The 50,202-nt window shown below is 70.0% G+C and carries 47 protein-coding genes; 16 read left to right on the forward strand and 31 right to left on the reverse strand.

The window, feature by feature from the left end:
- Window positions 1–67: 67 nt before the first annotated feature.
- Genes V6V89_RS30455 through V6V89_RS30490 form a run of 8 tightly spaced genes read right to left on the reverse strand, consistent with a single transcriptional unit; the run spans window position 68 to window position 9,048 of the window.
- Complete coding sequence (locus V6V89_RS30455; RefSeq protein ID WP_334622988.1) at window positions 68–2,242, reverse strand: putative bifunctional diguanylate cyclase/phosphodiesterase; 2,175 nt, start codon at window positions 2,240–2,242, stop codon at window positions 68–70.
- Window positions 2,243–2,249: 7 nt separating this feature from the next.
- On the reverse strand, window positions 2,250–3,062 hold the full coding sequence (locus tag V6V89_RS30460) for an SAM-dependent methyltransferase (RefSeq protein ID WP_334622943.1): 813 nt from the start codon (window positions 3,060–3,062) through the stop codon (window positions 2,250–2,252).
- 20 nt (window positions 3,063–3,082) lie between these two features.
- Window positions 3,083–4,279 (reverse strand): 3-oxoadipyl-CoA thiolase, encoded by a 1,197-nt coding sequence (gene pcaF, locus V6V89_RS30465; protein ID WP_334622944.1) that lies wholly within the window; start codon window positions 4,277–4,279, stop codon window positions 3,083–3,085.
- A 1-nt stretch (window position 4,280) separates the two neighbouring features.
- Window positions 4,281–5,708, reverse strand: coding sequence for a benzaldehyde dehydrogenase (locus V6V89_RS30470; RefSeq protein WP_334622945.1), 1,428 nt, complete (start codon window positions 5,706–5,708; stop codon window positions 4,281–4,283).
- On the reverse strand, window positions 5,665–6,495 hold the full coding sequence (locus tag V6V89_RS30475) for an ABC transporter ATP-binding protein (protein ID WP_334622947.1): 831 nt from the start codon (window positions 6,493–6,495) through the stop codon (window positions 5,665–5,667). The genes V6V89_RS30470 and V6V89_RS30475 overlap by 44 nt, the downstream gene beginning before the upstream one ends.
- A 15-nt stretch (window positions 6,496–6,510) precedes the next feature.
- Complete coding sequence (locus V6V89_RS30480; protein WP_334622948.1) at window positions 6,511–7,284, reverse strand: ABC transporter permease; 774 nt, start codon at window positions 7,282–7,284, stop codon at window positions 6,511–6,513.
- A complete protein-coding gene (locus tag V6V89_RS30485) occupies window positions 7,281–8,063 on the reverse strand; it encodes an ABC transporter permease (RefSeq protein ID WP_334622949.1) in 783 nt (260 codons plus the stop codon). The genes V6V89_RS30480 and V6V89_RS30485 overlap by 4 nt, the downstream gene beginning before the upstream one ends.
- A gap of 13 nt (window positions 8,064–8,076) precedes the next feature.
- Entirely contained in the window at window positions 8,077–9,048 is a 972-nt protein-coding gene (locus V6V89_RS30490; protein ID WP_334622950.1) for an ABC transporter substrate-binding protein, read from the reverse strand.
- Window positions 9,049–9,208: 160 nt separating this feature from the next.
- On the opposite strand from V6V89_RS30490, the gene V6V89_RS30495 reads away from it, so the two are divergent.
- The 8 genes from V6V89_RS30495 (at window position 9,209) to V6V89_RS30530 (ending at window position 15,360) form a co-directional block, all read left to right on the forward strand.
- Window positions 9,209–10,024, forward strand: a complete 816-nt coding sequence (locus V6V89_RS30495) for a CoA transferase subunit A (RefSeq protein WP_334622951.1) — start codon at window positions 9,209–9,211, stop codon at window positions 10,022–10,024.
- A complete protein-coding gene (locus tag V6V89_RS30500; RefSeq protein WP_334622952.1) occupies window positions 10,021–10,788 on the forward strand; it encodes a CoA-transferase subunit beta in 768 nt (255 codons plus the stop codon). Before V6V89_RS30495 ends, V6V89_RS30500 begins: the two co-directional genes overlap by 4 nt.
- 77 nt (window positions 10,789–10,865) lie before the next feature.
- The gene (pcaH, locus tag V6V89_RS30505; protein WP_334622953.1) at window positions 10,866–11,564 is read left to right on the forward strand and encodes a protocatechuate 3,4-dioxygenase subunit beta; all 699 of its coding nucleotides are present in this window, start codon (window positions 10,866–10,868) and stop codon (window positions 11,562–11,564) included.
- Window positions 11,561–12,109 carry a protocatechuate 3,4-dioxygenase subunit alpha gene (gene pcaG, locus V6V89_RS30510; protein WP_334622954.1) on the forward strand — a complete coding sequence of 183 codons (549 nt, stop codon included), beginning with the start codon at window positions 11,561–11,563 and terminating at the stop codon, window positions 12,107–12,109. Before pcaH ends, pcaG begins: the two co-directional genes overlap by 4 nt.
- On the forward strand, window positions 12,102–13,370 hold the full coding sequence (gene pcaB, locus V6V89_RS30515) for a 3-carboxy-cis,cis-muconate cycloisomerase (protein WP_334622955.1): 1,269 nt from the start codon (window positions 12,102–12,104) through the stop codon (window positions 13,368–13,370). The genes pcaG and pcaB overlap by 8 nt, the downstream gene beginning before the upstream one ends.
- Window positions 13,367–14,134 carry a 3-oxoadipate enol-lactonase gene (pcaD, locus tag V6V89_RS30520; protein WP_334622956.1) on the forward strand — a complete coding sequence of 256 codons (768 nt, stop codon included), beginning with the start codon at window positions 13,367–13,369 and terminating at the stop codon, window positions 14,132–14,134. The genes pcaB and pcaD overlap by 4 nt, the downstream gene beginning before the upstream one ends.
- Window positions 14,127–14,513: a 4-carboxymuconolactone decarboxylase gene (gene pcaC / locus V6V89_RS30525; RefSeq protein ID WP_334622957.1), complete on the forward strand. Its 387-nt coding sequence runs from the start codon at window positions 14,127–14,129 to the stop codon at window positions 14,511–14,513. The genes pcaD and pcaC overlap by 8 nt, the downstream gene beginning before the upstream one ends.
- Before the next feature lie 46 nt (window positions 14,514–14,559).
- On the forward strand, window positions 14,560–15,360 hold the full coding sequence (locus V6V89_RS30530) for an IclR family transcriptional regulator domain-containing protein (protein WP_334622958.1): 801 nt from the start codon (window positions 14,560–14,562) through the stop codon (window positions 15,358–15,360).
- 430 nt (window positions 15,361–15,790) lie between these two features.
- On the opposite strand, the gene V6V89_RS30535 is transcribed toward V6V89_RS30530, so the two are convergent.
- Window positions 15,791–16,087 (reverse strand): YiaA/YiaB family inner membrane protein, encoded by a 297-nt coding sequence (locus tag V6V89_RS30535; protein ID WP_334622959.1) that lies wholly within the window; start codon window positions 16,085–16,087, stop codon window positions 15,791–15,793.
- Window positions 16,088–16,311: 224 nt separating this feature from the next.
- On the opposite strand from V6V89_RS30535, the gene V6V89_RS30540 reads away from it, so the two are divergent.
- Window positions 16,312–17,394 carry a CPBP family intramembrane glutamic endopeptidase gene (locus V6V89_RS30540; protein ID WP_334622960.1) on the forward strand — a complete coding sequence of 361 codons (1,083 nt, stop codon included), beginning with the start codon at window positions 16,312–16,314 and terminating at the stop codon, window positions 17,392–17,394.
- Here the strand turns inward: V6V89_RS30540 and V6V89_RS30545 are convergent.
- The 7 genes from V6V89_RS30545 to V6V89_RS30575 all read right to left on the reverse strand — a co-directional run bounded on the left by V6V89_RS30545 (window position 17,369) and on the right by V6V89_RS30575 (window position 24,564).
- The gene (locus V6V89_RS30545; protein ID WP_334622961.1) at window positions 17,369–17,920 is read right to left on the reverse strand and encodes a hypothetical protein; all 552 of its coding nucleotides are present in this window, start codon (window positions 17,918–17,920) and stop codon (window positions 17,369–17,371) included. The two genes, V6V89_RS30540 and V6V89_RS30545, sit on opposite strands and share 26 nt — an antisense overlap.
- 89 nt (window positions 17,921–18,009) lie before the next feature.
- Window positions 18,010–19,500, reverse strand: a complete 1,491-nt coding sequence (locus V6V89_RS30550; protein WP_334622962.1) for an FAD-dependent oxidoreductase — start codon at window positions 19,498–19,500, stop codon at window positions 18,010–18,012.
- A gap of 29 nt (window positions 19,501–19,529) precedes the next feature.
- Window positions 19,530–20,369 carry a GNAT family N-acetyltransferase gene (locus V6V89_RS30555; protein WP_334622963.1) on the reverse strand — a complete coding sequence of 280 codons (840 nt, stop codon included), beginning with the start codon at window positions 20,367–20,369 and terminating at the stop codon, window positions 19,530–19,532.
- A gap of 46 nt (window positions 20,370–20,415) precedes the next feature.
- Window positions 20,416–21,432, reverse strand: coding sequence for a LacI family DNA-binding transcriptional regulator (locus V6V89_RS30560; RefSeq protein WP_334622964.1), 1,017 nt, complete (start codon window positions 21,430–21,432; stop codon window positions 20,416–20,418).
- A gap of 14 nt (window positions 21,433–21,446) precedes the next feature.
- Window positions 21,447–22,340, reverse strand: coding sequence for a carbohydrate ABC transporter permease (locus V6V89_RS30565; protein ID WP_334622965.1), 894 nt, complete (start codon window positions 22,338–22,340; stop codon window positions 21,447–21,449).
- Entirely contained in the window at window positions 22,340–23,260 is a 921-nt protein-coding gene (locus V6V89_RS30570) for a carbohydrate ABC transporter permease (protein WP_334622966.1), read from the reverse strand. Before V6V89_RS30570 ends, V6V89_RS30565 begins: the two co-directional genes overlap by 1 nt.
- Window positions 23,260–24,564: an ABC transporter substrate-binding protein gene (locus tag V6V89_RS30575; protein ID WP_334622967.1), complete on the reverse strand. Its 1,305-nt coding sequence runs from the start codon at window positions 24,562–24,564 to the stop codon at window positions 23,260–23,262. The genes V6V89_RS30570 and V6V89_RS30575 overlap by 1 nt, the downstream gene beginning before the upstream one ends.
- A 1,173-nt stretch (window positions 24,565–25,737) precedes the next feature.
- Here V6V89_RS30575 and V6V89_RS30580 point away from each other — a divergent pair.
- Together V6V89_RS30580 and V6V89_RS30585 are read left to right on the forward strand one after the other, a co-directional pair.
- The gene (locus V6V89_RS30580; protein WP_334622968.1) at window positions 25,738–26,400 is read left to right on the forward strand and encodes a hypothetical protein; all 663 of its coding nucleotides are present in this window, start codon (window positions 25,738–25,740) and stop codon (window positions 26,398–26,400) included.
- Entirely contained in the window at window positions 26,400–27,908 is a 1,509-nt protein-coding gene (locus V6V89_RS30585) for a glycoside hydrolase family 53 protein (protein WP_334622969.1), read from the forward strand. Before V6V89_RS30580 ends, V6V89_RS30585 begins: the two co-directional genes overlap by 1 nt.
- Here V6V89_RS30585 and V6V89_RS30590 read toward each other — a convergent pair.
- Together V6V89_RS30590 and V6V89_RS30595 are read right to left on the reverse strand one after the other, a co-directional pair.
- On the reverse strand, window positions 27,895–29,757 hold the full coding sequence (locus V6V89_RS30590; protein WP_334622989.1) for an EAL domain-containing protein: 1,863 nt from the start codon (window positions 29,755–29,757) through the stop codon (window positions 27,895–27,897). The genes V6V89_RS30585 and V6V89_RS30590 overlap by 14 nt on opposite strands.
- 2 nt (window positions 29,758–29,759) lie before the next feature.
- Complete coding sequence (locus V6V89_RS30595; RefSeq protein WP_334622970.1) at window positions 29,760–30,302, reverse strand: RNA polymerase sigma factor; 543 nt, start codon at window positions 30,300–30,302, stop codon at window positions 29,760–29,762.
- Between the two features lie 340 nt (window positions 30,303–30,642).
- Between V6V89_RS30595 and V6V89_RS30600 the strand changes: the two genes are divergently transcribed.
- Window positions 30,643–31,206 carry a PadR family transcriptional regulator gene (locus V6V89_RS30600; RefSeq protein ID WP_334622971.1) on the forward strand — a complete coding sequence of 188 codons (564 nt, stop codon included), beginning with the start codon at window positions 30,643–30,645 and terminating at the stop codon, window positions 31,204–31,206.
- A 48-nt stretch (window positions 31,207–31,254) separates the two neighbouring features.
- Here V6V89_RS30600 and ispG read toward each other — a convergent pair whose 3' ends face one another.
- Genes ispG through V6V89_RS30620 form a run of 4 tightly spaced genes read right to left on the reverse strand, consistent with a single transcriptional unit; the run spans window position 31,255 to window position 37,077 of the window.
- Entirely contained in the window at window positions 31,255–32,427 is a 1,173-nt protein-coding gene (ispG, locus tag V6V89_RS30605; RefSeq protein ID WP_334622972.1) for a flavodoxin-dependent (E)-4-hydroxy-3-methylbut-2-enyl-diphosphate synthase, read from the reverse strand.
- Between the two features lie 12 nt (window positions 32,428–32,439).
- Window positions 32,440–33,720 carry a M50 family metallopeptidase gene (locus V6V89_RS30610; protein WP_334622973.1) on the reverse strand — a complete coding sequence of 427 codons (1,281 nt, stop codon included), beginning with the start codon at window positions 33,718–33,720 and terminating at the stop codon, window positions 32,440–32,442.
- Window positions 33,717–34,919 carry a 1-deoxy-D-xylulose-5-phosphate reductoisomerase gene (gene dxr, locus V6V89_RS30615; RefSeq protein WP_334622974.1) on the reverse strand — a complete coding sequence of 401 codons (1,203 nt, stop codon included), beginning with the start codon at window positions 34,917–34,919 and terminating at the stop codon, window positions 33,717–33,719. The genes V6V89_RS30610 and dxr overlap by 4 nt, the downstream gene beginning before the upstream one ends.
- Before the next feature lie 10 nt (window positions 34,920–34,929).
- Entirely contained in the window at window positions 34,930–37,077 is a 2,148-nt protein-coding gene (locus V6V89_RS30620; RefSeq protein ID WP_334622975.1) for an MMPL family transporter, read from the reverse strand.
- A 95-nt stretch (window positions 37,078–37,172) separates the two neighbouring features.
- Here V6V89_RS30620 and V6V89_RS30625 point away from each other — a divergent pair, with 95 nt between their 5' ends.
- Window positions 37,173–37,880: a TetR/AcrR family transcriptional regulator gene (locus V6V89_RS30625; RefSeq protein WP_334622976.1), complete on the forward strand. Its 708-nt coding sequence runs from the start codon at window positions 37,173–37,175 to the stop codon at window positions 37,878–37,880.
- A 10-nt stretch (window positions 37,881–37,890) separates the two neighbouring features.
- Complete coding sequence (locus V6V89_RS30630; protein ID WP_334622977.1) at window positions 37,891–39,450, forward strand: phytoene desaturase family protein; 1,560 nt, start codon at window positions 37,891–37,893, stop codon at window positions 39,448–39,450.
- 263 nt (window positions 39,451–39,713) lie between these two features.
- On the opposite strand, the gene V6V89_RS30635 is transcribed toward V6V89_RS30630, so the two are convergent.
- Together V6V89_RS30635 and V6V89_RS30640 are read right to left on the reverse strand one after the other, a co-directional pair.
- Entirely contained in the window at window positions 39,714–40,295 is a 582-nt protein-coding gene (locus V6V89_RS30635; protein WP_334622991.1) for a S8 family peptidase, read from the reverse strand.
- 237 nt (window positions 40,296–40,532) lie between these two features.
- Window positions 40,533–42,092 (reverse strand): Rieske 2Fe-2S domain-containing protein, encoded by a 1,560-nt coding sequence (locus tag V6V89_RS30640; RefSeq protein ID WP_334622978.1) that lies wholly within the window; start codon window positions 42,090–42,092, stop codon window positions 40,533–40,535.
- A gap of 121 nt (window positions 42,093–42,213) precedes the next feature.
- Between V6V89_RS30640 and V6V89_RS30645 the strand changes: the two genes are divergently transcribed.
- Window positions 42,214–42,435, forward strand: a complete 222-nt coding sequence (locus V6V89_RS30645) for a DUF2631 domain-containing protein (RefSeq protein ID WP_334622979.1) — start codon at window positions 42,214–42,216, stop codon at window positions 42,433–42,435.
- Between the two features lie 30 nt (window positions 42,436–42,465).
- Here V6V89_RS30645 and V6V89_RS30650 read toward each other — a convergent pair whose 3' ends face one another.
- The 3 genes from V6V89_RS30650 to V6V89_RS30660 are packed head-to-tail and all read right to left on the reverse strand — an operon-like array spanning window position 42,466 to window position 45,734.
- A complete protein-coding gene (locus tag V6V89_RS30650; protein ID WP_334622980.1) occupies window positions 42,466–43,602 on the reverse strand; it encodes a DivIVA domain-containing protein in 1,137 nt (378 codons plus the stop codon).
- Window positions 43,603–43,607: 5 nt separating this feature from the next.
- On the reverse strand, window positions 43,608–44,741 hold the full coding sequence (gene rlmN / locus V6V89_RS30655) for a 23S rRNA (adenine(2503)-C(2))-methyltransferase RlmN (protein ID WP_334622981.1): 1,134 nt from the start codon (window positions 44,739–44,741) through the stop codon (window positions 43,608–43,610).
- 36 nt (window positions 44,742–44,777) lie between these two features.
- Window positions 44,778–45,734: a phosphatidate cytidylyltransferase gene (locus tag V6V89_RS30660; RefSeq protein ID WP_442935250.1), complete on the reverse strand. Its 957-nt coding sequence runs from the start codon at window positions 45,732–45,734 to the stop codon at window positions 44,778–44,780.
- Window positions 45,735–45,865: 131 nt separating this feature from the next.
- Between V6V89_RS30660 and V6V89_RS30665 the strand changes: the two genes are divergently transcribed.
- The gene (locus V6V89_RS30665; RefSeq protein WP_334622982.1) at window positions 45,866–46,627 is read left to right on the forward strand and encodes an META domain-containing protein; all 762 of its coding nucleotides are present in this window, start codon (window positions 45,866–45,868) and stop codon (window positions 46,625–46,627) included.
- Between the two features lie 4 nt (window positions 46,628–46,631).
- Here the strand turns inward: V6V89_RS30665 and frr are convergent, their stop codons facing one another.
- The 4 genes from frr to rpsB all read right to left on the reverse strand — a co-directional run bounded on the left by frr (window position 46,632) and on the right by rpsB (window position 49,880).
- Complete coding sequence (frr, locus tag V6V89_RS30670; RefSeq protein ID WP_334622983.1) at window positions 46,632–47,189, reverse strand: ribosome recycling factor; 558 nt, start codon at window positions 47,187–47,189, stop codon at window positions 46,632–46,634.
- Window positions 47,190–47,209: 20 nt separating this feature from the next.
- Window positions 47,210–47,974: a UMP kinase gene (gene pyrH, locus V6V89_RS30675; protein ID WP_334622984.1), complete on the reverse strand. Its 765-nt coding sequence runs from the start codon at window positions 47,972–47,974 to the stop codon at window positions 47,210–47,212.
- Between the two features lie 119 nt (window positions 47,975–48,093).
- On the reverse strand, window positions 48,094–48,924 hold the full coding sequence (gene tsf / locus V6V89_RS30680; protein WP_334622985.1) for a translation elongation factor Ts: 831 nt from the start codon (window positions 48,922–48,924) through the stop codon (window positions 48,094–48,096).
- 50 nt (window positions 48,925–48,974) lie between these two features.
- Window positions 48,975–49,880 carry a 30S ribosomal protein S2 gene (gene rpsB, locus V6V89_RS30685; RefSeq protein ID WP_334622987.1) on the reverse strand — a complete coding sequence of 302 codons (906 nt, stop codon included), beginning with the start codon at window positions 49,878–49,880 and terminating at the stop codon, window positions 48,975–48,977.
- Between the last annotated feature and the right edge of the window lie 322 nt (window positions 49,881–50,202).

The following is a 50,202-nucleotide window of genomic DNA, read 5'->3' on the forward strand; positions in this document are numbered from 1 at the left end:
CGCGCGGCGGGCGGCGGGCGGCGCGCGAGCGGCGGGCGCGCGGCGGCGCGCGGCGGGAGGCGCGTGATCAGGGTGGGGGTGGGGTGAGGAGGGGGGTTATGGCTTGGGCGGGGACGGGGGCGCCGAAGAGGAGGCCCTGGCCGGTGTCGCAGCCCAGCGCGCGCAGCAGTTCGGCCTGCTCGGTGGTTTCGACTGCCTCGGCGGTCACGGTCAGGCCGAGGGCGTGGGCCAGGCGCACCAGGGCGTCGACGATGCGCTCGTCGGCGAGGCTCGCGGAGTCGACCACGCCACCTGAGCGCAGTCCCTCGATGAACGGCCCGGCTAGCTTCAGTGCGTGGATCGGCAGCCGCCGCAGGTAGGCCAGGTTGGAGTATCCGGTGCCGAAGTCGTCGATCGCGATCCGCACACCCGTGGACGCCAGGCCGCGCAGCGAGTGCACCGGCTCGCCGGCCGTGGGCATGACGGCGCTCTCGGTGAGTTCGAGTTGGAGCAGGTCGGCGGGGAGGCCGGTATCGCGGAGGACCCGGGCCACCTCTTCCACGATGCCGGGCGCTCTGGCCTGCCGTACGGCCAGGTTGACGCTGACCACCAGGCGCGCCTCGGGAAACTCGCGGTGCCAGGCCGCGCCCTGCGCGCACGCCTGCTCCAGTACCCACCGTCCAAGTCGGACGATGAGCCCGGTCTCCTCGGCCAGCCCGATGAACCGGTCGGGTGGCAGCGTGCCGAGCTCGGGGTGGCGCCACCGCACCAACGCCTCGACCGCGCGCAGCGTGCCGTCGAATGACACGATCGGCTGATACTCCACTGTGAACTGGTCGTGTTCTAGGGCGGCGGGGAGCGCGTTGACGAGCGCCGAGCGGATCATCTGGCGTTCGCTGCGTACCCGGTCGAAGAGCGCCCACCGGCCACGCCCGTCGGCTTTCGCCCAGTACAGCGTGGTGTCGGCGGCCTTCATCACGTCGGTGGGCGTGGTCTCGTGTACCAGCTGCTCGACGATGCCGATGCTCGCGGTGACCGACAATGGTGGGTGCCCGTCGATGCGTACCGGTGTGGCGATTGCCGCGAGCGCCGCCTCCGCGACGGCGATGGCGATGTCGACGCCGTCGGAGTCGTCGATGAGGATGACGAACTCGTCGCCGCCCATTCGCGCGACGAGGTGGCCGCCCCGCCGCGCGGCGACGTGGCCGTGTGCGGACACCGAGGCGGCGAGCCGGCGCGCGACCACCACGAGCAGCTCGTCGCCGATGTGGTGGCCGAGGCTGTCGTTGACGGCCTTGAACCCGTCGAGGTCGATGAAGCAGACGCCGACACGGGCGGAGCCGCCGTCGAAGACGGCGGCGAGCCGCTCGAAGAAGAGGGTGCGGTTGGGCAGGCCGGTGAGCGGGTCGTGCAGGGCCTGGAAACGCAGCCGTTCCTGTAGCTCGTACCGGTCGGTGATGTCTTCGAGCATCGCGACCGTGAACCGCGGGCGGCCCTCTTCGTCGCGGATCAGCGAGACGGCCAGGTCGGTCCAGACGATGCTACGGTCCTTGCGGTAGTACCGCTTTTCGAGGCGGGCGCTGTCTCGCTTGCCTTCGAGCAGCTCGGCGTACAGCTCCCACATGCCGGGGGTGTCGTCGGGGTAGAACAGCTCGGCGACGTTGATCTCGCGCAGCTCTTCGACGGTGTATCCGAGCATTTCCGCGAACGCCTGGTTGACATCGACGATGTTGCCTTCCATGTCGCCGATGCCGATGCCGATGGCGGCGCCCGCGAACAGGGCCCGGAAGCGCGCCTCGCTGGCCCGCAGCGCCTGCTCGATCTGGTTGCGCGCGGCCCACACCGCCTGGCTGATCCGCTCCTGCTGGGCGAAGGTGCGGTCGCGCAGCGCCCGCGCGTATCCGGTGGCGATGGCCGCCTGCAACGCGACTGCCCGGTCAGCCAGGTCGGGCACCCCGGGAGCCGAAGGCACAACGTGGGCGAGAAACGAGCGCCCGAACGTCACGAGCGTCTGGTCGAGGAACTCGGGCGCCGTGAAGTGGGCGTCGACAAGGGCACGGCCGACGATGTGGCCCGGCTCGGTGCGGAATGGCTCTGCGAGCAGCGCGTCGGCGAGCGTGACGGTGTGCCGCAGCAGCATCCGCTCGGTTTCCTGGGGGCTCATCGGCACAAAGCCGAGCGCATCCCCGGCACGCGCCCATAGGGTCGCGTACCGTTCCGCTCCCGCCTGACTGAACTCCTCTATCGCTGCCTCCGGCCCGATCTAGGGCTTACTCGACAGGTTTGCGGCCGACGCCGCCGTAGGCGCCGAACCGCTCGGGGTGGTCGTCGACGTCGCCCGGTGACTCGGGCCGCCACTGGGGCAGGAACACCAGGCCCGGCTCCACGAGCGTGAAGTCGCCGAAGTACCCGGCGATCTCGGCGTGCGAGCGCAGCGTGATCTCTGTCGCGGTGCGCGAGGACAGGCGCTGCGCGTCGAGCATCTCCTGCGGCTGCTTGTCGAATGTGGAGTGTGAGACGACGAGGAAGCTGCCGCCCGGCACGGCGTCACGGAGCATGGCGACCGCTTCGGCCGGCCGGTCGTCATCGGGCACGAAGTGCACGACGCCGGCCAGCAGCACCGCAACCGGGCGGCTCAGGTCGATCAGCCCCATTTTCTGCGAGTCGGTCAAAATCCGGTCGGGCTCGCGCATGTCGGCCTCTATGACGCCAGCGAGGTCGTTACCCTCCAGAATGGACCGGCTGTGCATGACCGCGACCGGGTCGACGTCGACGTAGACCACCCGGGCGGCGGGGTTGGCCGCCTGCGCCACCTCGTGCACGTTGCCGACGGTCGGGATGCCGGAGCCGATGTCGAGGAACTGGTCGACGCCCTCGTCGACCAGGTATCGCACGGCCCGTCGCAGGAAGGCCCGGCCGGCGCGCATGGTGTCGGCCAGGTTGGGCGTCGTGCTGGCGATCTGCTCGGCCAGGTGGCGGTCGACCTCGAAGTTGTGAGCTCCGCCGAGGAAGTAGTCGTAGACCCGGGCGGCGCTCGGGCGCGTCAGGTCGATGTCTGTCGGCTGGCCTCCTGGAAGTTCCACGCGCTGAGCATACGCGCGAGTCATGCCGCGTCGAGGAGTAGCGCGATGCCTTGGCCCACACCGATACACATCGTGCACAACGCGTACCTGGACCCTCGCTGACCGAGTTCAACGGCTGCGGTGAGCGCGAGGCGGGCCCCGCTGGCGCCCAGTGGATGGCCGAGCGCGATCGCGCCGCCGTTGGGGTTGACATGCTCGGCGTCTTCGGGCAGGCCGAGTTCGCGCAGCACCGCCACCGCCTGCCCGGCGAACGCCTCGTTGAGCTCCACGACGTCCAGGTCGCCGATCCCGAGCCCGTGCCGGTCGAGCAGCCGCCGGGTGGCCGGTACGGGCCCCACACCCATCACGCGCGGCGGCACGCCCGCGGACGCCGCGCCCACGACGCGGGCCAGGGGTGTCAGGCCGTACCGGCGCACGGCCGTCTCGCTCGCGACGAGCAGCGCGGCGGCGCCGTCGTTGACCGGCGAGGAGTTGCCAGCGGTGACCGTGCCGCCCTCCCGGAACGGGGTGGGCAGTGCGGCGAGCCTGGCGAGCGACGTCTCCCGGGGCGGCTCGTCCGCCTCGACGAGTGCGGTCTCGCCGCGCCGCCCCGCCGGTACTTCGATCGGGGCGATCTCCAGCGCGAGGCGGGACCGCGCCTTGGCCGCCCGCTCCTGCGAGCGCAGCGCGAACTCGTCCTGCGCCTCCCGGGAGATCTCGTACGCGGCGGCCACGTTTTCGGCGGTCTCCGGCATCGAGTCGGTGCCCCAGCCGGCCCGCATGAGCGGGTTGACGAACCGCCAGCCGATCGTCGTGTCGTAGATCTCGGCGGTGCGCGCGAACGGCGTCGTGGCCTTGGGCATCACGAACGGAGCCCGGCTCATGCTCTCGACGCCGCCCGCGATGACCAGGTCGGCCTCGCCTGCCTTGATCGACCGCGCGGCGTACGCCACCGCGTCGAGCCCGGAGCCGCAGAGCCGGTTGACTGTGGTGCCGGAGACGTGCTCGGGGAGCCCGCCGAGCAGCGCGGCCATCCGGGCGACGTTGCGGTTGTCTTCGCCGGCCTGGTTGGCGCAGCCGAGCACGACGTCGTCGACCGCCGACCAGTCGACGGACGGCAGCCTGGCGGCCAGGGACCGGATGGTGTGCGCCGCCAGGTCGTCCGGCCGTACCCCGGACAACGCACCCGCGTACTTACCGAACGGGGTGCGGACTCCCCCTACGACAAAGGCCTCCATGTCAGAAAGGGTAGGCAGGGACGTCGCCGCGGACCGTGACCCACCGGGTTTCCGTGAACGCCTCCACATTCGCGGCGGCACCGCCGAATCGGGAGCCGGTGCCGGACGCACCCACGCCGCCGAAGGGCGCGTTGGCCTCGTCGTTGACGGTCTGGTCGTTGATGTGCGCGATGCCCGTCGGTATCCGGTCGGCGAGGGCTAGGCCCTTCATCACGTCGCGGGTGATGATGCCCAGCGACAGCCCGTATTCGCTACCGGCGGCAAGCTCGGCGGCCTCGTCGAGGCTGCCGAACCGGGCGACCGGCGCCACCGGCCCGAAGACTTCGCTCGCGTACGCCGGCATGTCGGGCCGCACGTCGGCGAGCACGGTCGGCCGGTAGAAGAGCCCCTCGAAGGTGCCGCCGGCCGCCAGCCGCGCGCCCGCCTCGACGCTCGCGGTCACCAGTGAGTGGATCTTGTCGCGCTGCCCCGCGTCGATCACCGGCCCCAGCTGGAGGGCGTCGGCCTTCTTCGCGAGCCGGTCCACGAACTCGTGGTACAGGGACTCGTGCACCAGGTGCCGCCCGGTGGTCATGCAGATCTGCCCCTGGTGGTTGAACGAGCCCCACGCGGAGGCCGAGACCGCGCGGTCGAGGTCGGCGTCGTCGAGCACCACGACGGCGGAGTTGCCGCCGAGTTCGAGGTGCGCGCGGGTGAGGTGCTCGGCGGCGAGCGCGCCGACGCGGCGGCCGGCGGCGGTCGACCCGGTAAACGAGATCACCCGCACGTGTGGGTCGACGATCAGCGCCTCGCCCGCCGGCACCCCGCCGGGCAGCACGTGCAGCAGGCCGGCCGGCAGTCCGGCCTCTTCGAGGATGCGGGCGATCAGCAGGCCACCGCTCACGGCGGTGCGCGGGTCGGGCTTGAGGACGACGGCGTTGCCGAGCGCGAGCGCCGGCGCCACCGACCGGATCGACAGGATCAGCGGGAAGTTGAACGGCGAGATCACCCCGACCACGCCGGCGGGCACCCGGCGCGCCATGCTGAGGCGCCCGTCGAGGCTGGGCAGCAGCTCGCCATACGGTCGGGAGGGCAGCGCGGCGGCCTCGTAGCACTCCTGCGCGGCGACGCCGATCTCGAAGTCGCCCTTCGGCGCCACCGCACCGGTCTCGCGCACGATCCAGTCGCGTACCTCTTCGGCGTGCTCCCGCCACAGGTCGCCGGCGCGGCGTAGCACCGCCGCGCGCTCGGGGTGCGGCAGCGCGGCCCAGGCCGGCTGCGCCGCCGCGGCGGCCCGGGCAGCGGCCGCGACGTCGGAAGGCCCGGCGATGCCGACCCGGCCCAGCTCGGCGCCGGTGGCCGGGTCTTCGACGGGGGCGTCGCCGCCCTCTCCGGCGGCCCAGCCGTTACTGAAGAACTTGCTTTGCCAGGTTGCTGTCTCGAGCAGCATCGGTTCTCCCTGAGGTGGATTCGCGCTTGGCCGCCTGGATCTGGGCGTAGATGTGCGACCGGAGCTCGGTGAAGCGACTGTCGGAGCGGGTGTGCAGTTGGTCGCGAGCGTCGGGCAGGTCGATGTCGACGTCTTCGCGGACCCCGGTCGGAGAGGACGACAGGACGATCACGCGCTGGCCGAGGTACACGGCCTCGTCGATGTCGTGTGTGACGAAGAGGATGGTGACGCCGAGCTTGTGCCACAGGTCGCGGATAAGGTCTTCCAGGTCCGCGCGGGTCTGGGCGTCGACGGCCGCGAACGGCTCGTCCATCAAGAGCACGTCAGGCTGGTACGCGACCGCGCGGGCGATCGCCACGCGCTGCTGCATGCCGCCGGAGAGCTGCCAGGGGTACGCGTCATGGGTGTCTGCGAGCCCGACCGCCGACAAGGCGTCGTCAACCAGCGAACGCCGCCTGGCCCGCGGCAGCTTCTTCTGCCGCAGCGGCAGCTCGACGTTGTCGCGCACGCTCATCCACGGGAAGAGGCTGCGGCCGTACTCCTGGAACACCACCGCCATGCCCGGTGGTGGGCCCGACACCCGCCGGCTGTCGAGCTGCACATCTCCGCTGGTCGGCGTGAGGAGCCCCGCGATGCACTTGAGCAGCGTGGTCTTGCCGCATCCGGACGGGCCAACCACGCAGACCAGGTCGCCAGCGTCGACACCGAACGTCAGGTCGCGGATCGCCTCGACCTGGCGTTCCTTGCCCTCGTACACCTTCCGCAGGCCCTGGACTTCTAGGAGCATCGCTTTCCTTTCACCTCACGAACCGCGCTGGACGCGGCGCAGCCCGTGGTACCAGGCCAGCGCCCGGCTCTCCACGAGGCGGAAGAGCAGAGACAAGACCAGGCCGATCAGGCCGAGCAGCAGGATGCCGCTCCACATGTCGGGGATCGCGAAACCGCGCTGGAACTGGACGATCGCGAAGCCCAACCCGTTGCTGGCGGCGAACATCTCGCTGATGACCATGAGGATGATGGCGATCGAGAGCCCCTGGCGCATGCCGGCCGCGATCTGCGGGCTGGCGCCGCGCAGCACCAGGTGGCGCAGCCGGGCGGGACCGCTGATCCGGTACGAGCGGCAGGTGTCAGCGAGCACCGAGTCGACGGCGCGCACGCCCTCGACGGTGTTGAGCAGGATCGGCCACACGCAGCCCGCCGCGATGACCACGACCTTCATTGTGTCGCCGATGCCGGCGAAAAGCATGATGACGGGTACCAGTACCGGTGGCGGGATCGCGCGGAAGAACTCCAGCACCGGCTCCAGTACGGCGCGGACCGCGCGGTAGCTGCCGACGAGTACGCCGAGGGCGATGCCGGCCACCACCGCGAGCGTGTATCCGGCGGCCAGCCGCAGGAGGCTGGGCAGCACGTCGGTGCGCAGCCGGTCACCGGTCCACACGTCGGGGAAGATGCGCAGGATCTCGCGTAGCGGCGGCAGGTAGAAGTTGGTGCTGTTGGCGGTCGCGAACCACCAGATCGCGAAGAGCACGGCGGGCAGTGCCACGGCCAGCACCATGCGGCCGGCGATCCTCATACGACCACCTCGCCCCGCACCGACTGGTGCCACCGCAGCAGGCGGCGCTCGACGCGCCGGGCACCCAGGTTGATGGCGACGCCGAGCAGCCCGGTGACCGCCACCAGGGCGTACATGTCGGGCACCGCGTTCGACGCCTGCGCGACCGCGATCCGGCTGCCGAGGCCGGGCGCGCCGATGACCAGCTCCGCCGTGATGGCGAGGACCAGCGCGACGGCTGCCGCGAGCCGGACGCCGGTCATCACGTACGGCAGGGCGGTGGGCCAGAGCACGTGCCGGATGCGCGCCCACAGGCCGAGCCCGTAGCTGCGCGCCGTCTCGTCGGCCACCGGGTCGACGTCCTGTACGCCGTGGAGCACCTGGATCAGCACCTGCCAGAACGACGCGTACACGACGAGCATGAGGGTCGACTGGAGTTCGGTGCCGTACATCAGCACCGCCAGCGGGATCAGCGCGACCGACGGGATCGGCCGCAGGAACTCGATGGTCGACGCGGTGAACGCCCGCAGCCCCGGCACCGTGCCGATCACGAAGCCGGCGACCACGCCGGCGCCGACCGCGATGGCCAGCCCGATCGCCCACGCGACGAGGGTGTCCCGCAGGGCGTACCAGAACTCGCTGTCACCCAGCTCGCCGGCCAGCGCGCTGGCGATCCGGCTGGTGGGCGGCAGGAAGTCGGCCGAGACCAGGCCGGTGTGCGGCAGCGCCTCGACCAGGGCGAGGAGGCCGGCGAGCCCGAGCAACCCGAGCACCGCCGGCGACGCCCCTCTCGCCCTCATGGAACGCGGCCCCTCATGGCAGCAGTTTGCCCAGGTCAGGTGTCTTGTCACCGAATACGCCGTCGCCCCTGCCCAGCTGCGACAGCGTCTCCAGCGACGCCTTGTTGATCTCGGTGGGCCACTTCGGCAGCGTCAGGGTCTCCACGACCTTCGGGTCGATCTTCGTGTACGTGCCGAGGATCTTGCGCGCCTCGTCGGGATGCGCGTCGGCGTACGCCAGCGACTCGTTGATCGCCTCGGAGAAGCGCTTGACGAGATCCGGGTCGTCCTGGATGAGCTTGGTTGACGCGAAGTACGTGGCGACGGTGAGGTCCGGCGCCGCGTCCACGTAGTTCCACGCGACGACCCGGCCGCCCTGCGCCTTGACGGCCGACAGCGACGGCTCGACGACCCAGGCGGCGTCGACCTGGCCAGCGGCCAGCGCGGCGGGCATCTGGGCGAACGCGATCTCGGTGAACTGGATCGACTTCGGGTCGCCGCCGGCCTTGCGGACCGACTCGCGCACCGTCGTGTCGCCGATGTTCTGCAGCGTGTTGACGGCGACCTTCTTGCCGGCGAGATCCCTGGCGGACCGGATCGGGCTGTCGCCCTTGACGGTCACGCCACCGAAGTCGGCGTCGGCCCGCCCCGTGGAGGCGACGCCATTCGCCACGATCTTGATCGGCACGTTCTTGGTCTGCGCGATCATCAGCGACGTCACGTTGCTGAAGCCGAACTGGAACTGCCCGCTGACCACGCCCGGCACGATCGCCGCGCCGCCCTGACCGCTCTCCATCGCCAGGTCGATGCCGCGGCTGGCGAAGAAGCCTTTCTCCTTGCCGAGATAGATCGGCGCGACGTCGACGATCGGGATCACGCCCACGGTCACCTTGGTGCTGCCCTCCTGGCCGGGCGTGGACGTCTCCGGCGACTCGGACTCGTCGCCGCAGGCCGTGGCGAAAAGGAGAGCTCCGACGGCGCAAAGGACAGCGAAGGGCCGTGCCATGGGACCTCCGAAGAGTTGTGCGTATGTCGAACATCGGTTCTCATAATGAACGTAATCCCGTGACGCCGCTCACGTCAATGGAGACCTTTGACAGCACCAACAGGCGGAAGTACGGTTCGCTTAGCGAACCAATGTTCTACACACGCACAAGGATGGTCGCATGGGGGAGATAACCTCGCTGCGGGATGCGATCGCCAATCTGGTCTCAGATGGGGCGACCGTGGCGCTGGAGGGCTTCACCCATCTCATCCCCGTCGCGGCCGGACAGGAGGTCATCCGGCAGGGCCGGCGCGACCTCACCCTGGTGAGGATGACGCCCGACATCGTGTACGACCAGATGATCGGCGCCGGCTGCGCGCGCAAGCTGGTCTTCTCCTGGGCCGGCAACCCCGGCGTGGGCTCGCTTCACCGGTTCCGCGACGCCGTGCAGAACGGGTGGCCGGTGCCGCTGGAGATCGAAGAGCACAGCCACGCCGGCATGGCCAACCGGTACGTCGCCGGCGCCGCCGGGCTGCCGTTCGCGGTGCTGCGCGGATACGTCGGCACCGACCTCGTCGAGCAGACGCCCACGATCAAGCCGATCACCTGCCCGTTCACCGGCGAGATGCTCACCGCCGTGCCCGCCCTCAACCCGGACGTCGGCATCGTGCACGCCCAGCGCGCCGACCGGGCAGGCAACGTGCAGATGTGGGGCATCACCGGGGTACACAAAGAGGTCCTGCTGGCGTCGAAGCGCTCGCTCGTCACCGTCGAAGAGGTCGTCGACCACCTCGACCCCCGTGCGGGGGCGATGATCCTGCCGCACTGGGCGATCACCTACATCGCCGAGGTCCCCGGCGGCGCCCACCCCTCATACGCGATGGGCTACAGCGAACGCGACAACGACTACTACCAGGCATGGGACGCGATCAGCCGCGACCGCGACGCGTTCACCGCCTGGCTCGCCGGCACGGTCATGCGCGAGGTCCGCACGTGAGCTGGAGCGCCGACGAGATGATGACCATCGCGGCCGCGCGAGCGCTGCGCGACGGCGTGCGATGCTTCGTCGGCATCGGCCGGCCCAGCACGGCCGCCAACCTCGCGCGCCGCACGCACGCACCCGACCTGGTACTGATCTACGAGTCAGGCACGATCGGCGCCAAGCCGGGCACGCTGCCCCTTTCCATCGGCGATGGGGTACTGGCCGAGACCGCCGACGCGGTCGTCTCGGTGCCGGAGATCTTCAACTACTGGCTCCAGCCCGGCCGGATCGACGTCGGCTTCCTGGGAGCGGCCCAGATCGACCGGTACGGCAACATCAACACGACGGTGATCGGTGACGACTACCGATCCCCCCGTGTGCGGCTCCCCGGCGCCGGCGGAGCCCCCGAGATCGCCGCGTCGTGCCGCGAGGTGATCGTGATCGCCAAGCAGAGCACGCGCGCGTTCGTCGAGCGGGTCGACTTCGTCACCTCGGTCGGGTACGGCGCGGGCCCCGGCGACCGGGCCCGCCTCGGCCTCACCGGGCGCGGACCGGTCCTGGTCATCACCGACCTGGGCATCCTGGAGCCCGATCCGGAGACCGCCGAGCTGACCCTGACCCAGGTGCACCCAGGCGTCGACCCGGGGCAGGCGAGCGCCGCGACCGGCTGGCCGCTCGCCGTGTCTGGCACCCTGGGCACGACGCCCGAGCCAACGGCGGCCGAGTTGGCCGCACTACGTGAGCTGAACCGGCAAGCTGGACCCGAGGAGGGGCGATGACTAAAGCCAACCGGAATTCAGGTCATTCGCCGTCGATGGTCGCCACGGGTCCCTTACCGACACAAGGGTTACCAGGGGTGGCCGGCTACCGGCGCGACGACGGCGCGACGCACCCGCCGCTGCTCTCGCCCGGATACAAGTCGACCGTCCTGCGCGCACCTAGCCAGGCGCCCATCCTGCTGCCACACACGCTCACCGAGATCACCGGACCGCTGCTCGGCGAGGGCCGGGTCACCGCCGCCGACGCCGACCTGACCAAGCACCCCGACGGCGAGGCGACGGGGCAGCGCATCATCGTGCACGGCCAGGTGCGCGACAGCGATGGCCGTCCGGTGCCGAACACGCTCGTCGAGCTGTGGCAGGCCAACGCCGGCGGGCGGTACCTGCACAAGTGGGATCAGCACGACACCCCGCTCGACCCGTACTTCACGGGCGTGGGCCGGGCACTTACCGATTCCCAGGGGCGATACAGGTTCGTCACCATCAAGCCCGGCGCGTACCCGTGGGGCAACCACTACAACGCCTGGCGGCCGGCGCACATCCACTTCTCGCTGTTCGGCCGGGCGTTCACGCAGCGCCTCGTCACGCAGATGTACTTCCCCGACGACCCGCTCTTCGCCTACGACCCGGTCTACAACTCGGTGCCGGAGGCGGCTCGATCCCGGCTGATCTCCCGCTTCGACCTGGCCAACAGCGTCGAGGCGTGGGCGCTGGCGTTCGAATTCGACATCGTGCTGCGCGGGCGCGAGCAGACGCCGATGGAGTCGGTCAAATGAGCGAAACGCCGTCGCAGACCGTCGGGCCGTTCCTGTCGATCGGCCTGCCCTGGCCCGACGGGCCGTTCGTGGTCCTCGACGCCGACCCGAGCGGGTTCTGGGTGCACGGCATCGTGACCGATGGCGCGGGTGACCCGGTACCCGATGCTCTGGTCGAAACCTGGCAGGCCGACCCGCAGGGGTGCTTCGACCACCCCGACGACCCGCGCGGCGCGGTTTCCGGGTTTCGGGGTTTTGGCCGGTGCCCCACCGACGACACCGGCCGGTACGCGATCCGCACTCTCAAGCCGGGCCCCGTTCCTGGACCTGGCGGGGTGCCGCAGGCGCCGCACATCGACGTGTCGGTGCTGGCCCGCGGCCTGCTGCACCGGGTCGTCACGCGCATCTACTTCGCCGACGAGCCCGACGCGAACGCCGCCGACCCGGTGCTGCTCGCGGTGCCCGCCGACCGGCGCGCGACCCTGCTGGCCGTGCCCGAAGACAAGGGGTACCGCTTCGACATCCGCCTCCAGGGCGAGCAAGAGACCGTCTTCTTCGATGTCTGAGCTCTTCGGCGGGGTGCTCGCGGCCGGTGCGGTCCGCGAGGCGGTCGCCGACCCGGCCTGGCTGGCGGCCATGCTCGACGTCGAGGCCGCGCTCGCGCGGGCCAGCGACGCCCCCACGGACATCGCGGAGGAGATCTCCGGCGCGTGCCGCGCCGCCCGCTTCGACATCGCCGAGCTCGGCGCCGCGGCGGCGGGTGCCGGCAATCCGGTGATTCCCTTGGTACGCGCACTGCGCGCCGGCGTATCACCGGCGGCCGCCGCGTATGTCCACAAGGGAGCGACCAGCCAGGACATCCTGGACTCGGCGACGATGCTGGTCGCGCACCGGGCACTCGGCCCGCTCCTCGACGACCTGGCGGGCGCCGCCGACGCAGCGGCCCGGCTCGCCGAGGTGCACCGCGACACCCCGGTGGCCGCCCGCACGCTGCTCCAGCAGGCGCTGCCTACCACGTTCGGCCTGGTGGCGGCCGGTTGGCTCACCGCCCTGGACCAGGCAGCTGACCGGCTCGCCCAGGTGCGCGCACACCGGTTGGCCGCGCAGCTCGGCGGCGCCGCCGGCACGCTGGCCGCACTCACACCGTCCACTGTGGGCAGATTGGCTCGCGAACTCGGGCTCGCCGAGCCGCTGTTGCCGTGGCACACCGACCGCACCCGCGTCGCGGACCTGGCCGGCGCGCTGGGCACTGCCGCCGGCGCGGTCGGCAAAGCGGCCCGCGACATCGTCCTGTACTCCCAGACCGAAGTCGGCGAGGTCAGCGAGGGGCGGCCGGGTGGCTCGTCCGCGATGCCGCACAAGCGCAACCCGGTCGCCGCCGTCTCGGCGAGCGCGTGCGCGGCGCAGGCACCCGGACTGGTCGCCACGCTACTGGGAGCGATGGCTCAGGAGCACCAGCGGGCGGCCGGCGGCTGGCACGCCGAATGGCGTCCACTCCGCACACTGCTCGTGAGCACCGGATCAGCCGCGTACTGGCTCCGCGAAAGCCTCACCAACCTGGACATCCACGCGGCGAAGATGCGAGCGAACCTGGATCTGAGCGGCGACGCCCTCATAGCCGAGCGCGTAGCGGCGGCTCTGTCTTCGTCTCTGGGCCCGGACGCGGCCCACGACAAGGTCCGCTCGGTTCTGGCGTCAGGCCAGCCCCTGGCTGACGCCTTTCCGGAGGTGGACCCGTCCCTGCTGGACCTGACAACCTACACAGGCCACGCAGGCTCCCTTGTGGATACTGCCCTGCGCCACCACTCGTCCCGGGAGAGGCCGTGAACGCTGTCGCCGTCCACCACGTCGTTGAGGGGCCTTCCGAGGCGCCGGTGCTCGTGCTCAGCGGATCGCTGGGAAGCACGCTCCGGATGTGGGACGCACAGGCCGCGCGGCTCAGCTCGCGCTTCCAGGTCGTGCGGTTCGACATGCGGGGGCACGGGAAGTCGCCGGTGCCGCCGGGGCCGTACACGATCGCCGACCTCGGCCACGACGTGATCGCGCTGCTCGATCGTCTCGGCGCGGCCAAGGCGCACTTCTGCGGCGTCTCGCTCGGCGGCATGGTCGGCATGTGGCTCGCCGCGTACGCTCCCGACCGGATCGACCGGCTGGTGCTGTGCTGCACGTCGCCGCGGCTCGGCCCGCCGGAGATGTGGGTAGACCGGGCTCGGACGGTGCGCGAGCAGGGCACCGCCGCGTTGGCCGATGCGGTCGTGTCGCGGTGGCTGACACCGGAGTACGCGGCCCGCAACCCGGAGGTGGCGACCGGCCTGCGCGACATGATCGCAACCACGCCAGCCGAAGGGTACGCCGGGTGCTGCGGCGCCATCGAACGCATGGACCTCACGGGCGTACTCCCCACTGTGCGCGCGACCACGCTGGTGATCGCCGGCGCCGACGACCCGGCCACCCCGCCCGCACACGGCGCCAGCATCGCCGCCGCCATCCCCAGCGCCCGGATGGCGATCGTGCCCCACGCCGCACACCTCGCCAACATCGAGCAGGCCGACACGGTGACCGCACTGATCCTGGAGCATCTCGATGGCTGATCCAATGGCAGACACCGCGTACAACGAGGGCATGGCGGTGCGGCGGGCGATACTCGGCGACGCGCACGTCGACCGGGCCATCGCCAACACCACCGAGCTGACCAAACCGTTCCAGGACCTCATCACCCGGTACGCCTGGGGGGCGGTCTGGGGCCGCGACGGCCTCGACCGGCGCACCCGCAGCTGCATCACCCTCGCCGTGCTGGCAACGCTGCGCTGCGACGAAGAGCTGGCCATGCACGTCCGGGCGGCCCGCCGAAACGGCCTGACGGCTGACGAAATCGGCGAGGTGCTGCTACACACGGCCATCTACGCTGGTGTGCCGGCAGCGAACAGCGCGCTGGCGATCGCGCAGCGGGTGCTGGCCGAGGGGGAATGATGACTGAACCAGCTGGCACTCGCGTCCGCTCACGCGGGTCATTCGCATGACCGAGCCGGGGCGCGAGGCCCACTTCGTACAGTCGCTGGAGCGCGGCCTCGCGGTGATCCGCGCTTTCGACGCCAACCATCCTGAGCTGACGCTCAGCGAGGTGGCGCGCATCTGTGATCTGACCCGGGCCGCCGCGCGACGCTTCCTGCTCACCCTCACCGATCTGGGATACGTACGCACGGACGGGCGGCTGTTCAGCCTCACGCCGCGCGTACTGGAGCTCGGCTACGCCTACCTGTCGAGCATCTCGCTGCCCGAGGTCGCCGAACCACACCTGGAACGGCTGGTCGCCCACGTGCGCGAGTCGTCGTCGGTGTGCGTGCTCGACGGCGACGACGTGGTGTACGTGGCCCGGGTGCCCACCTCGCGCATCATGACCGTGGCGATCAACGTCGGCACCCGCTTTCCGGCACACGCCACGTCAATGGGGCGCGTACTGCTGGCCCACCTCACCGACGAGCAGATGGACTCATACCTCAGCCGGGCGAAACTCAACCGGCTGACCGCGCGCACGATCACCACCGCTGACGGCTTGCGGGCCGAGCTGCGACGGGTGCGTGCGCAGGGGTACGCGATCGTCGACCAGGAGCTGGAGGAGGGGCTGCGCTCGGTGGCGGCCCCGATCCGCGACCGCACCGGAACCGTGGTCGCCGCCGCCAACATCTCCGTACACGCCAGCCGCAACTCGGTCGAGTCGATCCGCCGCGACCTCCTCCCCAGCCTGCTTGCCACGGTCGCCCAAATCAACGCCGACCTCCACATAGCCACCCCCCGCTCCCACCGCACCGGCGCCTAACCCCGTCCCCCGCGCCCCGTCTCCCCCGCGCGCCCTCGCGCCCCGCGCGGCGTCCGGTCCCCAGGGCCCGTCTCTCCTCGTCGATCAAGGGCTAGCGCACGTGGTTGGATCTCTTTTCCGCGTGCGTTTGTCCTTGATCCATGCGGATCTCCTTGATCCATGCCGTGAGTTAGGCGATCCCGCGCCGCGGCCCGGGGTGGTCAGGCGGCGGGGAGGTCGGGCGCGGCAGAGGCAGCGGCGCCGGCGAATGGCCGCACGTCAGCGCGACGACGCGGCGGCGGGGTCGCCGATCAAGGCCATCTGCGTCGATCAGGGGCAAATGCACGCGGAAAAGAGATCGAACCACGTGCGTTTGCCCTTGATCGACGGGAGAGAGGGGCGCGCGGGGCGCGGCATGGTGGGAGGGGCGCGCGGGGCGCGGCATGGTGGGTTAAGGCGTGGTGCTGGGGACTTTGAAGGGGTCGTGGTCGGACAGGAGTTTGTCCAGGCGGGCCTGGTCGACCCTCGTTACCACCTCGGAGTCGTCCTGCTGGTCGCGGACGCATTTGGCCAAGGTGAACGCGGACGTGACAACGTAGAGAACACCGATCGCCAGGAACGCGCGGATCCACGGTCCGATCGGCAGGTACGCGATGCCCACGCCGACCGCGGTTACCGAAACGGCGAACGACAGTCCAGCCTGGACGAAAAACGCGGTGGTGTTCTTGCGCTGGATCGGAACGGTCATACCCCACAGGGTGCCGTAAGCGGGTACGCCAGTCGTGGGTACGGGTGCTCAAAAAAGTCAGCCACCTGGCGGACGTTCCCTGAGTACCTGGGCTGAAAGATGGGTAACAACCGCATAGGAGCGGTAGCCGATGTGAAGTCCTTGCCGCCGTACTGCCAAGGGGCTGCGACGGTGGGCGACAGGGGGCGCGAGAGCGCCCCCATCGGTACGTAGTGTGGATGCTCATGACGAGCCCGCCCCTGCCCGGCACGCCGTATCACCGACTTGCTCGCACCGACCGGCACCGCTGGTGGCGCCCGATCGTCGGCACCGTTGCGTTTCTCGGGGCCTACATCTTCATCCTTGTGGCGGTCGGCTGCGTCGTGCTCGTTTTCACCGAGGCGGCTGGCCTGCCGGCGGGCGCGGATGGCCTCCCCGACGTCGGGCCGATCGCCGGCACGGCCGCGTTGTTGCTGAGCCTTGCGATCCTGACGCCGCTGCTGTTTCTGGCGGCCTGGCTGATCCAGCGCCGCCCGCCGGGGACGCTCGTGTCGGTGACCGGCCGGCTCCGGCTGCGCTGGCTGGGCACGTGCATGGGTGTGGCCCTGTTCTTCGTGCTGGTGCTGATCGGCGTGGGCACCCTGATCGGCGACGACGTGGCGCCGGCGGCGGCGACCTGGGTGGGGTGGCCGGAGTTCCTGCTCGCCGCGCTGATGCTCGTGCTCCTCGTGCCGCTGCAGGCGAGTGCGGAAGAGTTCCTCTTCCGAGGGTGGCTGCTCCAGGCGATCGGTTCGTACCTGCGCGGGCCGTTGGTGCCGATCGCGTTGCAGGCGGTGCTGTTCGGTGCGGCGCATGGTTGGGGTACACCGTGGGGTTTCGCCGCGCTGGCAGTATTCGGCGCGGCGACGGGCTGGCTGACCGTACGCACCGGGGGGTTGGAGGCCGGCATCGCGCTGCATGTGCTTACGAACCTGCTCGCGTTCCTGGTCGCGGCGGCACTCGGTGGGCTCGACACGGATGAGACGCTGGCCGACGCGCCCGGCTACCTGGCTGTACTGGACATGGCGGTCGTGTGCGGGTTCGCGGCGGTGGTCCTGCTGCTGGCCCGGCGCCGCGGGCTGACGGACGCGGTACCCGATCCGTCGCCTTGGCCGCCGCGCCCGGCACCGCCGCCGCCCGCCTACGCTGGCCTTCCCTACGGCTGGCCCGCGCCGCCACCCGCAAACTGGCCCGCGCCGCCGCGACAGGGTGCGGCCCAACCAGCGGCGCCGGGTGCGGTGGCGCCGCCGGCGCCGCCGGGCGTCAGCTCTGAAGAGCCGGCTCCTTAGGCGCTTCGGCCGCCTCCGATGCCGGCGTTGAGGCCGGACCCGGCGTCGACGCCGACGCGCTCAGCTGCTCCCACAGCATGCCGAGCTGGTGGGCGAGCGCACCCGCGATGGCGGGCACGATCGGCAGGATCCAGTCGGCGACGGCGCCGCGGTGCGGCAGGTTCAGGATGAGTACCGCCGCGGCGGCACCGCCGAACCCGTGGGCGAGCGCCCGCCAGACGGCCTTGCCGGCGTGCCCCACCGCGGCGCGCCGGGCGGCTCGGTCACCGAGGTCGGGAAAGCCCGCAAGGGCCCGTGCGTCGCGCCTGCCGAAGTTGAGCCCGGCCACCACGGCGGTGGCGGAGGTGCCCACGACGGTGGCCAGCAGGAGGCTCCGGGTCAGAAGCATCGACAGTCCGAACGCGGCCCCGCCGACGCCGAGAGCGACGGCGGCGCGGATCCACTCCTTCTTGTCACCTGGATACCAGTAGTACTTCGTGGTGCCTTCAGAGACTTGCTTGACGATCCGCCCCATCGCGGTGCTCACCCCACTGGCCGTAACCTGCATCGCGGTCGGTCGTTACAAAGCGTAGCTAGGCGATTACCGACAGTGCGTGGGCTTTCTGAAAACGCGTGTCATTCTCCCGAACTCTGGGACAAGGGTCGGATCGCCGGCCCGCCCAGCACCGTGCCGTCCAGGTCGAACCGCGAACCGTGGCAGGGGCAGTCCCACGAGTTCTCGTCGTTGTTGTACCGCACCACGCAGCCCAGGTGCGTGCAGCGCGCCGACATCGTGACCAGCGTGCCGGCCTCGTCACGGCGGGCCGCCACGAGCCGGATGCCCTGCCGGAAGACGCCGGCCTCTCCCGGCTTCAGCCGCTCCGGATCGCCGGCCATCACCGCCCGCACCCGGTCGCTCAGGAAGTGGGCGGCCACCTCCGCGTTGTCGCGGGCGAAGTCCACCGCCGACTGCCGCACCGAGAGCCGCACCGGATCATAGATCCGCGCCCATGGGTTGTCGACACCCATGATCAGGTCACTGAGCAGCAGGCCGGCCAGCGTGCCGTTGGTCATGCCCCACTGCCCGAACCCGGTGGCCACCCACAGGTGGTCGCCGCCGAACGGGTACCGCCCGATGAACGGCAGGCCGTCGACCGTGGTGTTGTCCTGAGCCGACCACCGGTAGTCGATGCCGGCCAGGCCGAAGCGCTCGATCGCCCAGCGCCCCAGAGCCTCGTGCCGGGCGAGCGCGTCCGGGACGGTACCGGTGCGGTGGTGCTCGCCCAGGACGATCACCAGCGAGCCCGCACCACGCACGGAGTGGCGGGTGTCCATGGACAGGTACATGCCGTCCGGGAGCTGGCCGTCGGTTGGCGTACCGGCCACGACGAGGTCGCGCACCGGCGCCATCCGGGCGAAGAAGAACCCACGGTCCAGGAACGGCGTGTGCGTCGCCACCACCACGTCGCGCGCCCGCAGCCGCCCTCGCTCGGTGGCGACCACGCCATCGCGTACGCCAAGCGCCCGCGCGCCCTCGACGACGTAGCTGCCGTCGCCGGGGATCTCGGCCGCGAGCGCGGCCAGCCAGCGCACCGGGTGGAACTGCGCCTGCCCGCGCACCGCCACGGCGCCGGCCACCGGGTACGGCAGGTCGACGTCCTCGACGTACTCGGCGCGCAGCCCCGCATCGGCAGCCGCCTCCGCTTCCCGCTTGAGCTCGTCGCGGTGCCCGGTCCCCTCGGCGTAGACGTAACTGTCCTGGGTGGACAGTTCGCAGTCGGCGCCTAGTACGGCCGACTCGGAGCGGATCCAGTCGAGCGCGGCGAGCTGCCCCGCCGCGTACCCGGCGGCCGTGCCCGCCCCGAACCGGTCCGTCAGCTTCGCGTAGACCGCGCCGTGCTGGGCACTCACCTTTGCGGTGGTATGTCCGGTAACGCCGCCGAGCAGCCGGCGGGCCTCCACGAGGGCCACCGTCCGGCCGGCGCGCTTGAGCAGGTACGCCGTCGTAATGCCGGCGATCCCGCCGCCGAGCACCGCGACGTCCACGTCGGGAAGGCCGGTGACCGGCGGCGGCACCTCGGGCGATGCGCTCGCGAGCCAGTACGACCTGGGCTCAGGAAGCTTCATGCCCGCCTATGTACCCAGGCGGGACCCGGTCAGAACAGGATCGTCGCGAACTCGCCCGCAGGGCGGAAGCCGCAGCGGGCGTAGACCCGCTGCGCCCGCTCATTGTGGCCGTTGACGTACAGGCTGACCGTCGGCGCCACCCGTCGCAGCGCGTCGCGGACCACCGCCGCCATCGCCGCCGCCGCGAGCCCGCGCCCGCGCCAGTGCGGCGCCACCCACACGCCCTGGACCTGCGCGGTGTGCCGGGTGACGACCGCCAACTCGGCCTTGAAGACCACCTCACCGTTCAGAACCCGGGCGTACGCGCGGCGGGACCGCACCATCTCGGTGATCCTTCGGCGGTATCCACGGCCGCGGTCGTCGCCCATCGGCGAGACACCAACCTCTTCGGTGTACATCGCGACGGCCGCCGGAAACAGCAGGTCGATCTCGTCCGGGCGGACGAGCCGCACACCGGGGTCGGCCGCCACCGCCGGCGGGGCGTCCGCGACCAGGAGTGGCTGGTACGGCCGGACGTCGCGCGCGGCCCCCCAGTACGGCACGAGGCGCTCCCACAGGCCGAGCACCGCGTCGGCGCGCCCGACGATCGACGAGCAGCCGCGCTCTTCGGCGAGGATCATGTCAGCGAAGGCCGTCACCGCGGCCGGACTGGCCAGCACGGGCGTCAGGTGACCGCCGAACCAGCACAGCGATTCCAGGTGCCGGCGCGAGCCGTACCCGTAGATCCGCCCGTCGGAACGCCACCACGACAGGCCGTGCGTGGCGACCCGCTCGGCCACCTGCGCGCCACCGAAGGGATCGTGGTCGAGGATCCGCTCGACCGCACTCCGCTCGGCCTCGCCGACCTGGCGCACGGGTATCGTCAGCACGTGTACCAGCCTGCCAGATTCGGGCTCGGAGAGCATCGCCTTGCGATCACGCGGAATCGCGTACGACCAGCTCGGTCGGGAGGATCACCGCGGCGGGTGGCTCGCCCGCGATGTGGCCCAACAGCAGCCGCACCATCTCGCCGCTGATCCGGCCGAGCGGCTGCCGGATCGTGGTGAGCAAAGGCGTCGAGGCCAGGGCGACCTTGGAGTCGTCGAAGCCGCCGACCGCCACGTCGTCGGGCACCCGCTTGCCGACCCGCCGCAGCACGGCGATCGCGCCGGCGGCCATCAGGTCGGAACAGACGAACACCGCGTCGATGTCGGGCGCCTGGCGCAGCAACTGCTCCATCGCGGCCTCGCCGGACGCCTGCGTGTAGTCGCCGCTCACCACCAGCCGGGGGTCGCCCTCGCCGAGCACGTCGTGGTATCCGGCGAGCCGGTCGACGCCACCGGACGTGTCGAGCGGGCCGGTGATCGTGGCGATCGTCCGGTGCCCCCGAGACCGCAGGTAGCTGACCATCTGCCGGGCACCGTCGCGGTCGTCGGCGGCCACGTACGAGATCTCGCGCTCGTGCCCCAGTGGCCGCCCACACGTGACCACCGGCAGCGTGCGGCCCTTGAGTTCCTCCAGCAGCGGACTGCCCGCGTGGTCGGAGACCAGCAGCGCCCCGTCGACGTGGCCCGCCGTCACGTACCGGCTGATCCGCTTGCGGTCTTCCTGGGTGCCGGCGACGGTCAGCAGCAACGTGATGTCGTGCTCGCCGAGCGCCCGGGTGCAGCCACGCAGCAGCACGTTGAAGTTGGGGTCTTCGAAGAGCCTGTCCTGCGGCTCGGAGAGGATGAACGCCACCGAGTCGGACCGCTGGGTCACCAGGCTGCGGGCGTGCTGGTTGACCACGTATCCCGTCTTGCGGATCGCCCGCTGCACCGCCTCCAGGGCCGGCCCGCTGACGTTGTGCCCGCCGTTGAGCGCGCGGGACACAGTGCCGCGGGACACGCCGGCGACGGCGGCGACGTCGTCCATGGTCGGGCGGGCCCGCTGCGATCGAGAATGGGGAGGCACGTGTTTATTCTCCGTCACGACTTGACCGCTCCCGATAGCAGGTCAACTCGCCAATATCGCTGAAGGGTCAAGAAGACGGCGACGAGGGGGATCATCGATAGCAGGGCACCGGTGATGACCAGGCTGTACAGCGCGGGTTCGGTGGCGCCGCGGTTGAGCAGCGTGTACAGGCCGAGCGTGACCGGAAACTTCCTGTCGTCGGCCAGCATGATGAACGGCAGCAGGAAGTTGTTCCAGATAGCGACGAACTGCACGAGAAACACGGTGATCATGCCGGGCACCATCATAGGCAGGGCGACGCTGCGGAAGATCCGGAATTCGCTGGCACCGTCGACCCGGGCCGCCTCGACGATCGTGTCGGGCACCGCGGCGGCGGCGTAGATCCGCGCCAGGTAGATGCCGTACGGGCTGACGATGCTCGGCAGCAGCACCGACCAGTACGTGTTGGTGAGGCCCACCTTGGCGAGCATCAGGTACTGCGGGATGGCGAGCACGATGCCCGGCACCAGCACGCCGGCCAGCAGCACGTTGAAGATCACCGACCGCCCCGCGAACCGGTACTTCGCCAGCGTGTATCCGCTCAGCCCGGACAGGCCGGCTGACAGCCCCGCGCCGACGCCCGCGTACAGGGCGGTGTTGACCATCCAGCGCCAGTAGATGCCGCCGCCGTAGTCGGACAGCTCACCCACGTTGTCGAAGAAGGAACCGCTCGGCGCGAACGTGAACGAGGTGAACAGCGTCGAGCCGGCCTTCGTCGAGGCGGCCACCACCCACGCGACCGGGAGCAGGCAGTACACGGCGCCGATCAGCAGGACCGCGGTAGGTACGAAGGCGGGGCGTGGACGCCGTGCCGTCGGCACGGCGGCGGCCGGGCGCGTCGAGCTCCGCGAAGCTGTTGCCGTGCTCATCAGCGATCCTCTCCGAAGGCGCGGCGCTGCACGAAGCGCAGGAAACCGAACGACAGCACGAGCGTGATCGCGGCCAGCAGGATCGAGGTGGCCGCGGCGGAGTACAGGTCGTTGGCGGCGAACGCGTCCCGGTACACCTTCATGAGCGGCGTCCAGGTGGACGTGATCGACGTGGTGAGCGACCGGACCGTCAAGGGCTCGCTGAACACCTGCACCGTCACGATCAGAGAGAACACCGTGGTCATGACGATCGCGGGTATCAGCAGCGGGATCTTGATGCGCAGCGCGATCTGGAGTTCGGAGCAGCCGTCGATCCGCGCCGACTCGTAGATCTCTGGTGAGATGGCGCGCAGCGACGTGTACAGGATGATCATGTTGAAGCCGACGCCGCCCCAGACCGCGATGTTGACGATCGAGAAGAGCACCGAGCCAGGACTCAACAGGTTGGGCTCGGGCAGGCCCAGCCTGTCGAGCACGTAGTTGAGCGGGCTCATCGCCGGCAGGTACAGGAAGCCCCACAACATGCTCGCGATGACCGCCGGCACCGCGTACGGAAGGAAGATCGAGATACGCGAGAACCGCCGGAGGCCCACCCGCGGCCGGTCGAGCAGCAGCGCGAAGAGCAGCGCCAACCCCAACATGATCGGCAACAGCAGCAGGCCGTACAGGAGCACCCGCAAGCCGCCCGACCACAGCTCGGAGTCGGTGATCGCGCGCTGGTAGTTGTCGAGGCCGGCGAAGACCTCGCTGCGCGCACCCCGCCCGAGGCCCAGGCCCTTCACCTGTACCTTCCGCAGGCTCAGGTAGGCGGTGTACCCGACCGGCAGCAGGATGAAGAGCGAGAAGAGCAGCACCGCCGGGGCGAGGAAGACGTACGGCGCCGCAGTACGCCTCCCCCGGCGGTTCGTCGCGACGGTCATCAGCTCGCGACCTTGAAGCCGTTCTTCTGCATGTCCGCGACGGTGGCCGACTGCATCTGGTCCACAGCGGCGCCGAACGGCGACTTCTGCGTGATCGCCTTGCCGAACGCGTCCTGGTAGACCTGGTACGTCACGTTGACGTTCGGGCCCCAGGTGACGCCCGCGGCGCCCTCGGCGATCTGCTTGGCCTGCGCGTAAAAGTCGGCCTGCGCAGGGAAGAACGCGGGCGGCTGCGACAGGGCGGGGCTCGCCTGCGCGTCGCGTGCCGCCGGGTAGATGCTGCACTCCCTGATCAGCACCTCGGTGGCCGCCGCGTCGGTGTTCATCCAGGTGGCGAACTTGACCGCCGCCGACTGGTTCTTGGACTTGGCGGTCACGCCGGTCGACGAGCCACCCCAGTTACCGGTCTTGCTCTCGCCGGCCGTCCACTGCGGCAGCGGGGCCATCGCCCACTTGCCCTTGGTGTCGGGCGCGTTGCCCTCCAGCACGCCCGGGCCCCAGATCGCGCTCGGCCAAGCCAGCAGGGTGCCGTCGTTGAGCGCCTTGTTCCACTCCGGGGTGTACATCGGCTGGTCGTCGATCGCGCCCTCGCTGACCAGGCCACCCCAGTAGTCGGCGACCTTCTTCGTCGCCGCGTCGTTGATGTTGACCTTCCACGCGTCGCCGTCGACGCCCCACCACGCGGCACCGGCCTGCTGGGCGAGCCCGGAGAACCAGCCCGGGTCCTTCGCGGAGAAGGTGGTCAGGTACTGCTTCGGCGCCTTGGTGCGCACCGTGCGGGCGGTCTGGGCGAACTCCTCCCACGTCTTCGGCACGGTCAGCCCGTGCTGCTGGAACAGGTCGGTTCGGTAGTAGAGCATCATCGGGCCCGCGTCCTGCGGGATGCCGTACACCGCGTCGGTGCCCAGGGTCACCTGCTGCCAGACGCCGTCGGCGAACTTGCCCTTGGTGTCACCGGTCTCCTTGGCGATGTCGGCGAGCACGTCGTTGCTGACCAGGGTGGGCAGCGACTGGTACTCGACCTGCGCCAGGTCTGGCGGGTTGCCCGCCTTGTGCGCGGTCAGAAGCTTCGTCACGATGTCGCCGCCACCGGCCTGCCGGCTCAGCGTCACGTGGATGTCAGGGTTGGCGGCGTTCCACTTGTCGAGGACCTTCTCGATATTGGGCGCCCAGGCCCAGAAGCTCAGCTCGACCTTGCCACCGGTGGTGCCACTGTCGCCGTCATCGGAGTCCGAGCCGCAGGCGGCAACGAGGCCGGCACCGAGAACCATCGCCACGATCTTCGCACCCAGTGAGCGTGTCATCTCAGCCTCTCAAGGTGTTGAATCTGCGGGCATAAATGTGAGCGCTCACAGTCTTGGTGTCACGTGACGGACGTGTCAAGAGTCACTCATAGGGCTCTTGACATCTGCAATCATGCGGTTGCAGAAGCTGGGAGCGCTTACAGTTCGGAAGCTTCAGATGGGCCCCCTGCCGCGCCTTCCGCAGGCGCTCGCCACCCAGCCACCCGGTCCCCGCCGCGCCGCCGCGCTCCGCCGCCGCGCTCCGCGGCGCGGCCCTTTCCGTCGATCAAGGGCAAACGCACGTGGTTGGATCTCTTTTCCGCGTGCGTTTGCCCTTGATCGATGCGGATGTCCTTGATCGGCGGACGCCCGCCGCCTCGCGTCCGCTGCGTGCGCCGCAGCCAGGCAACGACCGCCGCGGGCGGCGCGCGTGGTAAAAGTCGCCGAGGTAGCGCGGTATATCCGCCTGCTCAGCAAGATCTACGCGCGGACGGCCGCCGCAGCGGCGGCATGGCGGCCCGGCGGCGGCCCGGCGGCGGCCCGGCGGCGGTGCCCGCGGGCCGCGGCGACGAATCACCCGGCCTGGTGCGCCCACAACGTTCACTGGCACGGGTTCTGGCTGATACGGCGCCCAATGCGGCGCCGAAAGCCGCCAAGATCTCGTCCGCCATACGCGCGAAGCGGGCAATGGCCGAGGCCGTAGCCGTCGCGGGGCACCGGCGGGCACGCGCAGCGAACAGACCGGCGGACGCCGCACCCAGGCGGCGTTTTCCCTCACCGATCAAGGAGATGTCCATTGATCAAGGCCAAACGCACGCGGAAAAGAGATCGAACCACGTGCGTTTGCCCTTGATCGGCGGAAAGGGCGTGACGCGGACAACGCGACGCGCACAACGCGACGCGCACAACGCGACGCGGACAACGCGGCGCGGACAACGCGACGCGGACAACGCGACGCGGACAACGCGACGCGGACAACGCGACGCGGACAGGGAGAGGTGGCGCGGCCGCGCGGGAAGGCGTAGCGCGGCGGGCGTGGACCTGGAGGCGCGGCGCGGCCGGGCCGGGCGGCGCGGAGGTGCGGTGAGACGGTGTGGGCGGATGGGATCTCTTGACATCCATCGCTGTAAGCGCTCACAGTATGTCGGGAGTGTTACGTACGTAACTCCTCGTCAAGTGACTGTGAGCGCTCACATGAAGAAGTTACGAGCCGCCACCATCGCTTTCGCCGCCATTCTCGCTGGCGGCGCAGTGCCGGCCAGCGCCGCCGAAGCCGCTTCCACCATCCAGAATCCGGGATTCGAGGACGGCCTCGCCGGGTGGAGAAGCACCGGTGCCGCCGCGACTGGGGGCCACACCGGTGCCCATCATCTGAGCCACGCAGGCAAGGCTGTCACGTACCAACGGGTGGCCGGGCTCGCGCCGGGGGCGTACACCTTGCGGGTGTGGGTGCGCGGCGGTGGCGCCGCGTCTGCCGCGCTGGCCGGCTGCGGCGTCGCGGATCGTCGCGTCGACGTGCCGCGCACGGGCCCGGACCTGTGGGTGCAGGTCGCGGTCAGCGCGTGGGTGAGCGGCCGCTGCACGATCACGCTGTCGTCACGGGACTGGGCGGACTTCGACGATGTCACCCCCGCTGGGGGTGCGCTGGATCCCGTGCGGATCAAGGGTGCCGACATCTCGCACCTGGCGAAGAACGAGGCGTACGGCGCTGTTTACCGCGACCGGAGCGGACGGCGCGGCGACGCGGTGCGGCTCCTGCGCGCGAACCCGTCCTCTGGGGACGGCTGGGAGAACCAGGCGGTCTTCGACTACTCGGGTCGGGCGCTGCCCGCGCTCCGCGTCTTCGGGAGGTTCTGATGAGGGTACGGCTCGCACTACTGTCGGTGGTGCTCCTGCTGGTGCCGGCGGCGCCCGCCGCGGCCGCCACGACTCTGACCAACGCCGGCTTTGAGTCTGGGCTCAGCGGGTGGAGCGGCAACGGGTACACCGAGTCGGGCGGGCGCTCGGGCAACAACCGGCTCACCCACTGGGCGTCGTCGGCGTACCAGCGGGAGACGTACCAGACGCTGACCGGGCTCACCAACGGCAGCTACACGGCGCGCGCCTGGATCCGCTCCGGCGGTGGCCAGAACGCCGCCTACCTGGCCCTGAAGAACTGCGGCAGCGGCGAGCAGCGCGCGACAGTTCCGGCCAGCGACGCGTGGACGCAGATCTCGGTGACGGTGATCGTGTCGGGCGGCAACTGCACCGTCAGCCTGTTCTCCAACGCGAACGCCGGCAACTGGGCCAGCTTCGACGACGTCACGTTCGGCCCTTCGACGGGCGGAGGGGGCAGCACGATCCAGATCCGTGGTGTGGACATCTCCACGCTGAAGAAGGGCGAGGACCGCGGCGGCGTATACCGGGACAGCGCCGGGACGCAGCGCGACGCCCTCACGATCCTGCGCTCCAGCGGGGTCGACTACGCCCGGCTCAAGGTGTGGGTGAACCCGGCCGACGCCTACAACAACAAGGCCCGGGTGCTTACCATGGCGAGCCGCGTCAAGGCGCAGGGCATGAAGCTGCTGGTCGACTTCCACTACTCCGACTCGTGGGCCGACCCGGGCAAGCAGAACAAGCCCGCCGCGTGGGCGTCGATGTCGTTCAGCCAGCTGCGGCAGGCGGTGTACGACCACACGTACGACGTGCTGAACGCGTTGAAGGCGCAGGGAACGACGGCCGATATGGCGCAGGTGGGCAACGAGATCAACGACGGCATGCTGTGGCCGGACGGGCGTAGCTCCAACTGGGCGAACCTGGCCTCGCTGCTCACCGCGGGCAGCCAGGCGGTCAAGGCGGTGTCGTCGTCGACGCAGGTGATGCTGCACCTCGCCGAGGGCGGCAACAACAGCCAGCACCGCTGGTGGTTCGACCAGGCCACCTCGCGCGGCGTGCCGTTCGACGTGATCGGGGTGTCGCACTACATCTACTGGCACGGCACGGTGTCGAGCCTCCAGGCCAACCTCATCGACCTCGCCGCGCGGTACGGCAAGCCGATCGCGGTCGTGGAGACGGCGTACGGCTTCACGCTCAGCCAGGACGACGGCGAGCCGAACATCTTCAATTCGTCGCTACAGCAGGCCGGCGGCTACCCGGCGAGCGCGCAGGGCCAGACGGACGCGCTGCGGGCGGTGTTCAACGCGGTCAAGGCGGTGCCGAACGGCCGCGGGCTCGGCGTCTTCTACTGGGAGCCGACGTGGACGGCGGTGACCGGCAACGGCTGGGACCCGACCAACCCGTCGTCCGGCAACGGCTGGGAGAACCAGGCCCTCTTCGACTACTCCGACCGGGCCCTCCCGGCGTTGCAGGTCTTCACAAACCCCTGACCGCGAGCTCCAGCACGATCGACTGCTCGGCCGATCGCGGTGCCCCCGCGATCGGCCGAGGCATCCCCACGGCCTCGCCCTGCACGAAGTCGACGCCGTACCCGCGCAGCAGGTCGATCGTGGCGTCGTCCTTCACATACTCGGCCGCTGTCAGGATCCCCAGCGCCCGGCACATCTCCACCAGCGAACCGACCATCGTCCGTGCCGCCGGCGAGTTCCGGATGTCGACGATGAACTCACCGTCGATCTTCACGAGGTCGATCGGGAACGACCGCAGGTAGCTGAACGAGCTGTATCCGGTGCCGAAGTCGTCGAGCGCGAGCTGGCAACCGAGCTCCCGGATGCCGTTCGCGAAGGTCAGCGCCTGTACCCGGCTGCCGATGATCGCCGTTTCGGTGATCTCGAAGGTGACCTGCCGGGGGTCGACGCGGTACTGGTCCATGAGGTCGCACACGTGGCCCAGCAGATCTGGGTCGTCCAGCGAACGCGCGTTGAGGTTCACCTGATAGTGCGACGTCGGCGGCCCCTGGGCGATCAGATCCATCGTCCTGTCGAGCACCCACCGGTCGATCACCGGCATCTCGTCGACCCGCTCCGCGATGTCGAGGAACGGCGATGGTGACACCGGCTCGCCGGCTTCGTTCAGCGGCCGGAGCAGGATCTCCTGGCGGGTGATCTGGTTGAGCCGCAGGTCCAGGATCGGCTGGGTGTACAGAGTGAAGCCGTTGCCCGCCACCGCCGCGCGCACGCGGGTGCGGCAGGTCTCCGCCCGCTCGTCGGCTGGCGCGGGCTGCGGCCAGGCGTGCAGGCTCTCGCCGGTCTCCTTGGCCCGCCGCCACGCCGACTCGGCGTCGATGATCAGGTCGAAGCTGGACGCCCCGTCGTTGGCCAGGTATCGCACCAGCCCGCCCCACGCGTCGACCCGCAGCCGGTGCCGTCCGGTCACAAAGGACTGACCTCGGAGGGCCTCGACGATGGCGCGCGCCCGTGCGGTGGCAGCCCTCAGCGGCGTGTCGTGCATGAGGACGCCAAGCTCGCCGTAGCCGACCACTCCGCACAGGTCGCCGCGCTTGGCGACCTGCATGACAAAGGCGGCAACAGCGGCCGAGAGAGCAGAACCGTCGGCCTCCGCCGGCCCCACCATCTCCGTCGCCACGACCAGCAGCGCTCCGGTGCCGGCACGAAGCGCCCGCTCCACCTCGTCGGTGAACCGGATCCGGGTAAGGAGCCCGGTCACCGGGTCGGCGTGCGGCGGCTCGGCCTGCACGGTCTGCCGGCGCCGGGCGAGCCGGTCACGCTCCTGGCGAGCCAGCTCCAGCTCGGTGACGTCTTCGACGGTGGCGACGATGCCGTACGGGCGGTGGCCGTCGCCCGCGACCACCTCGATCACGCCGTGGACGTATCGCGTGGTGCCGTCGTGCCGGATCACCCGGCACGTGGTCTCCGTGACGCTCCCGTTGACCCAGGCGCGCACCGCGGCCCGGTGTGCCTTGATCGCGTCGGCGGGGTGGATGGCCGCGAAGAGCGCGTCGATCGACGGCCGCACCGCACCCGGCGGGCGGCCCAGGATCAGTGACATCTCGTCGGTCCAGGTCAGCTCGCCGGTATCGGCCAGCCACGTGACGCTGCCGAGCTTGGCGAGCTGCGCGGCTCGCACGATGCGGGTCACCTCGTCGGCGACCGTGGTCAGCGGGTCGGACGGGTCGACGTCGCCGACGACGTCGAGCCTCTCGGCGGTGGCATCGGCGTACCGCTTCAGGATCTGGTCGGCGGCGCGCCGGGCGCGTGCCAGCTCGAACGAGGTGGGCGTGGGGTCGGCCGCCAGCGCCAGGATGTCGTCGAGGTCCATCGTCACGCCCTGAACCCGGCCTCTTCGGCGATCCGCCGCAGGCGCTGTCGAGCCACGCGCTTGTACGTGCGCACGGTGTTGTACGCGACGCCGAGCACCCTGGCGATCTCCTCGTCCGACCAGCCGTCCAGCGACATCTGGAGGATCTCGCTCTGGCGCCGCGGCAGCTGCCGGAGCCACTCGGCGAGCAGGTCCCGCGCCTCCTGGGCGTTCGTCGGCGCCGCCAGCAGCCGGTCCGGCACCTCGTCGAGGGTGGTCATGCTGTTCTGGCGCCGCAGCTTGAGCTGGCCCATGAGCTTGTATCGCGCGGTGGTGAGCAGCCAGCCGAGCGGCTTCTCGAACTCCCGCACGTCGTCCCACTTGGCCCGTGCGGTGACGAACGCCTCCTGGACCGCCTCCTGCACGAGGTCGGGGTCGGCGCATCGGGCCTGCAGGAAGCGCTGGACCTTCAGGTAGTGCTCGCGGCAGAAGGCCTCGAACGAGGCGTTCAGCTCCGCCGCTGCCGCTGGCTCCGCATGTACGGCCGCCGGCTCGAGCGCGTTCATGCCGCCGCCTCCAGATCCATCGTGTCCCCCTCCGCAGTTACGCTCCTGCATATCACTCTCTGTGGAAGAGTCGATGAAGGGGTTCTACGTACGTAGAGATTCTTGCTTGATCGGCGCTAGGGCTCCTAGCAGGTGTGATTCATCCGATCATCCCACATAGACGAGCCGTAGGAGCCAGTCACTTTGCGTGACAGTCAGGACACTATTTGTCCGACAGAGCGCCGGCCGTCCCGATCCCTTGATCCAGTAGTCCACGTCACTAATCTTCGGATCCTCTTGTCGCTCGATACGTTGCCGATATATCGTCAACACATCAACGACAAGACGAAGGAGAACTGAGATGGGATTCCGCAGAAGCGTCCATCACCTGCACGAGACACGCATGCGCGGCTTCGGATTCGGGCCGCCCTTCCCGGGTGGCTGGGGAGGCCCTGGCGGCCACGGCCGTCACGGCCGCGGCGGCGGTCGCCGGCAGAACGTACGGGCCGCCGTCCTGGCGCTGCTCGTCGAGCGCCCGATGCACGGATACGAGATGATCCGCGAGTTGGAGAGCCGCACCGGCGGCATCTGGCGGCCGAGCCCCGGCTCGATCTACCCGACGCTCCAGCTGCTCGAAGACGAGGGGCTGATCGTCGCAGATCAGCCAGGCGAGGGCCGCAAGCGGTTCACACTGACCGATGCCGGTCGCGAAGAGGCGGCACGCGCCGCCGAGGCCCCGCCGTGGCAGGAGTACGCCGACGACACCGTGTCCCAGGCGCAGGACTTCCGCGACGCGGCGTTCGGCATCATGAACGCGCTGCGCCAGGTCGGCTTCAACGGCACGGCCGAGCAGCGTACCCGGGCCCTGGAGGTCCTCAACGAGACCAAGCGCAAGCTGTACGCGATCCTGGCCGAGTCCGAGTGACCCGGCTCGCGAAAAGGGCCCGGCGATGCCGGGCCCTTTCGTGTGGGTTTAGTGGACGGTGACCTGCGGGCCCAGACCGAGGTCGCGGAGCTCCTCGGGGAGTTCGGCACCCATCTCGTCGGCCAGGCGGACCGCCTCTTCGATAAGGGTCTCGACGATCTGCGACTCCGGCACGGTCTTGATGACCTTGCCCTTGACGAAGATCTGGCCCTTGCCATTGCCGGACGCCACACCCAGGTCCGCCTCGCGCGCCTCGCCGGGCCCGTTGACGACGCAGCCCATGACCGCGACCCGCAGCGGCACCGGCAGCCCCTCCAGGCCCGCCGTCACCTGCTCGGCCAGCGTGTAGACGTCGACCTGCGCCCGCCCGCACGACGGGCAGGACACGATCTCCAGGCCGCGCTCGCGCAGCCCGAGCGACTCGAGGATCGCCTGTCCGACCTTGACCTCTTCGACCGGCGGGGCCGACAGCGAAACCCGGATCGTGTCGCCGATGCCCTCGGCGAGCAGGGCGCCGAACGCCACCGCGGACTTGACCGTGCCCTGGAACGCCGGCCCGGCCTCGGTCACACCCAGGTGCAGCGGATAGTCGCACTGGGCGGCGAGCTGGCGGTATGCCCGGATCATGACGACCGGGTCGTTGTGCTTCACCGAGATCTTGATGTCGCGGAAGCCATGCTCCTCGAAGAGCGAGCACTCCCACAACGCCGACTCGACCAGCGCCTCGGCGGTCGCCTTGCCGTACTTCTCCATGAGCCGCTTGTCGAGCGAGCCCGCGTTGACGCCGATCCGGATCGGTACGCCGGCTTCGGAGGCCGCCCGCGCGATCTCGGCGACCTTGTCGTCGAACGCCTTGATGTTGCCTGGGTTGACCCGCACCGCCGCGCACCCGGCGTCGATCGCCGCGAACACGTACTTGGGCTGGAAGTGGATGTCGGCGATGACCGGGATCTGCGACTTTTTCGCGATCGCCGGCAGCGCCTCGACGTCGTCGGCGGACGGCACCGCCACCCGCACGATCTGGCAGCCCGACGCGGTCAGCTCGGCGATCTGCTGGAGCGTCGCGTTGACGTCGGCGGTCAGCGTGGTGGTCATCGACTGCACGGTGATCGGCGCGCCGCCGCCCACCGGCACCGAGCCGACCATGATCTGGCGGGACCGGCGCCGCTCCGCGAGCGGCGGGGGCGGCACCGCGGGCATACCGAGTGAAATGGCGGTCACAGGTGGCTCACCTCAGAAGGGCAATTCGATCGGATTGAGAATATCCGCCGCCACTGTCAGCAAGGTGAATCCTCCGAATATGAGGATCACCACGTACGTGACCGGCATGAGTTTGAAGTAGTCGACCCGACCCGGATCCGTCCTGCCCAGCTTCGCGTACAGCCACGAGCGTGCCCGCTCGAACCAAGCGATCGCGATGTGCCCGCCGTCGAGTGGCAGCAGCGGTAGCAGGTTGAAGATGCCGACGAAGAAGTTCAGCGCTGCGAGCAGCAGGATGAACGACGGCCACTCGCCCCGGTCGAAGAGCTCGCCGCCGATCCGGCTGGCGCCCACGACGCTGATGGGCGTCTCCGGATCGCGCTCGTCACCCGAAAGTGCGGCGAACAGCGCGGGGACCTTCTCGGGGAACTTCTTCAGCGCCGTGAACGTGCCCTCGATCATGAACACTGTCTGGTCGGCGGCCTTGCCTATGCCGTCGATCGGGCCCGCCGTGCTCCTCGGGATCACCGGCGTGATGCCGAGCATGCCGACCTTTTCCAGGTCGGCAGCCGTGATCTGGGAAGCCGGGCGGTCGGGGTCGTCCTGGATCACCTGCTGCTTGACCCGCTCGGACACCGGCAGCGTCACCGACTGGGTCTGTGAGGTGCCGTCGCGCTCGAACGTGACCGAGATTTGCTGGCCGCCCGCCGCGCGGATCTTGGCGGTGAGCGTGTCCCAGCCGCGCACCTCCTGACCGTTCAGCCCGGTGATCACGTCACCGGGCTGAAGGCCGAGCTTCGACGCGGCGCTCGCCGGATCGTCGCCGGGCTCGCAGGCGACCTGCCGTCCGGTGGCCGGGTCGACGCTGAACTTCTCCTCGACGCACGGCGCCACCTGGGAGATCGTGACCGGCTCGGACTGGAGCTTGCTCTCGTCGTTGAGCGGGACGAAGGAGAACAGGCCCCACAGGATCAGCACGCCCAGCGCGAAGTGCGTGGCGGAACCGGCGGACATGACGACCGTCCGCTTCCACACCGGGTATCGCCACATGGCGCGGGGCTCGTCTTCGGCCGCGACATCGTCGTCTTGCGGCGTCATGCCGACGATCTTCACGAAGCCGCCGGCGGGGATCGCCTTGACGCCGTACTCGGTCTCGCCGCGCTTGAACGACCACAGCGTCGGCCCGAACCCCGCAAAGAAGCGGGTGACTTTCATGCCGAACATCTTGGCTGTGCCCATGTGTCCGGCTTCGTGAAGGCAGACCGAGAGGAAAATGCCCAGAGCGAACAGGACAATTCCGAAGATCTCCATCAAGCTCCTTCACCAATGATCGCCTGAGCGTGGGTGCGTGCCCACGACTCAGCGGCGAGCACATCATCGACGGTACCTGGTTCTGGATAGTCGGGTGCGCTGCCCAGTACGCGCTGGAGGGTGTCGACGATGCCCAGGAACGGCAGCCGCCCCGCCACGAAAGCGGCCACGCACTCCTCGTTCGCCGCGTTGTAGATCGCTGGCCGGCAGCGCCCGGCCCGGCCTGCCTCCTTCGCGAGCCGCACCGCCGGGAACGCTGCCTCGTCGAGCGGCGTGAACTCCCAGGTGTGTGCCGCGGTCCAGTCGACGGCCGGTGCCGCGTCGGGCACCCGGTCGGGCCAGCCGAGCGCGAGCGCGATCGGCAGCCGCATGTCGGGCGGGCTGGCCTGCGCGAGCGTCGACCCGTCGGCGAACTCCACCATGGAGTGAATCACCGACTGCGGGTGCACCATCACCTCGATGGCGTCGTACCCGACGCCGAACAGCTCGTGGGCCTCGATGACCTCCAAGGCCTTGTTGACCAGCGTGGCCGAGTTGATCGTCACGACCGGGCCCATGTTCCACGTCGGGTGGGCGAGCGCGTCGGCCGGCGTCACGTCCGTCAGCTCGTCGCGCCGGCGGCCGCGGAACGCGCCGCCGCTCGCGGTCAGTACCAGCCGCCGGACCTCGGCGGCGGAGCCGCCGCGCAGGCACTGTGCGAGCGCCGAGTGCTCGGAATCGACCGGCACGATCTGCCCCGGCCTCTGGACCGCGGCCTTGACCAGCGGGCCGCCGGCTACGAGCGACTCCTTGTTGGCCAGGGCGAGGGTACGCCCAGCGCGCAGCGCGGCAAGCGTTGGCGCGAGCCCGAGCGAGCCGACGACCCCGTTCAAGACCATGTCAGCGGGCCACTCGGCCAGCTCCGTCATAGCGTCCGGCCCGGCCACGATCTTCGGTATCCGGAAGTCTCCGCTCGCGTACCCGCGCCGCGACGCCTCGGCGTAGAAGGCGAGCTGTAGGTCCTGCGCGGCGGACGCCTTGGCCACACCGACCGCCTCGACCCCCAGCTCGAGCGCCTGCGCGGCGAGCTGCTCGACGTTGCCGCCGCCCGCACCGACCGCGACCACCCGGAACCGGTCTGGGTTGCGCCGGACGATGTCGATCGCCTGGGTGCCGATCGATCCGGTGGAGCCGAGCAGCACGACGTCGCGGGGAGAACTCACGCCCCCATTCTCACCGATGCGCCGCGGCGGCCATCTCCGGCGCCGGCTCCTCCGACTCGCGGATGCCGTAGCGGCTGTAGAACCGACCGAGCGGGCCGGGCGCCCACCAGTTCCACCGGCCGAGCAGGCGCATCGTCGCGGGTACGAGCAGCGCTCGCACCAGCGTCGCGTCGACCACGATCGCCACGATCATGCCGACACCGATGAGCTTGATGAACATGATGCCGCCAGTCGCGAAGCCCGCCACCACCACGATCAGCAGCATCGCCGCCGCCGTGATGATCCGCCCGGTGTACTGGAGCCCGTGCGCCACCGAGGCCGTGTTGTCGCCGGTGCGGTCCCACTCCTCGCGCACCCGCGAAAGCAGGAACACCTCGTAGTCGGTGGCCAGCCCGAAGAGCACCGCGAGCATGAGGATCGGGTTGCTCGGCTCGATGAACCCGGTCGGTGTGAAACCCAGCAGGTCCGCGAGGTGGCCGTCCTGGAAGATCCACACCACGACGCCGAAGGACGCCCCGATCGAGACGAGGTTCATCAGCACCGCCTTGATCGGCAGCAGCACCGAGCCGAACGCCAGGAAGAGCAGGACCAGCGTCGCCGACGCCATGATCAGTGCCATCCACGGCAGGCGCCCGCCAAGGCTGTGGAGCAGGTCGATGTCGGCGGCGGTGCGCCCGCCGACCAGTACCTCGGCGCCGTCCGGTGCGGGCAGGTCCCGGATCGCTCGCACCGCGCCTTCGGCGGTTTCGCCGGTGGGTTCGCCGGTGTACGTGACCGACAGCAGCGTCGACTCGCCCCGGCTGGCGGTGGCCTGCACGTCGGTCACGCCCGGCACCGACGAGACCTGGCCGGCGAACCGCTGCGCCGCCTCGGCGGGCGCCCCGGACACCAGCACGTCAATGGGAGCGACGGTGCTGCCGGGGAAGCCCGCCGCGATGCGGTCGGCGACCAGGCGCGGCTCGGCAGCCGCCGGCAGGACCCGCTCGTCGAAGCCGCCGAAGTTCATCCGCAGCGCCGGTGCCGCGAAGATCGCGAGCACCGCGACCACGCCAATGACGTACACCCAGGGGCGGCGCATCACGCTGTGCGCCACCCGGGCCCACCCCGACCCCGGCTTCCCGCTCGTGCGTCGAGGCAAAGGAATGCGCAACGCGTTCACGCGTGGACCGAGCACGGCCAGCAGCGCGGGGAGCACGGTGAGCGCGCCGAGCATCGCGACCAGTACCGCCGCCACGCCACCGATGCCCAGCGAGCTGAGAAACACCGGCGGGAAGATCAGCAGGCTCGCGAGCGCCAGCGCGATCGTGAACCCGGACACCATCACCGTGCGTCCCGCGGTGGCCATGGTCCGCTGGATCGCGGTAGGCGTGTCGTGACCGGCCGCCAACTCCTCGCGGAACCGGCTCACCACGAAGAGCGCGTAGTCGATCGCCATGCCCAGCCCGATCAGGGTGATCACGTTGATCGCGAAGACCGAGACGTCGGTGACCGTGCTGATCAGGCGTACCGCGATGAACGCGCCCAGGATCGCCAAGCCACCGATGAGCAGCGGCATACCCGCCGCGACCAGTCCACCGAAGATCAGTACGAGTAGGACGAGCAGCACCGGCAGGGAGAGCGTCTCGGCGCGCACCAGATCGCGTTCGGTCTGGTGGTTGGCCTCGTACTGGAACGGCACGTTGCCACCGGCCAGCGTGGTGAGCCCTGGGGCGTCGAGCGCCGGCCGCAGCTGTCCGTACGCCTCGGTCTTGGCGTCGGGCTGGGCGCCGCGCAACTGCACGAGGGCGTACGTGGCGTGCCGGTCGGTGGACACGAGGCTGGGCGCCTGCGTGTCGTACCAACTCGTCACGCTCGCCACCTCGGAGTGCTGCCGGAGCTGGCTGAGCGTCGTGGTGACCGCCTCCCGAAACGCCGGCTGGTCCGCGGTTGTCGTATCGCTGGAGTACAAAACAAGGATGTCGATGTCCTGGCTGCCCAGCTCCGCCGTGATGCGCTCGCGGGCCCGGCTCGACTCGCTCGCCGGGTCGTCAAAGCCGCCACCGGTCAGCGTGTCTAAGACGCCGGCGCCCCAGGTCGCGCCCACGACCACGACCACAGCGGCGGTCGCGAGCACGAGCCATCGAAAACGTACGACCGCCTTTCCCCACCACGCGAACATGCCGCCCCCGGTACTCTTTGTGACAGTCGATTAGACGCGTTAACACCGTTTACTATGCAAGCAGTGTTAGCGCATCGTCAAGGGAGTGCGGCCGGATGACGACTACGTCACCCACGCGGCGGGAGCGCCTGCGCACCGCCACCGTGTCCGAAATCAAGGAGGGCGCCCGGCGCCTGCTGGTTTCCGGCGGCCAGCAGGCGGTCTCGCTGCGCGCCATCGCCCGCGACATGGGCATGACCGCGCCCGCCATCTACCGGTACTTCCCCAGCCTCGAAGCGCTGGTCAAGGCACTCGCCGACGACCTGATGGACGAGTTGGCCGCCACCGTGACAGCGGCCGGCGAGGCGGCCGGAGACGACCCCACCGCACAGCTCGGCGGCATGGCCCGGGCGTTCCGCCGCTGGTCGATCGGGCACCCGGTCGAGTTCGGGCTGATCTTCGGCACGCCCAACCCCGCACTCGGTGACCTCTCGGCCGAGTGCGACCCCAACGACCCCGGCAGCCGCTTCGGCCGGCCATACCTGGAGGCGTTCCTGCGGCTCTGGGAACGGTCGCCCTGGCCGACGCCGCCCCGCGAGCTGATGGAGGCGCGCCTCGGCCCCTACCTGGAGCCGCTCCGCCAGAGCCAGGGAGACCTGCCCATCGAGGTCGCCTACACGTTCCTGTCCGGGTGGAGCCGGCTGTACGGGCTGGTGGCGATGGAGGTCTTCAACCAGCTCCGGTGGGCGGTCACCGAGCCCGAGGCGCTGTTCGAGGTCGAGATGGCGATGTTCCTCATCCAGCTCGGCGCCGCTCCGGATTAGTCTGGCCCGCATGAGTGTGCCAGAGCGCGCCGATGTGGTGATCATCGGAGCCGGTCACAACGGTCTGGTCTCCGCCGTCCTGCTCGCCCGTGCCGGGCTCAAGGTGGTGGTCCTCGAAGCCGACGACGTCATCGGCGGCGCGGCCCGCACCGAGCGGCCGTTCCCCCGCGTGCCCGAGCTGCGCCACTCCACCGGGTCGTACCTGCTCGGCCTGATGCCACCCGAGCTGCTCAAGACGCTCGACGTCGATATCCCCGTGCTCCGCCGCGACCCGCACTACTTCCTGCCCACCACCGACGGGCGATACCTGCTCTTCGGCAGCGACCGGGCCTCGACCCGCGCCCAGATGCTGGAGTTCTTCTCCCCCGCCGACGTCGCCGCCGACGACGCGCTCCAGGCCGAGCTGGGCGCACTGCGCGACGACCTCGGCCCCGCCTGGCTATCCGAGCCGCTCAGCGTCGAGGAGACCGCCGCCCGCTACATCCGGCCCGCGCTCCAGCAGACCTTCGTCGACCTTGTTCGCGGCTCGGTCGCCGACTACCTGGCGCGCTTCGAGTTCCGGTCCGAGCTGCTGGTGTCCATGTACGCGGTCACCGACGGCCTCTCCGGCCTCAACGCCGGCCCCGACGACCTCGGCACCGGCCACAACTTCCTGGTGCACAACATGTGCCGGCTGCCCGGGGCCGACGGCACCTGGATGATCGCGAAAGGCGGCATGGGCACCGTCTCCGGGACCTTCGCGGCCGCGGCACGCGCCGCCGGAGCACAGATCTTCTCGGGTACTCCGGTAAGCGGCATCACGATCGATGGTGGCTCGGCATCCGGGGTCGTCCTGACCGACGGCCGTGCCGTGCGCGCCACCGTGGTCCTGTGCGCCTGTGACCCGTACCGGCTGATGGAGCTGATGCCCGACGGCGCGCTACCGGCCGACCTCACCGCGCGGATGACCGCCGTCCGCCGCCCCGGCACCACCCTGAAGGTCAACCTGGCGCTCGCCGGCCTGCCGACGTTCTCGTGCCTGCCCGAGGGGGCGCCGAGCCCCTTCGGTTCGACGATCCACCTGCTGCCCACGTCTGGCTCCCCCATGACCGCGCTGCGCGCGATGTGGGCCTCCGTCGTGGCTGGCGAACTGCCCGACGAGCCCACAATGGAGTGGTACCTGCACACCACCGTCGACCCCACACTGCAAGACGCGGCAGGACACCACTCGTCGGCGCTGTTCGTGCAGTCCGTGCCGTACGCGCTCGCCGACTCGACCTGGTCCACTGTGGTCGACTCCTATGTAGAACGCCTGCTGGCGATCTGCGATCAGTACGCGCCTGGGACGTCGTCGCTGGTGGCCGACGTGGTGCCGTTGCCGCCGCCCGGGATCGAGGCGCACTTCGGCATCACGGGCGGCCACATCCACCACGTCGACAACACCGTCTCCTTCACCGACCGCATGCCGTACTTCACCGGCGTCGACGGCGTCTACGCCGGCAGTGCGGGCTGCTTCCCGGCCGGCAGCGTCATAGGCGCCGCCGGCCACAACGCCGCAGCCCGCATCCTCGCGGACCTCCGCGGGACCTAGGCCCCAGCCCCTGCCGGCGCGCGGCGCGGCGCGCCGGCGGGGCTTCCCCGCTATGGAACGGGTGCGGGAGCCGGCAACGGGATCCCCGGCAAGCCCGGGAGCGCCGGCAACGATGGCAGCCCTGGCACTCCTGGCGATGGCGACGGCGAGGGAGACGGCTGGGTCGGGTCCACGTCGCCGACGTAGAGCAGGCGGTTGGGCGTACCTTCCAGCGGGTTGACCACGACGTCCGGCGTGGCCGCCAGCAATACCGCCGCCATCACCTACGGAACCGTCGCTTGTGGACTCGCCTGGAGCGCGAGCGCGAGCGCGGCCGCGCCGGCCACATGCGGTGCCGACATCGACGTGCCGCTGATCGTCTGGGTGGCGTCGTCGGCGCTGCCCCACGCGGAGGTGATCCGCACCCCCGGGGCGAGGAGGTCGACGCACCTGCCGTAGTTGGCCCACGCGGCCCGGTTGTCGTCGCGGTCGGTCGCCGAGACTGTGAGCGCCTCGGGCACCCGGGCGGGCGACTGCACGCAGGCCTCTCGCGGCTGGCCGCTGGAGCCGTTGCCGGCCGACAGGGCGTACACGACACCGGACGCGATCGACCGCCGCACGCCCTCGTCGAGCGCCTGGTCGGCGCTGCCACCGAGGCTCATGTTGGCGACCGCGGGCTTGACCGCGTTCGCGGTCACCCAGTCGACGCCGGCGAGCACGGACTCGGTGGTGCCGCTGCCGCCGCAGTCCAGTACCCGGACAGCGACCACCTTGGACTGCTTGGCGACGCCGTGCGCGGCGCCGGCGATGGTGCCGGCGACGTGCGTGCCGTGACCGTTGCAGTCGTCGGCGGCGCCGCCGTCGATGGCGTCGTACCCGCTCGCCGCCCGTAACGGTCCGCCACCGCCTCGGCCTCGACCCCGGCCTTGAGGACCACGATGTGGACCTCGGGCGGGTCGGCCGCGGGTGCCTGTGGCATCGCGGCCATTGCCATAACCAGGGCAAGCCCGGTTCCTACCATCGCCCTCACCCGCCGATCGGGAGTTCGCACAAGGGGTAAATTGCCCCTTGTGTACCCCATGAACTCCAAGATCGTCCGGGTTTTACTCCGCTCGGTGGGCCCTGATCTCGTGGCCGACGCTTGTCAAGCACCGGCCGGATGACAGGTCGAAACGCCACCCGTGCAGCTGGCAAGTGAGCTGGTCGCCCTCGACGATGCCGAACCGGGTCAGGTCGGCCTTGAGATGAGGGCAGCGTCGCTGTACGACCCAGTCTCCCAGGCGAATGTCCTCTTTGTCCGCGTTCTTGAGGTGCTCGTCGTACCAGCCCTCGGCGTACTGCAGCCGCTCCTCCGACAGGCACTTGAAGAACGCGTAGACGAACTCGTTGTACTGCCCGATCCGCGCCGCCGAGAACCGGCACGACAGGAACAGCGAGTTCACCCAGTCAACCTCGCCGATATGCAGCAGGTGCTCGACCAGCGCCCGCTCGGTGCGGAACCGGTACCGCACCTTCTCATCGCCGTACGGGCGCACCTGCTTGCCCGGGAAGTCCACCACGATGGATTCGACTGTCTCGCCGCCCGAGCCGTCGGAGGAGGAGCCGACCAGGTCGAAGCGGACCGGCCCGCCCACACCCTTGGCCAGATACATCGACTCGTCGAGCAGCGGCTCGATCTTCCGCTTCATCTCCTTGAGCACGTCGATCTCGGGGTGCCGCCACGACGCCTTCTCGGCCTCGATGACCGGACGCTTGCGCTCCCGCATCTCCTCCAGGTGCGCCTTCTTGTTGGCGAAGAACTCGTCGACGTCGGTGGGGTGCGTGGTGGTGCACGAGTCGGGCGTCACCTCGGCCACCGACCCCGGCAGCAACACCACCCCGTTGGTGCCGCCGACCTTCGCGTACTCGCGCATGAAGACCGACTGATCCGGGAAGATGTTGCCCTCGTCGCCGAAGATGTCGTTGAACTGCCACAGCTCGTCGTCGAGGAAGCACGGCGGACCCGCGATCGGAAAGACGTGCGACGCCTTCAGGTCGTCGATGTACCGCCACGTGCGGTCGAACTGCCGATCCCGCTTCTGCTTGCCGAACGCGGTCTTCGCCGTCTGCGGCAACTCGTAGACCATCGGATACCAGATCGCGCCCGAGAACTGGAGCATGTGCGCGTGCACGTGCCCCAACTCGGCGAACGTCGACAGGTCGGACGGGCGCGCGTCGTTCTGGTTCAGCAGCCGCACACCGCCGTACTCCACCCACAGCGACGAGTCACCGATCGGGCCGTCCGTGGGCGAGGTCAGCGCCTGGATCATCACGTTGAGGCCGCCGTCGAGCTCCACGACCTCGTTGGTCTTCGTCTTGACGAAGCTCGTGAACCCCAACTCGCGCAGCTCGTCTTCGAGCTCACTGGTCGGGTACTCCGGCAACAGCACCGTCGCCTTCTTCGACACGAACCGCGTCAAGTGTGCGGCGTCGAAGTGGTCGCGGTGCAGATGCGACACGTACAGGTAGTCGACCTGCCCGAGGGTCTCCCAGTCGAGCAGCGAGTTGTCCGGAAACGGGAACCAGGAAGCGAAGTACGCCGGGTTGACCCACGGATCGCAGAGGATGCTGCCCGCGGCGGTGTCGATCCGCATGCTGGCGTGCCCGGTACCTGTTACTCGCACCGCACCTATCTCCCTTGATCCGGCTGCTGTCCCGTGTCGACGCTACCGGTACCCCGCGCGGACTCGCCGCCGGGGCGTGCCAGACTAAGTCCCGAGATCCGTTCGAGGGGAAGGACCAGAAGTGGCGGGAAGCGAGCCGGTGACCTCACCCGATCAGCGAAAGCCGGGCCACCGCAAGGCGGGCCGGATCGGCGCGGTCGTCACCATCCTGGCGCTACTGTCCATGCTGGCTGGCAACCACACCGGTCGCACCGAAGACATCTTTCTGATCATCATCGCGGCCGGCATAGCGGCCATCCTCGTCGGCGACGTGATCCTGCGCCGCAACGGCCTGCGCTCGTAAAGAAGCGGGGCGCTGACGCGCCCCGCACTCTCACTGGCGACGCAGGATGTCCTGGACCGCCTTCAGGGCCGCGTCGACCTCTGCCTCGAAGTAGCCGCCCGGCACCAACCCGAACCGCGCCTGGTCTAGCTCGGCCGGGTTCATCGGCATGGGACCGCGCCCAGTCACGGCCGCGAGGATGCCCTCGAACAGCCGGTCGACCTGCACCGGGTCGTATCCGCTGCCGAACCGCCGGACCTGGAACGTGCGGCGCAGGTGGTCGATGCGCTGGAGCTCCGGCGGCAACCCACCCATCGGCGGCGGGCCACCCATCGACGGGGCGCCCATCGGACCGTCCATCCCGCGGTCGCGGTCGGGCATGCGGATCTCGGCGGTCATGTCTGTCTTGCCGTGCCGGCCAGCCGCGAAACCGTCGAACCGCTCCTCCGACCCGCCGAACCGGTCGACGCCGTAACCGGGTCCGGACCCACCGGCCGCGAACCCGCCACTCGGCCCGTCGAACCCGGCCCGCGAGGGCGGACCGTCCACGCCTCGCGACGGAGGCCCGTCGAACGCGCGCGAAGGCGGCCCGTCGAACTCACGGGAGGGCGGCCCGTCGAACTCACGCGACGGGCCGTCGAAGCCGCGGTCGAAGCCGCCGCCACGCGCAGCACGGTCGAACCCGCCGCGGTCGAACCCACCGGTCGGGTCGTCGTACTGCCCGTACGGATCGCGGGGCGAGGCGCCCTGCACCGGCATCGGGCGAGGCGGCATCGAGGAGGGCGGTGGCATGCGGTCGTCACGCACGGGCGCGATCCGCTCGGTCATCCCGCTGCCCATGCCGTTGGGGGGCCCCATACGATCGGGTGGACCCATGCGGTCGGGCGGGCCCATGCGGTCGGGCGCTCCCATCCGCTCGGGGGCGCCGCGGCCGCCGTAGCCGCCGCGCTCCTCCAGCTCGGCGAGCTGCCGCTCGACCCGGTCGAGATGCAGGTCGACCTGCCACTCGTCGTATCCGCCGAAGCGCACCCGGAAGACGACGTCGTGCACCTCCTGGGAGGCGACCGGCGCGCCCATGGGCTCACCGGCGAGGGTGGCCTCGACCCGGTCCAGAAAGGCGTCAACCTCGTCGACCTTGTACCCCCGACGAAGCGCCCGACGCCGGAAACGCTGACCCTGACTCGCCACCTATGTCACCTTCCGTCCGCGCTGCCGGTCTCACTGGCGGCCAGCTGCCCGCACGCACCATCGATCTCTCGACCTCGTGTGTCACGCACCGTGGTCGACACGCCCGCAACGCGCAACCTTCGTACAAACTCGCGCTCGACCGGTTTAGGACTCGCGTCCCACCTGCTACCCGGGGTGGGGTTGAGCGGAATCAGGTTGACGTGCGCCAACCGGCCAGCGAGCAGCCGACCCAGCAGATCGGCGCGCCACGGCTGGTCGTTCACGTCCCTGATCATCGCGTACTCGATGGACACACGGCGACCCGTACGATCGGCATAGTCCCACGCGGCGTCCAGCACCTCTGCGACCTTCCAGCGTTGGTTGACCGGCACGAGTTCGTCGCGCAGCTCATCATCGGGTGCGTGCAACGACAGCGCAAGGGTTACGGAGAGTTCCTCTTCGGCCAACCGCCGCATGGCGGGCACGAGACCCACGGTCGAGACCGTGATGTGCCGCTGTGACAGGCCGAGACCCTCGGGAGACGGAGCGCACAGGCGTCGGATCGCCTCGATGACCCGGGCGTAGTTGGCCAAGGGCTCCCCCATGCCCATGAACACCACGTGCGACAGGCGCGGGGGCGAACCGCTGACCGCTCCGGAGGCGGCCACGCCCGCCAGGTAGACAGCCTGGTCGACGATCTCAGCGGTCGACAGGTTCCGCGTGAGCCCGGCCTGGCCGGTGGCGCAGAACGGGCACGCCATGCCGCACCCCGCCTGACTGGAGATGCACACGGTCACGCGGTCCTGGTATCCCATCAGGACGCTCTCGACGAGCGCGCCGTCGTGCAGGCGCCAGAGCGCCTTGCGCGTGGCGCCGTCGTCGCACGCCAGCTCGCGCACGGCAGTGAGCAGCGTCGGCATCAGGCTCTCGGCCAGGCGCTCGCGCGCCGCGGCCGGCAGGTCGGTCATCTGGGCGGGATCGCGCACGAGCCGACCGAAATAGTGCGTGGAGAGCTGCTTGGCGCGAAACGCCGGCTCCCCCAGCTCGGCCACCAGCGCCTGGCGACCAGCCAGGTCAAGATCGGCGAGATGGCGCGGTGGAAGCGCCGGGCGGCGCGGTGCCGCGCCGGGCGACAGCGGGAGTACGGGCAGGCTCGTCATAGCCCGTCCAGTCTCCCATGAGCACGCACCATGCCGTCAGCCCGGCGGTGCCGCGAAGAGCGTGAGCAGCAGGTACGCCGTCGGCGCCGCGAACAGGATCGAGTCGAGCCGATCCATCAGCCCACCGTGCCCAGGCAGGAGCTGGCTCATGTCCTTAATCTTGAGATCGCGCTTGATCATGGACTCGGCCAGGTCACCGAGCACCGACGCGACCGATACCGCCAACCCGAAGACCGCACCCCACCACGGCTCGATGTCGAGCAGCAGCGGCAGGATCACGGCGCTCCCGGCGGCCGTCGCCACGAGCGAGCCCGCGAACCCCTCCCACGACTTCTTCGGGCTCACCGACGGCGCCATGGGGTGCTTGCCGAAGAACACACCGGCCACGTACCCGCCGGTGTCCGACAGGACCACCGCGGCGAGCGCGGCGACCACCCGTTTGCCGCCGTCTTCCGGCGCCGCGAGCAGCGCCGCGAACCCGGCCAGGAACGGCACGTACACCGCGATCAGCGTGGACGCTGTCAGGTCGCGCTGATAGCCGCGCGGCCCGTCGGCGAGGCGCCACACCAGCACGGCCAGCACCGTCACGAGCAGCCCGAGAAACAGCGCGTCCGGCCCGGCGTACCACGCCAGACCAGACATGAGGACGCCGCCCGCGACCAGCGGGACCAGCGGCGGACGTGCGTCGATCGCGCGGACCGCGCGGACCATCTCCCAGATCCCCACGCCGACCGCGAGGGCGACCACGCCGAGAAACGCCTGCTTCCAGGCGAAGAGCGACACGAGCACGATCGCGCCCAGCGTGACACCGACGCCGATCGCCGCCGGCAGGTTGCGACCCGCGCGTCCCTGCTTACGGCGCCGGCCAGGACCGGGCCGGCGCGGTCGCGCTTGTTCCGTTTCGGGGTCGTTTCGCTCGATTTGAAGGTACGCCGCTGTGGGCGGCTCCTCCTCCGGATATCCGTCGAGCCGGGGGCGGTCGAGGTACGACATCAGTGCTCGAGCAGGCCCGCCGCTGCCGACGTACACATGACGAACCCCCTTTGCGCGGTCAGTTGAGCCGAGCGTACTGGCAGTCGCGCACCCGACCGTAACCGGTGCATCATGACAGCATGGAGAAATTGATGAGCATCGTTTTGTCGGCAGTAATGGCGGGTTCCGGAAACGCGGCGGTCTGCCCCGATCCCACCGTCTGGCAGCGCACGTTTCGTTCGGTGTCGGTAACCGAAAACGGCCAGCCCCGAGCGCTGGTGCCGGGCACCCGGATCCGGATCGCGTTTCCCGACGGCAAGGTGGACGCCGGCGCGGGCTGCGGCCAGATCTCCGGCGCCGCCACCATGAACGGCGCCCAGCTGGTGGTCAGCGGCGTCAACCTGCTTCGCAACAGCTGCACCGACGATGCGGGGTTCGCCCAGGACATCTGGCTCGCCGCGTTCCTCGACCGGGACCCGACCGTCAAGCTGCGCGGCCACAGGCTGGTGCTCACCGATGGCCGCATCCGGCTCACCCTCACCGACAGCCCTGACGTGGCGCAAGATCCGCCACTGATCGGCACGTACTGGGTCCTCGAAGCGGTCGTCGTGAACGGCGTGACCACCGCCCCGCTGCCCTTCCCCCAGCCGTACCTGGTGTTCAATGCCAACGGCACGCTCGTGGCGTTCGCCGGGTGCAACTGGGTCAGCGGCTCGGCGGTCTTCCACGACGGCGGCGCGGTGCTGGGCGAAGCCGGCATCACGAAGCGGGGCTGCCCCATCGACAACCCGCTCCTGGAGACGCGCGTACACAACGCCCTCGACGCGGGCGAGGTCACCCTCCAGATCGAGGCGGGGCGCCTGACCGTTGACCGTGCCGGCGGCCCCGCCCTACTGCTGCGCTCTGAGTCCTGACGCGTCAGACCTCGAGGAGCTCGACTTCCTTGTGCTTTACCAGTTCGTCGACGTGCGCGACGTACTTGTGGGTCAGGTCGTCGAGCTCCTTCTCTGCCCGGCGCCCCTCATCTTCGCCCGCCTCACCGTCCTTGACGATACGGTCGAGCTCTTCCTTGGCCTTGCGGCGCACGTTACGGATGGCGACCTTGGACTCTTCGCCCTTATGACGGGCCACCTTGATCATGTCGCGCCGGCGCTCCTCGGTCATCTGCGGGAGCACGATGCGGATCTGGGTGCCCTCGTTGCTGGGATTGACACCGAGGTCGGAGTCGCGGATCGCCTTTTCCATCGCGCCGAGCTGCGACGCGTCGTACGGCTTGATGATGGCCATCCGCGGCTCAGGGGTGCCGACGGACGCCATCTGGGTCAGGGGGGTGGGACTGCCGTAGTAGTCGATGATGATCTTGGAGAACATCGCCGCGGACGCCCGGCCGGTACGGATCGCGGCGAACTCCTCCTTGGCGTGGTCGACCGCCCGGTCCATCTTCTCTTCGGCCTCGAGGAGCGTGTCGTCGATCACTGGCTCCGTCGCCTCCTTCCCTAGTTAGCAGTGATCAAGGTGCCGATGCGATCGCCGCCGACCGCCTTGATGATGGTGTCGTCACCCTCGGCACCAAAGACGAGCATGGGCAGCCCGTTGTCCATGCACAAGCTGAACGCGGCGGCGTCGGCCACACGCAGGCCGCGGCGCAGCGCCTCGCCGAAGGTCACCGTGTCGAGCTTCGTCGCCGTCGGGTCTATGCGCGGGTCGGCGGTGTAGACGCCGTCGACGCCGTTCTTGCTCATCAGCACGACGTCGGCGTGGATCTCCAACGCACGCTGGACCGCTACGGTGTCGGTGGAGAAGTACGGCATGCCGGCACCGGCGCCGAAGATGACCACGCGGCCCTTCTCCAGGTGCCGGATGGCGCGCAGCGGAATGTACGGCTCGGCGACCTGCGCCATCGTGATCGCCGTCTGGACGCGGGTCTCGATGCCCTCCTTCTCCAGGAAGTCCTGGAGCGCGAGGCAGTTCATGACCGTGCCCAGCATGCCCATGTAGTCGGCCCGAGCCCGGTCCATGCCGCGCTTCTGCAACTCGGCGCCACGGAAGAAGTTGCCGCCGCCGACCACCACGGCGACCTGCACGCCACGGCGTACGACGCTGCCGATCTGCCGCGCGACCGCCTGCACCACGTCAGGGTCGACGCCGACCTGCCCGCCGCCGAACACCTCACCCGACAGTTTGAGAACGACCCGCCGCGACCGGCCCGGCGGAGGTGCGATCGGATCATCCGTCGCCTGGTTAGCAACCGCCTGCGTCATCCGAGCCGCCTTCCGTCCGGTGGGAGCCTGCCGTTCACAGTATGTGACGAGGAGGCCGCGGTGTCTGTCGCGTACACCTGCGGCCTCCTCGTTTTCGTCTCGGGCTGGCCGGCCTTTACTTAGGCCTGGCCTACCTCGAAGCGCAGGAAGCGCGTCACCTCGATGCCCGCCTCGGCGAGCACCTGCTTGACGGACTTCTTGCTGTCGGCGACCGACGCCTGCTCCAGCAGGACGAAGTCCTTGAAGAAGGCGTTGACCCGGCCATCGACGATCTTGGGCAGAGCCGCCTCCGGCTTGCCCTCCTCGCGAGCGGTCTGCTCGGCGATCCGGCGCTCCGACTCGACGACGTCGGCCGGCACCTCGTCACGCGCGAGGTACTTGGGCCGCATCGCCGCGATCTGCATCGCGACGCCACGCGCGTCGGCGTCGCCAGCCTCGTCCGACTTGCCGGCGTACTCGACGAGCACACCGACCGCCGGCGGCAGGTCCTGGCTCTTGCGGTGCAGGTAGACAGCAACCGTGCCGTCCAGCTTGCCGAAGCGGTTGACCACGAGCTTCTCGCCGATCTTGGCGGAGAACTCCTGAACCGTGTCGGCGACCGTACGACCGTCGGCCAGCGCGACGCCGAGCAGCGCCTCCGCGTCGGCGACGCCGGCCTGCTCGCCCTGCGCGACGATCTCCTGGGCCAGCGCGACGAAGTCGGCGTTCTTGGCCACGAAGTCGGTCTCGCAGTTCAGCTCGAGCAGGGCCTTGCCCGAGTGGGCGACGAGCCCGTTGGCGGCGGTGCGCCCGGCACGCTTACCGACGTCCTTCGCGCCCTTGACGCGCAGGACCTCGGTGGCCTTGTCGAAGTCGCCCTCGGCCTCGTCGAGCGCCTTCTTGGCGTCCATCATGCCGGCGCCGGTCAGGTCGCGGAGCTTCTTGACGTCCGCGGCGGTGAAGTTGGCCATGACTCTCTCTTTGGGTATCGGCTGTGGTGGGTCTCGGGGGCTGGGGCGCTTTACTCGGCGGCAGCCGTGGCCGGCTCTTCCACCTTCGTCGGCTCGTCAGCCTTCGCTGGCTCGTCAGCCTTCTTCGGCTCGTCAGCCTTCTTCGGCTCGTCGGCCTTCTTCTCGGTGTCTTCGAGCAGCTCGCGCTCCCACTCGGGCAGCGGCTCGTCAGCGCCCACCACGCCGGGCTCCGGCTTCTCCTCGGCGCCGCTGCCGCGGGTCGCCCGGCCGGAACGCGCGATGAGACCGTCGGCGACCGCCGCGGCGACCACCCTGGTCAGCAGCTCAGCCGAGCGGATCGCGTCGTCGTTACCCGGGATCGGGAAGTCGACCTCGTCCGGGTCGCAGTTGGTGTCGAGCACCGCGATGACCGGAATGTTCAGCTTGCGGGCCTCGTCGACAGCGATGTGCTCCTTCTTGGTGTCGACGACCCAGATCGCCGACGGAGTCTTCTGCATGTCGCGCAGGCCGCCCAGCGTGCGGGTCAGCTTGTCCTTCTCACGGGAGAGCTGCAGGGTCTCCTTCTTCGTGTAACCCTGCGCGGTGCCCGTCAGGTCGAGGGACTCCAGCTCCTTCATCCGCTGAAGGCGCTTGTACACCGTCTGGAAGTTCGTCAGCATGCCGCCCAGCCAGCGGTGGTTGACGAACGGCTGGCCCACCCGGGTCGCCTGCTCGGCGATAGCCTCCTGGGCCTGCTTCTTCGTACCGACGAAGAGGATCGTGCCGCCCTCGGCCACCGTGTTGCGCACGAAGTCGTACGCCTTCTCGATGTAGTCGAGGGTCTGGCGCAGGTCGATGATGTAGATACCGTTGCGCTCGGTGAAGATGAAGCGCTTCATCTTCGGGTTCCAGCGGCGGGTCTGGTGCCCGAAGTGGACACCGCTCTCCAGCAGCTGGCGCATGGTCACTACGGCCATGGTGAGGTGCTCCTTGACTGTTCCCTGGTTGTCACGCCGGGCCGGGTGGTCAGGCGTCCTAGCGCCTGGTCGCCGGCCAGCGTGCCCCGACAAGATCGGGACCAGGGGACCGTCGCCCCATGGACGAAGCCGTGGGGAGGGCGCGCGAGGTCGACCGCCAAGGCGGTCGCCAATCGCCAAGTGTACGCCCCTCCCATCCCCCCAACCGACATCCCCCACCTCCGCACGCTGCCCGCCCTGCCCCGTCCGCCCCGCCGCCCCCACTGGCGCGGCGCCGCCGGCCCCGTCCGCCCCCCCGCTGGCGCGGCGCCGCCGCCCCGTC

The sequence above is a fragment of the Micromonospora sp. CPCC 206061 genome (assembly GCF_036906915.1).
Lineage (GTDB): Bacteria > Actinomycetota > Actinomycetes > Mycobacteriales > Micromonosporaceae > Phytohabitans.

Bases quoted from the DNA above. Each gene is read 5' to 3' on its own strand.
- pcaF (WP_334622944.1), bottom strand. From the start codon at position 4,279: ATGGAGGCCTTTGTCGTAGGGGGAGTCCGCACCCCGTTCGGTAAGTAC.
- V6V89_RS30470 (WP_334622945.1), bottom strand. From the start codon at position 5,708: ATGCTGCTCGAGACAGCAACCTGGCAAAGCAAGTTCTTCAGTAACGGC.
- V6V89_RS30475 (WP_334622947.1), bottom strand. From the start codon at position 6,495: ATGCTCCTAGAAGTCCAGGGCCTGCGGAAGGTGTACGAGGGCAAGGAA.
- V6V89_RS30480 (WP_334622948.1), bottom strand. From the start codon at position 7,284: ATGAGGATCGCCGGCCGCATGGTGCTGGCCGTGGCACTGCCCGCCGTG.
- V6V89_RS30485 (WP_334622949.1), bottom strand. From the start codon at position 8,063: ATGAGGGCGAGAGGGGCGTCGCCGGCGGTGCTCGGGTTGCTCGGGCTC.
- V6V89_RS30490 (WP_334622950.1), bottom strand. From the start codon at position 9,048: ATGGCACGGCCCTTCGCTGTCCTTTGCGCCGTCGGAGCTCTCCTTTTC.
- V6V89_RS30495 (WP_334622951.1), top strand. From the start codon at position 9,209: ATGGGGGAGATAACCTCGCTGCGGGATGCGATCGCCAATCTGGTCTCA.
- pcaG (WP_334622954.1), top strand. From the start codon at position 11,561: ATGAGCGAAACGCCGTCGCAGACCGTCGGGCCGTTCCTGTCGATCGGC.
- pcaB (WP_334622955.1), top strand. From the start codon at position 12,102: ATGTCTGAGCTCTTCGGCGGGGTGCTCGCGGCCGGTGCGGTCCGCGAG.
- pcaC (WP_334622957.1), top strand. From the start codon at position 14,127: ATGGCTGATCCAATGGCAGACACCGCGTACAACGAGGGCATGGCGGTG.
- V6V89_RS30530 (WP_334622958.1), top strand. From the start codon at position 14,560: ATGACCGAGCCGGGGCGCGAGGCCCACTTCGTACAGTCGCTGGAGCGC.
- V6V89_RS30535 (WP_334622959.1), bottom strand. From the start codon at position 16,087: ATGACCGTTCCGATCCAGCGCAAGAACACCACCGCGTTTTTCGTCCAG.
- V6V89_RS30540 (WP_334622960.1), top strand. From the start codon at position 16,312: ATGACGAGCCCGCCCCTGCCCGGCACGCCGTATCACCGACTTGCTCGC.
- V6V89_RS30550 (WP_334622962.1), bottom strand. From the start codon at position 19,500: ATGAAGCTTCCTGAGCCCAGGTCGTACTGGCTCGCGAGCGCATCGCCC.
- V6V89_RS30565 (WP_334622965.1), bottom strand. From the start codon at position 22,340: ATGAGCACGGCAACAGCTTCGCGGAGCTCGACGCGCCCGGCCGCCGCC.
- V6V89_RS30570 (WP_334622966.1), bottom strand. From the start codon at position 23,260: ATGACCGTCGCGACGAACCGCCGGGGGAGGCGTACTGCGGCGCCGTAC.
- V6V89_RS30575 (WP_334622967.1), bottom strand. From the start codon at position 24,564: ATGACACGCTCACTGGGTGCGAAGATCGTGGCGATGGTTCTCGGTGCC.
- V6V89_RS30580 (WP_334622968.1), top strand. From the start codon at position 25,738: ATGAAGAAGTTACGAGCCGCCACCATCGCTTTCGCCGCCATTCTCGCT.
- V6V89_RS30585 (WP_334622969.1), top strand. From the start codon at position 26,400: ATGAGGGTACGGCTCGCACTACTGTCGGTGGTGCTCCTGCTGGTGCCG.
- V6V89_RS30590 (WP_334622989.1), bottom strand. From the start codon at position 29,757: ATGGACCTCGACGACATCCTGGCGCTGGCGGCCGACCCCACGCCCACC.
- V6V89_RS30595 (WP_334622970.1), bottom strand. From the start codon at position 30,302: ATGAACGCGCTCGAGCCGGCGGCCGTACATGCGGAGCCAGCGGCAGCG.
- V6V89_RS30600 (WP_334622971.1), top strand. From the start codon at position 30,643: ATGGGATTCCGCAGAAGCGTCCATCACCTGCACGAGACACGCATGCGC.
- V6V89_RS30620 (WP_334622975.1), bottom strand. From the start codon at position 37,077: ATGTTCGCGTGGTGGGGAAAGGCGGTCGTACGTTTTCGATGGCTCGTG.
- V6V89_RS30625 (WP_334622976.1), top strand. From the start codon at position 37,173: ATGACGACTACGTCACCCACGCGGCGGGAGCGCCTGCGCACCGCCACC.
- V6V89_RS30630 (WP_334622977.1), top strand. From the start codon at position 37,891: ATGAGTGTGCCAGAGCGCGCCGATGTGGTGATCATCGGAGCCGGTCAC.
- rlmN (WP_334622981.1), bottom strand. From the start codon at position 44,741: ATGACGAGCCTGCCCGTACTCCCGCTGTCGCCCGGCGCGGCACCGCGC.
- V6V89_RS30660 (WP_442935250.1), bottom strand. From the start codon at position 45,734: ATGTCGTACCTCGACCGCCCCCGGCTCGACGGATATCCGGAGGAGGAG.
- V6V89_RS30665 (WP_334622982.1), top strand. From the start codon at position 45,866: ATGAGCATCGTTTTGTCGGCAGTAATGGCGGGTTCCGGAAACGCGGCG.
- pyrH (WP_334622984.1), bottom strand. From the start codon at position 47,974: ATGACGCAGGCGGTTGCTAACCAGGCGACGGATGATCCGATCGCACCT.
- tsf (WP_334622985.1), bottom strand. From the start codon at position 48,924: ATGGCCAACTTCACCGCCGCGGACGTCAAGAAGCTCCGCGACCTGACC.
- rpsB (WP_334622987.1), bottom strand. From the start codon at position 49,880: ATGGCCGTAGTGACCATGCGCCAGCTGCTGGAGAGCGGTGTCCACTTC.